At 75.0% G+C, this 55264-nt stretch carries 55 protein-coding genes and 1 pseudogene (1 of these 56 cut by a window edge); 20 read left to right on the top strand and 36 right to left on the bottom strand.

Translation table 11 applies throughout. The features are described from left to right. The 7 genes from FJQ57_RS21275 to FJQ57_RS22745 form a co-directional block, all read right to left on the bottom strand. Nucleotides 1–287 carry the 5' end (the start) of an LOG family protein gene (locus tag FJQ57_RS21275; RefSeq protein ID WP_139984265.1) on the bottom strand. 439 nt of this gene lie to the left of the window's left edge, so the window shows 287 of its 726 coding nt (coding positions 1–287); the start codon lies at nt 285–287; its stop codon lies beyond the left edge, outside the window. Next, entirely contained in the window at nt 287–1384 is a 1098-nt protein-coding gene (gene dapE / locus FJQ57_RS21270) for a succinyl-diaminopimelate desuccinylase (protein ID WP_139984263.1), read from the bottom strand. The genes FJQ57_RS21275 and dapE overlap by 1 nt, the downstream gene beginning before the upstream one ends. A gap of 8 nt (nt 1385–1392) precedes the next feature. After that, the gene (locus tag FJQ57_RS21265) at nt 1393–2421 is read right to left on the bottom strand and encodes a zinc-binding alcohol dehydrogenase family protein (protein ID WP_139984262.1); all 1029 of its coding nucleotides are present in this window, start codon (nt 2419–2421) and stop codon (nt 1393–1395) included. Then, a complete protein-coding gene (locus FJQ57_RS21260; RefSeq protein ID WP_139984260.1) occupies nt 2418–3110 on the bottom strand; it encodes a VOC family protein in 693 nt (230 codons plus the stop codon). The genes FJQ57_RS21265 and FJQ57_RS21260 overlap by 4 nt, the downstream gene beginning before the upstream one ends. Nucleotides 3111–3230: 120 nt before the next feature. After that, nucleotides 3231–6473: an isoleucine--tRNA ligase gene (ileS, locus tag FJQ57_RS21255; RefSeq protein ID WP_139984258.1), complete on the bottom strand. Its 3243-nt coding sequence runs from the start codon at nt 6471–6473 to the stop codon at nt 3231–3233. Between the two features lie 223 nt (nt 6474–6696). Continuing rightward, a complete protein-coding gene (locus FJQ57_RS21250; RefSeq protein ID WP_139984256.1) occupies nt 6697–7083 on the bottom strand; it encodes a DNA polymerase ligase N-terminal domain-containing protein in 387 nt (128 codons plus the stop codon). A 44-nt stretch (nt 7084–7127) separates the two neighbouring features. Beyond that, complete coding sequence (locus FJQ57_RS22745; RefSeq protein ID WP_170219550.1) at nt 7128–7304, bottom strand: hypothetical protein; 177 nt, start codon at nt 7302–7304, stop codon at nt 7128–7130. A 77-nt stretch (nt 7305–7381) separates the two neighbouring features. On the opposite strand from FJQ57_RS22745, the gene FJQ57_RS21245 reads away from it, so the two are divergent. Next, nucleotides 7382–7960 (top strand): mycothiol transferase, encoded by a 579-nt coding sequence (locus FJQ57_RS21245; protein ID WP_246081958.1) that lies wholly within the window; start codon nt 7382–7384, stop codon nt 7958–7960. A gap of 105 nt (nt 7961–8065) precedes the next feature. Continuing rightward, the gene (locus FJQ57_RS22740) at nt 8066–8215 is read left to right on the top strand and encodes a hypothetical protein (protein WP_170219549.1); all 150 of its coding nucleotides are present in this window, start codon (nt 8066–8068) and stop codon (nt 8213–8215) included. Nucleotides 8216–8291: 76 nt separating this feature from the next. Here the strand turns inward: FJQ57_RS22740 and FJQ57_RS21240 are convergent, their stop codons facing one another. Continuing rightward, complete coding sequence (locus FJQ57_RS21240; protein ID WP_139984254.1) at nt 8292–9323, bottom strand: hypothetical protein; 1032 nt, start codon at nt 9321–9323, stop codon at nt 8292–8294. Nucleotides 9324–9413: 90 nt separating this feature from the next. Here FJQ57_RS21240 and dapD point away from each other — a divergent pair, with 90 nt between their 5' ends. Continuing rightward, the gene (gene dapD / locus FJQ57_RS21235; protein WP_139984252.1) at nt 9414–10382 is read left to right on the top strand and encodes a 2,3,4,5-tetrahydropyridine-2,6-dicarboxylate N-succinyltransferase; all 969 of its coding nucleotides are present in this window, start codon (nt 9414–9416) and stop codon (nt 10380–10382) included. 52 nt (nt 10383–10434) lie between these two features. Then, the gene (locus FJQ57_RS21230) at nt 10435–11400 is read left to right on the top strand and encodes a VldE C-terminal domain-containing protein (protein WP_139984251.1); all 966 of its coding nucleotides are present in this window, start codon (nt 10435–10437) and stop codon (nt 11398–11400) included. A gap of 89 nt (nt 11401–11489) precedes the next feature. On the opposite strand, the gene FJQ57_RS22735 is transcribed toward FJQ57_RS21230, so the two are convergent. Both FJQ57_RS22735 and FJQ57_RS21220 read right to left on the bottom strand, forming a co-directional pair. Next, nucleotides 11490–12488 carry a hypothetical protein gene (locus FJQ57_RS22735; protein WP_170219548.1) on the bottom strand — a complete coding sequence of 333 codons (999 nt, stop codon included), beginning with the start codon at nt 12486–12488 and terminating at the stop codon, nt 11490–11492. A gap of 23 nt (nt 12489–12511) precedes the next feature. Continuing rightward, entirely contained in the window at nt 12512–13090 is a 579-nt protein-coding gene (locus FJQ57_RS21220; RefSeq protein ID WP_139984249.1) for a TetR/AcrR family transcriptional regulator, read from the bottom strand. Nucleotides 13091–13112: 22 nt separating this feature from the next. On the opposite strand from FJQ57_RS21220, the pseudogene FJQ57_RS21215 reads away from it, so the two are divergent. Beyond that, nucleotides 13113–14228 (top strand): annotated as a pseudogene (locus tag FJQ57_RS21215) (MFS transporter); the annotation flags it as partial. A 29-nt stretch (nt 14229–14257) separates the two neighbouring features. On the opposite strand, the gene FJQ57_RS23725 reads toward FJQ57_RS21215, so the two are convergent. The 5 genes from FJQ57_RS23725 to fdxA form a co-directional block, all read right to left on the bottom strand. Beyond that, on the bottom strand, nt 14258–15163 hold the full coding sequence (locus FJQ57_RS23725; protein WP_139984245.1) for a prephenate dehydrogenase/arogenate dehydrogenase family protein: 906 nt from the start codon (nt 15161–15163) through the stop codon (nt 14258–14260). Continuing rightward, nucleotides 15160–15978 (bottom strand): prephenate dehydratase, encoded by an 819-nt coding sequence (locus FJQ57_RS21205; RefSeq protein ID WP_139984243.1) that lies wholly within the window; start codon nt 15976–15978, stop codon nt 15160–15162. The genes FJQ57_RS23725 and FJQ57_RS21205 overlap by 4 nt, the downstream gene beginning before the upstream one ends. Beyond that, nucleotides 15975–16790, bottom strand: a complete 816-nt coding sequence (locus FJQ57_RS21200) for a hypothetical protein (RefSeq protein ID WP_139984241.1) — start codon at nt 16788–16790, stop codon at nt 15975–15977. The genes FJQ57_RS21205 and FJQ57_RS21200 overlap by 4 nt, the downstream gene beginning before the upstream one ends. Then, nucleotides 16787–17884 carry a succinyldiaminopimelate transaminase gene (gene dapC / locus FJQ57_RS21195; RefSeq protein WP_246081957.1) on the bottom strand — a complete coding sequence of 366 codons (1098 nt, stop codon included), beginning with the start codon at nt 17882–17884 and terminating at the stop codon, nt 16787–16789. Before dapC ends, FJQ57_RS21200 begins: the two co-directional genes overlap by 4 nt. A gap of 96 nt (nt 17885–17980) precedes the next feature. Beyond that, nucleotides 17981–18310, bottom strand: a complete 330-nt coding sequence (fdxA, locus tag FJQ57_RS21190; protein WP_139984239.1) for a ferredoxin — start codon at nt 18308–18310, stop codon at nt 17981–17983. A gap of 95 nt (nt 18311–18405) precedes the next feature. On the opposite strand from fdxA, the gene FJQ57_RS21185 reads away from it, so the two are divergent. Then, nucleotides 18406–19335 (top strand): GNAT family N-acetyltransferase, encoded by a 930-nt coding sequence (locus FJQ57_RS21185; RefSeq protein ID WP_139984236.1) that lies wholly within the window; start codon nt 18406–18408, stop codon nt 19333–19335. Here FJQ57_RS21185 and FJQ57_RS21180 read toward each other — a convergent pair. The 6 genes from FJQ57_RS21180 to mshB all read right to left on the bottom strand — a co-directional run bounded on the left by FJQ57_RS21180 (nt 19301) and on the right by mshB (nt 25554). Further along, a complete protein-coding gene (locus FJQ57_RS21180) occupies nt 19301–20314 on the bottom strand; it encodes a cation diffusion facilitator family transporter (RefSeq protein WP_139984234.1) in 1014 nt (337 codons plus the stop codon). The two genes, FJQ57_RS21185 and FJQ57_RS21180, sit on opposite strands and share 35 nt — an antisense overlap. Further along, nucleotides 20311–21273, bottom strand: a complete 963-nt coding sequence (locus FJQ57_RS21175; RefSeq protein ID WP_139984232.1) for a DUF389 domain-containing protein — start codon at nt 21271–21273, stop codon at nt 20311–20313. The genes FJQ57_RS21180 and FJQ57_RS21175 overlap by 4 nt, the downstream gene beginning before the upstream one ends. Before the next feature lie 34 nt (nt 21274–21307). Next, entirely contained in the window at nt 21308–22207 is a 900-nt protein-coding gene (locus FJQ57_RS21170) for an esterase/lipase family protein (RefSeq protein WP_139984230.1), read from the bottom strand. A 250-nt stretch (nt 22208–22457) separates the two neighbouring features. Continuing rightward, entirely contained in the window at nt 22458–24224 is a 1767-nt protein-coding gene (locus tag FJQ57_RS21165; protein ID WP_139984228.1) for a VanW family protein, read from the bottom strand. 23 nt (nt 24225–24247) lie between these two features. After that, nucleotides 24248–24562, bottom strand: coding sequence for a hypothetical protein (locus FJQ57_RS21160; protein WP_139984226.1), 315 nt, complete (start codon nt 24560–24562; stop codon nt 24248–24250). A gap of 53 nt (nt 24563–24615) precedes the next feature. Continuing rightward, nucleotides 24616–25554 carry an N-acetyl-1-D-myo-inositol-2-amino-2-deoxy-alpha-D-glucopyranoside deacetylase gene (gene mshB, locus FJQ57_RS21155; RefSeq protein ID WP_139984224.1) on the bottom strand — a complete coding sequence of 313 codons (939 nt, stop codon included), beginning with the start codon at nt 25552–25554 and terminating at the stop codon, nt 24616–24618. A 23-nt stretch (nt 25555–25577) separates the two neighbouring features. Here mshB and FJQ57_RS21150 point away from each other — a divergent pair, with 23 nt between their 5' ends. After that, complete coding sequence (locus FJQ57_RS21150; RefSeq protein WP_139984222.1) at nt 25578–26777, top strand: hypothetical protein; 1200 nt, start codon at nt 25578–25580, stop codon at nt 26775–26777. Between the two features lie 46 nt (nt 26778–26823). On the opposite strand, the gene FJQ57_RS23455 is transcribed toward FJQ57_RS21150, so the two are convergent. Both FJQ57_RS23455 and FJQ57_RS23450 read right to left on the bottom strand, forming a co-directional pair. Beyond that, nucleotides 26824–27111, bottom strand: coding sequence for a hypothetical protein (locus FJQ57_RS23455; RefSeq protein WP_139984220.1), 288 nt, complete (start codon nt 27109–27111; stop codon nt 26824–26826). Further along, nucleotides 27108–27494, bottom strand: coding sequence for a (deoxy)nucleoside triphosphate pyrophosphohydrolase (locus FJQ57_RS23450; RefSeq protein ID WP_139984218.1), 387 nt, complete (start codon nt 27492–27494; stop codon nt 27108–27110). The genes FJQ57_RS23455 and FJQ57_RS23450 overlap by 4 nt, the downstream gene beginning before the upstream one ends. Nucleotides 27495–27524: 30 nt before the next feature. Here FJQ57_RS23450 and FJQ57_RS21135 point away from each other — a divergent pair, with 30 nt between their 5' ends. Beyond that, a complete protein-coding gene (locus FJQ57_RS21135) occupies nt 27525–28583 on the top strand; it encodes a hypothetical protein (RefSeq protein ID WP_139984216.1) in 1059 nt (352 codons plus the stop codon). Here FJQ57_RS21135 and FJQ57_RS21130 read toward each other — a convergent pair. Beyond that, the gene (locus tag FJQ57_RS21130) at nt 28580–29410 is read right to left on the bottom strand and encodes an acyl-CoA thioesterase (protein ID WP_139984214.1); all 831 of its coding nucleotides are present in this window, start codon (nt 29408–29410) and stop codon (nt 28580–28582) included. The genes FJQ57_RS21135 and FJQ57_RS21130 overlap by 4 nt on opposite strands. A gap of 19 nt (nt 29411–29429) precedes the next feature. Here FJQ57_RS21130 and FJQ57_RS21125 point away from each other — a divergent pair, with 19 nt between their 5' ends. The 3 genes from FJQ57_RS21125 to FJQ57_RS21115 all read left to right on the top strand — a co-directional run bounded on the left by FJQ57_RS21125 (nt 29430) and on the right by FJQ57_RS21115 (nt 32101). Next, a complete protein-coding gene (locus FJQ57_RS21125; RefSeq protein ID WP_246081956.1) occupies nt 29430–29777 on the top strand; it encodes a YidH family protein in 348 nt (115 codons plus the stop codon). An 84-nt stretch (nt 29778–29861) separates the two neighbouring features. After that, on the top strand, nt 29862–31790 hold the full coding sequence (locus tag FJQ57_RS21120; protein WP_139984210.1) for an ATP-binding protein: 1929 nt from the start codon (nt 29862–29864) through the stop codon (nt 31788–31790). Further along, nucleotides 31787–32101 carry a hypothetical protein gene (locus tag FJQ57_RS21115; RefSeq protein WP_139984209.1) on the top strand — a complete coding sequence of 105 codons (315 nt, stop codon included), beginning with the start codon at nt 31787–31789 and terminating at the stop codon, nt 32099–32101. The genes FJQ57_RS21120 and FJQ57_RS21115 overlap by 4 nt, the downstream gene beginning before the upstream one ends. A 45-nt stretch (nt 32102–32146) precedes the next feature. Here the strand turns inward: FJQ57_RS21115 and FJQ57_RS21110 are convergent, their stop codons facing one another. The 6 genes from FJQ57_RS21110 to FJQ57_RS21085 all read right to left on the bottom strand — a co-directional run bounded on the left by FJQ57_RS21110 (nt 32147) and on the right by FJQ57_RS21085 (nt 38572). Continuing rightward, nucleotides 32147–33226 carry a TerC family protein gene (locus FJQ57_RS21110; RefSeq protein WP_139984207.1) on the bottom strand — a complete coding sequence of 360 codons (1080 nt, stop codon included), beginning with the start codon at nt 33224–33226 and terminating at the stop codon, nt 32147–32149. A 224-nt stretch (nt 33227–33450) separates the two neighbouring features. Next, complete coding sequence (locus FJQ57_RS21105) at nt 33451–33798, bottom strand: hypothetical protein (RefSeq protein ID WP_139984205.1); 348 nt, start codon at nt 33796–33798, stop codon at nt 33451–33453. Between the two features lie 36 nt (nt 33799–33834). Continuing rightward, nucleotides 33835–34608: an amino acid ABC transporter ATP-binding protein gene (locus FJQ57_RS21100; RefSeq protein WP_139984203.1), complete on the bottom strand. Its 774-nt coding sequence runs from the start codon at nt 34606–34608 to the stop codon at nt 33835–33837. Further along, nucleotides 34605–36068, bottom strand: a complete 1464-nt coding sequence (locus FJQ57_RS21095) for an ABC transporter substrate-binding protein/permease (RefSeq protein ID WP_246081955.1) — start codon at nt 36066–36068, stop codon at nt 34605–34607. Before FJQ57_RS21095 ends, FJQ57_RS21100 begins: the two co-directional genes overlap by 4 nt. Nucleotides 36069–36435: 367 nt before the next feature. Then, nucleotides 36436–36723: a hypothetical protein gene (locus FJQ57_RS21090; protein ID WP_139984199.1), complete on the bottom strand. Its 288-nt coding sequence runs from the start codon at nt 36721–36723 to the stop codon at nt 36436–36438. Between the two features lie 19 nt (nt 36724–36742). Further along, nucleotides 36743–38572 carry a flavin-containing monooxygenase gene (locus tag FJQ57_RS21085; protein ID WP_139984197.1) on the bottom strand — a complete coding sequence of 610 codons (1830 nt, stop codon included), beginning with the start codon at nt 38570–38572 and terminating at the stop codon, nt 36743–36745. A gap of 113 nt (nt 38573–38685) precedes the next feature. Between FJQ57_RS21085 and FJQ57_RS21080 the strand changes: the two genes are divergently transcribed. Next, entirely contained in the window at nt 38686–39867 is a 1182-nt protein-coding gene (locus FJQ57_RS21080; protein ID WP_139984195.1) for a GAF domain-containing protein, read from the top strand. 211 nt (nt 39868–40078) lie between these two features. Here the strand turns inward: FJQ57_RS21080 and FJQ57_RS21075 are convergent, their stop codons facing one another. Genes FJQ57_RS21075 through FJQ57_RS21065 form a run of 3 tightly spaced genes read right to left on the bottom strand, consistent with a single transcriptional unit; the run spans nt 40079 to nt 44245 of the window. Continuing rightward, the gene (locus tag FJQ57_RS21075) at nt 40079–41470 is read right to left on the bottom strand and encodes an FAD-binding oxidoreductase (protein WP_139984193.1); all 1392 of its coding nucleotides are present in this window, start codon (nt 41468–41470) and stop codon (nt 40079–40081) included. Further along, on the bottom strand, nt 41467–43077 hold the full coding sequence (locus FJQ57_RS21070) for an AMP-binding protein (RefSeq protein WP_211349287.1): 1611 nt from the start codon (nt 43075–43077) through the stop codon (nt 41467–41469). The genes FJQ57_RS21075 and FJQ57_RS21070 overlap by 4 nt, the downstream gene beginning before the upstream one ends. 1 nt (nt 43078) lies before the next feature. Then, entirely contained in the window at nt 43079–44245 is a 1167-nt protein-coding gene (locus tag FJQ57_RS21065; protein WP_211349285.1) for a thiolase domain-containing protein, read from the bottom strand. Nucleotides 44246–44357: 112 nt separating this feature from the next. Here FJQ57_RS21065 and FJQ57_RS21060 point away from each other — a divergent pair, with 112 nt between their 5' ends. The 4 genes from FJQ57_RS21060 (at nt 44358) to FJQ57_RS21045 (ending at nt 48676) form a co-directional block, all read left to right on the top strand. Further along, nucleotides 44358–45578, top strand: a complete 1221-nt coding sequence (locus tag FJQ57_RS21060; protein ID WP_139984190.1) for a PucR family transcriptional regulator — start codon at nt 44358–44360, stop codon at nt 45576–45578. Between the two features lie 112 nt (nt 45579–45690). Then, a complete protein-coding gene (locus FJQ57_RS21055) occupies nt 45691–46605 on the top strand; it encodes an NAD(P)-dependent oxidoreductase (RefSeq protein ID WP_211349277.1) in 915 nt (304 codons plus the stop codon). A gap of 117 nt (nt 46606–46722) precedes the next feature. Then, complete coding sequence (locus tag FJQ57_RS21050) at nt 46723–48120, top strand: MFS transporter (RefSeq protein ID WP_139984188.1); 1398 nt, start codon at nt 46723–46725, stop codon at nt 48118–48120. Then, nucleotides 48110–48676, top strand: coding sequence for a gamma carbonic anhydrase family protein (locus FJQ57_RS21045; RefSeq protein ID WP_139984186.1), 567 nt, complete (start codon nt 48110–48112; stop codon nt 48674–48676). Before FJQ57_RS21050 ends, FJQ57_RS21045 begins: the two co-directional genes overlap by 11 nt. Before the next feature lie 16 nt (nt 48677–48692). Here FJQ57_RS21045 and FJQ57_RS21040 read toward each other — a convergent pair whose 3' ends face one another. After that, nucleotides 48693–49697, bottom strand: coding sequence for an NAD(P)H-binding protein (locus tag FJQ57_RS21040; protein WP_139984184.1), 1005 nt, complete (start codon nt 49695–49697; stop codon nt 48693–48695). Between the two features lie 121 nt (nt 49698–49818). Here FJQ57_RS21040 and FJQ57_RS21035 point away from each other — a divergent pair, with 121 nt between their 5' ends. Next, the gene (locus tag FJQ57_RS21035) at nt 49819–51009 is read left to right on the top strand and encodes a YibE/F family protein (protein WP_211349275.1); all 1191 of its coding nucleotides are present in this window, start codon (nt 49819–49821) and stop codon (nt 51007–51009) included. Nucleotides 51010–51038: 29 nt separating this feature from the next. Here FJQ57_RS21035 and FJQ57_RS21030 read toward each other — a convergent pair whose 3' ends face one another. Further along, a complete protein-coding gene (locus FJQ57_RS21030; RefSeq protein ID WP_139984182.1) occupies nt 51039–52604 on the bottom strand; it encodes a peptide chain release factor 3 in 1566 nt (521 codons plus the stop codon). A gap of 343 nt (nt 52605–52947) precedes the next feature. Here FJQ57_RS21030 and FJQ57_RS21025 point away from each other — a divergent pair, with 343 nt between their 5' ends. Further along, the gene (locus FJQ57_RS21025; protein WP_170219547.1) at nt 52948–53526 is read left to right on the top strand and encodes a DUF3841 domain-containing protein; all 579 of its coding nucleotides are present in this window, start codon (nt 52948–52950) and stop codon (nt 53524–53526) included. Here FJQ57_RS21025 and FJQ57_RS23825 read toward each other — a convergent pair. Continuing rightward, nucleotides 53523–53849 (bottom strand): helix-turn-helix domain-containing protein, encoded by a 327-nt coding sequence (locus tag FJQ57_RS23825; RefSeq protein WP_170219546.1) that lies wholly within the window; start codon nt 53847–53849, stop codon nt 53523–53525. The two genes, FJQ57_RS21025 and FJQ57_RS23825, sit on opposite strands and share 4 nt — an antisense overlap. A 123-nt stretch (nt 53850–53972) precedes the next feature. Here FJQ57_RS23825 and FJQ57_RS22725 point away from each other — a divergent pair, with 123 nt between their 5' ends. Further along, nucleotides 53973–54140, top strand: coding sequence for a hypothetical protein (locus tag FJQ57_RS22725; protein ID WP_170219545.1), 168 nt, complete (start codon nt 53973–53975; stop codon nt 54138–54140). Beyond that, nucleotides 54137–54889 (top strand): hypothetical protein, encoded by a 753-nt coding sequence (locus FJQ57_RS21015; RefSeq protein ID WP_139984176.1) that lies wholly within the window; start codon nt 54137–54139, stop codon nt 54887–54889. The genes FJQ57_RS22725 and FJQ57_RS21015 overlap by 4 nt, the downstream gene beginning before the upstream one ends. Nucleotides 54890–55264 lie beyond the last annotated feature (375 nt).

Below are 55264 nucleotides of genomic sequence, written 5' to 3'. Positions count from 1 at the left end.
GTCATGACGGCGAACCCGGCCTCGACGAGCTTGCGCCCCAGCTCGACACCCATGGCGTACGCCGGGTCGTCGGTCGAGGTGCGGGCCGAGCCGAACGCGCAGACCGCCGGCCCCAGCTCGGCCAGGGCGCCGAAACCCTCGACGAACTCGGCCTGGATGCGCAGCACCCGCCAGAAGTCGGTGTTGGTGTCGAGCTTGCGGCGCCGGTCGAGCAGCCGCTGGTCGGCGGTGGTGCCGGCGCCCTGGCCCATGTCGAGGGCGGCGCCGGTGCGGGTCGCGCGGACCATCAGGCGCCCTCCCCCGTCTCGCCCGTCTCGCCCGTCAGCCAGGCGCGCAGCGTGCGCTCGCAGTGCTCCACCTGGGCGACGGGCACGTGCTCCTCCTGCTTGTGGGCCAGCATCGGGTCGCCGGGGCCGAAGTTGACCGCGGGGACGCCGAGGACGGTGAAGCGGGCGACGTCCGTCCAGCCGAACTTCGGGTTCACGACCCCGCCGACGGCCTCGACGAACGCCTTCGCGGCCGGCCGGTCGAGTCCCGGGAGGGCACCGGGCGAGGTGTCGGTGAGCGTGACGTCGTACCCGGTGAAGAACGCGCGGACGAAGGCCTCGGCGTCGGCCTCGCTGCGGTCGGGGGCGAAGCGGAAGTTGACCTCGACGACGCACTCGTCAGGGATGACGTTGCCCGCGACGCCGCCGCGGACCGCGACGGCGTTGAGGCCCTCGTGGTACTCGAGGCCGTCGATGACCGGGCGCCGGGCCTCGTAGGCGGTGAGCCGGGCCAGCACGTCGGCGGCGCCGTGGATCGCGTTGACCCCGCGCCACGACCGGGCGGAGTGGGCGCGCTCGCCGTGGGTGCGCACCTCGACGCGCAGCGTGCCCTGGCAGCCGGCCTCGACCACCGCGTCGCTGGGCTCCATGAGGATGGCGAAGTCGGCCTCGAGCAGGTCGGGGTCGCTCTGGGAGAGCTTGTGGAGCCCGTTGAACTCCGCGTCGACCTCCTCGGCCTCGTAGAGCACGTAGGTCACGTCGCGCACCGGCTCGGGCACGGTCGCGGCCAGGCGCAGGATGACCGCGTCGCCGCCCTTCATGTCGCACGTGCCGAGGCCGTGGAGCAGGCCGGTCTCCTCGTCCAGGCGGCTGGGCAGGTTGTCGTTGACCGGCACGGTGTCGAGGTGCCCGGCGATGACCACCCGCTCGCCGCGACCGAGGTCGGTGCGGGCGACCACGGTGTGCCCGCGCCGGGTGACGGTGAGGTGGGGCAGCGCGACGAGGGCCTGCTCGACGACGTCGGCGATGGCCTGCTCGTGGTGGCTGACGGACTCGATGTCGACGAGCTGCCGGGTCAGGCTGACGGCGTCGGCGGTGAGGTCGAGCGGGGACGGCATGGCGCCAGTCAACCAGCCGTGGGACCGGCCGCGACCACGACCTTCCCGACGACCCGGCCGCCCCGCACGAGCTCGTGCGCCCGCTCCAGGGTGGCCGCGTCGAGGGGCGCCAGCTCCTCGGCGACGGGCGCGGTGACGCGGCCGTCGTCGACGAGCGCGGCGACCCGCGTGAGCAGGTGGTGCTGGGGCAGCTGGGCGTCGCCGCCGGCCAGTGGGCGGGTGAACATCAGCTCCCAGTGGAAGGAGATCGACTTCGGCTTGAGGAACGCGACGTCGAGCTCCTCGGGGTCGTCGATGGCCACGATCTCGCCGAACGGGTTGAGGACCTCCTCGTACAGCGCGAGCTGGCCCTCGCCCTCGACGCGGGAGGTGAAGACCCAGTCGACGCCGTCGGGCGCGGCCTCGGCCAGCTGCGGCTGCAGGTCGCCCCCGTCGGCGTGGTGGTCGACCGTCGCCTCGGCACCCCAGGCGCGGGCCTGCTCCGCGTTGGCCGCCGAGGCCGTCGCCACGACGCGCACGCCGGGCAGCAGCGCGTCGGCCAGCTGCAGCACCAGCGCCCCGACGCCGCCGGTCGCGCCGACGACGAGGAGGGTCCCGCGGCTCTCCGCGGTCAGCCTGAGCTTGTCGAACAGGCCCTCCCAGGCCGTGATCGAGACCAGCGGCAGCGAGGCCGCCTCGGCCCACGACAGCGACGCGGGCCGGCGGGCGACGATGCGCTCGTCGACGGCGTGCAGCGCGGCGTCGGTGCCGGGCCGGCCGATGCTGCCGGCGTAGAAGACCTCGTCGCCGGGCGCGAACAGCGTCACGGCCGGTCCGACCTCGACGACCACGCCCGCGGCGTCGTACCCGAGGACGCGCTCGCCCTCGGTGTGACCGGCGCGGACCTTGAGGTCGACGGGGTTGACGGAGACCGCCCGCACCTCGACGAGCAGGTCGTGCTCGCCCGCGACGGGTCGGTCGACCTGCACGTCGGCCAGGACGGCGGGGCTGCCGGGGGACGGGACGACGGCCGCCACGGCCGCGATCTGCTCGCTCATGCCCCGAGCATCCGCGACGGCACAACCCCGAACGGGTTGCCCTCGGGGTCGGCGAGCAGCCCGTCGGCGAGCCGGGTGGCGCCGCGGGAGAGCAGCGCGTCGACGTCGCCCACCACGTTCCAGCGGACCCGGCTGCGCTCGGTGCGGGGCTCGGGCACGGCGTTGAAGTCGAGGGTCATCCGGGCGTCGACGGCGGCGCCGGTCAGCGTCCACCACTCGTCGCCGTGGTCACCGCGCTGGTGCTCGACCTCGACGCCGAGCACCTCGCCCCACCAGGCCGCCTGGGCCCCGGGGTCGACGCAGTCGATGCCGAGCCCGTGCAGCCGGTACGCCGGCAGCGACCGCCCCGGGCGGGCGAACGCGCACAGCTCGTTGCCCTCGGGGTCGTGCATCGTGGTCCAGGCGAACCCGGTCTCCTCCGCCGGCGCCAGCACCCGGCCGCCGTGCGCCACGACCTCCTCGACGGAGCCGCAGTCGAGGTCGGGGTGGACGCGGTTCTTGGCGGTCTTGGGCTCGTGCGGCCGGTCGGTCTCGACGACCCGGACGGTGTGCCGCGGGGTCTCCCCCTCCAGCCGGCGGTCCTCGACCGGCCCGGCCACGACGAGGCCGAGCACGTCGGCCCAGAACCTCGACTGTGCGTCGACGTCGTGCGCCTCGATCACGAGGCCGTGCCAGGTCGCGAGGGTCATCGCCCCACTGTGGCAGTGGCGGCCGGGCTCGACCTCCACGGTGGGGGTGAACGAGGCCCGTCCGGTCGCGTGGTCTCGAGACGGTTGCTGCGCAACCTCCTCGACCCCCGTGTCGTGCGGTCAGGCCTTCGTGAGCGCGACGGTCACCCGCTGGCCGTCGCCGACGACGACCGGCTCGCCGTCGCCGGCCTCGCCCACGTCGTACGACGTCGCGAGGGTCTCACCGGCGATGAGCGCGGCGTGGGCGCGGAGCGCGGCCTGCACGTCGCCGTCGCCGCCGAGGGTGAGGGCGATCCGGTCGGAGACGTCGAGGTCGGCGGCGCGGCGGGCGTTCTGCACCGCGCGGACGACGTCGCGGGCCAGGCCCTCGGCGGCCAGCTCGGGCGTGACCGCGAGGTCGAGGGCGACGAACCCACCGCCCGGCAGCACGCCGACGGCGGTGGTGTCGTCGGCCGCGCCGGCGACGGTCTCGAGGGTGTACTCCCCCTCGACCAGCGCCAGGCCGCCGGCGGTCACGGTGCCGTCGTCGGCCACCGACCAGTCGCCGGACTTCGAGCCCTTGATGGCCTGCTGGACGTCGCGGCCCAGCCGCGGCCCGGCGGCGCGGGCGTTGACGGTGAGCTTGCGCTCCACGCCGTACGCCGCCGCCTCGTCGCTGCCGGCGGCCACGAGCCGCACCTGCTTGACGTTGACCTCGTCGGCCACGATCGCCTCGAACCCGCCCAGGGCCGTGGGGTCGGGCACGACCACGGTGAGCGTGGCCAGGGGGAGCCGGTTGCGGAGCGAGGCCGCCTTGCGCAGCGCCGAGGTGGCCGAGCAGACCTCGCGGACCAGGTCCATCGACGCGACGAGCGCGTCGTCGGCGGGCAGCGCGTCGGGGCCGTCGAGCACGGGCCAGTCGGCCAGGTGCACCGACCGCCCGCCGGTCAGGCCCTGCCAGACCTCCTCGGTGGTCAGCGGCAGCAGGGGCGCGGTGACCCGGCAGACCGTCTCCAGCACCGTGTGCAGGGTGCCGAACGCGTCGGCGTCCTCGCCGAAGAACCGGTCGCGCGAGCGCCGGATGTACCAGTTGGTGAGCACGTCGAGGAACGACCGGGTGGCGTCGCAGGCGTCGGCCACGGCGTAGGCGTCGAAGGCCTCGGTGACCTGCTCGACGAACCGGTGGCACTTGGCCAGCACGTAGCGGTCGAGCGGGTGCTGCGAGTCGGTGGTGCCGACCACGTCGACGCCCGCGGCGTTGGCGTAGAGCTGCTGGAAGTACCAGCTGTTCCACAGCGGGATCATCACCTGGCGCACCGAGTCGCGGATGCCCTGCTCGGTCACGACGAGGTTGCCGCCGCGCAGGATCGGGCTCGACATGAGGAACCAGCGCATGGCGTCGGCGCCGTCGCGGTCGAAGACCTCGCTGACGTCGGGGTAGTTGCGCAGGCTCTTGGACATCTTGTTGCCGTCGGAGCCGAGCACGATGCCGTGGCTGATGCAGTTCTGGAACGCCGGGCGCCCGAAGATGCCCGTGGCCAGGATGTGCAGCGTGTAGAACCAGCCGCGGGTCTGGCCGATGTACTCGACGATGAAGTCGGCCGGGAAGTGGTGGGTGAACCAGTCCTCGTTCTCGAACGGGTAGTGCACCTGGGCGTAGGACATCGACCCCGAGTCGAACCACACGTCGAGCACGTCGCTGACGCGCCGCATCATCGACCTCCCCGTGGGGTCGTCGGGGTTGGGCCGGACCAGCTCGTCGACGTACGGGCGGTGCAGGTCGGGCTCACCCTCCTTGTTGCGCGGGAGCCGGCCGAAGTCGCGCTCGATCTCGGCGAAGCTGCCGTAGACGTCGGTGCGGGGGTGGGCCGGGTCGTCGCTGACCCACACCGGCACCGGGCTGCCCCAGAAGCGGTTGCGGGTGATCGACCAGTCGCGGGCGTTCTCCAGCCACTTGCCGAACTGGCCGTCCTGGATGTGGTCGGGCACCCAGTTGATCTGCTGGTTGTTGGCCAGCATCTCGTCCTTGAACGCCGTCACCTGGACGAACCACGACGAGACGCCCTTGTAGATGAGGGGCTCGCGGCAGCGCCAGCAGTGCGGGTAGGCGTGGTCGTAGGTCTCGCGGCGCAGCAGCACCGTGCCCGGGCTGACCGACCCGATGGCCTCCCCGGCCTCGCCGCGGGTGGCGGCCTTGAGGTGGTCGATGACGTGCGGGTTGGCGTCGAAGACCAGCATCCCGGCGTAGTCGTCGACGGGGTGGGTGAACCGGCCGTCCTTGCCGACCGGCATGACCGCCTCGATGCCCTCGCGGTCGGTCACCTCCTTGTCGACCTCGCCGAACGCACCGGCGGTGTGCACGAGGCCGACACCGTCGGTGGTGGTCACGGCCTCGTCGGCCGCGACCACCCGGAAGGCGTTGTCGTGGCCCGCGAAGTAGGTGAACGGCGGCACGTACGTCGAGCCCACCAGCTCGGCGCCGGTGTGCCGGGCCACGACTGTCGGGTCCTCCCCCAGCTCCCGCGCGTACGCCGCCAGCCGCGCCTCGGCGATGAGGTAGCGCGCGGTCTGCTCCGTGCCCGGCACGGGCGCCTCGACGACGACGTAGTCGATCTCGGAGCCGACCATGATGGCCAGGTTGGACGGCAGGGTCCACGGCGTGGTGGTCCACACGAGCGCGAGCGCGCCCTCGGCCGGGCCGCTGGTCAGCCGCAGGCCCACGGTGACGGCGGGGTCCTGGCGCTGCTGGTAGACGTCGTCGTCCATGCGCAGCTCGTGGTTGGACAGCGGCGTCTCGTCGTTCCAGCAGTAGGGCAGCACGCGGAAGCCCTCGTAGACCCAGCCCTTGTCGTGCAGCTGCTTGAAGGCCCAGATGACCGACTCCATGTAGTCGGCGTTCATCGTGCGGTAGTCGTGGTCGAAGTCGACCCAGCGCGCCTGGCGGGTGACGTAGTCGCGCCACTCGCCGGTGTACTTCATGACGGAGTCGCGGCACAGCTCGTTGAACTTCTCGATGCCGAGCTCGAGGATCTCGTCGGTGGTCTTGATGCCGGCCAGGCGCATCGCCTCCAGCTCGGCGGGCAGGCCGTGGGTGTCCCAGCCGAACCGGCGCTCGACCCGGCGCCCGCGCATCGTCTGGTAGCGCGGCACGACGTCCTTGACGTAGCCGGTGAGCAGGTGGCCGTAGTGCGGCAGGCCGTTGGCGAACGGCGGGCCGTCGTAGAAGACGAACTCGTTGGCGCCGTCGACGCCGGCCTCGCGCTGCTCCACGCTGGCCTGGAACGTGCCGTCCTGCTCCCAGAAGTCGAGGATCCGCTGCTCGACCTCGGGGAAGCGCGGGCTCGCGGGGACACGCCGGTCGGGCGCGTTCTTGGGGTAGGCCATGGGGGCTCCTGCGGGTGCTGGCTCGTCGTCGACTCGTGTCACACGAGGACGACGGGGCTCCGCCGCGGTACCACCTCGCTTGCCGCAGCACGAGGCTGCGACCGCTCCTTGTCGGCTGTGACGGGCCTACCCGTCCGGTTCTACTGGGTGACCCGCCTGGCGGACGGGGCCGTTCTTCCGGAGGCTCGCCGCTGATGACGGCTCGAACGCCTGTGAGACCAGGTTAGGCAGTCGGCCCCGGGCCGCGCCAATCGGTCTCAGCCGGCGCCGGCTGGTCCGCCAGCAGGTGCAGCAGCCAGTCCTGGCCGCCGTCGCGCCCGGTGCGGATGAGCGCGTAGCGGCGGGTGCCCTGCTGCCCGTGCAGGTCGAGGACGAACCGGCGGTCGTCGCGGTCGACCAGCGTCCAGGTGCCGTGGTCGGCGATCGTCTTGTGCTCGTCGACGTAGGTCGCGTGGTCGAGGTCGTGGTCGTCGACCGCGATGGCGAGCCGGTCGGAGCGGTGGTCGGTCGGCAGGCCCTTGGGCACCGCCCACGACCGCAGCACCCCGTCCTCCTCGAGCCGGAGGTCGAGGTGGGGACGGGGGCGGCGGTGGTCGTGCAGGACGAACACGGGTCGGGTCCGGTCCGGGCCCGGGCCGTCCTGGTCGGACCCGCTCAGCGGAAGCGACGCAGCAGCGAGCGGACGCCGCGGCCGATCGCCTCGTCCTGGCTCCGGGTGCCGCCACCGTGTGCGGCGGGCCGGCCACCGACGGGCCGGCCGCCGACGGGTCGGCCGCCGCGGCGGCCGGCGCCCCCGGCGAAGCGGTTGACGACGTTCCTGATCAGGCTCATGGGTCTCCCTCCCCGGCGGCACCGTGCCGCCACCCCGAGCGTGACCGGGCCCGGCCGCGACGGCATGACCCCTGCGGGTGCGGCTCGACGTGGGGCAGGGTGGGCCCACGGCGAGGACCCCACCCCCCGGCCTGTGGCGCCACCCCGACGACGACCCGCGCTCGGCCCTCGGCCCGACCCGCGGCGAGCGGGCGACGGTGCTCGGCTACCTGCGGGCCTACCGGATGACGTTCGAGATGAAGCTCGACGACCTCGACGCCGGGCAGCTGACCACCCGGTCGGTGCCGCCGTCCGGCCTGTCGCTGCTCGGGCTGCTGCGGCACCTGGCCAAGGTCGAGCACACCTGGGCCCGACGCGTCGTGGAGGGCGACCGCGAGCTGGCGATGCTCTACCGCGACCCCGACGGCGTCGACCACGACATCGACGGCGCGGTCGCCGACGACGCGGTCGTGGCCGAGGCGTGGGAGGCCTGGCGGCGCGAGGTCGCGCACGCCGAGGCGGCGTACGCCGAGGTCGACCTCGACCGGCTCTGCGCCCACCCCGACGGCGACATCGAGGTGCGGGACGTGCTCGTGCACCTCGTGGAGGAGTACGCGCGGCACTGCGGCCACGCGGACCTGCTGCGCGAGTGCGTGGACGGACGCACCGGCCAGTGAGCCGCCGCTGACCGACCGTCCCGGTACCGGCCCGCCCGGCCCGCCCGGCCGGGCGAGCCGGGCGGGGTGAGCCGCGCCCGGCGCCGTGCGCCGCACGCTGGAGCGATGGCGGACAAGAAGGGCAAGGGCAGCGAGACGGCGAAGAAGGCCAACGCGAAGGCGGCCGAGGAGGGGAAGAAGAACCCCCGCGAGTCGTCCGCGGCGCAGGCCGAGCTGGGCAAGAAGGGCGCGCAGAAGAACAAGGAGAAGAGCTAGGGGGCCGTGCCGGACGTGCCGCAGGGGCGGCCGGCCTCGGCCGGCCGCCCCCTGCGGCGGGTGCTGGGCGGACGGGTCAGCGACGGACCTCGCGGACCTTGATCGTCACCCGCTTGGTGTAGTCGCGGGACGTCGCGATCAGCGTGATCTTGCCGGTGCCGCGACGGACGTCCTTGACGAAGATCGCACCGCGCTTGGCCGCGCCCGGCGCGATCGTGCCCACCTTGCGGTTGTAGCGCACGGCGACGCCCTTGGCCTTGATGCGCAGGCGCACGCTGGGCGCCGTGGCGACGGTGCCGCCGCTGTTGAGGATCTTCAACGGGATGCGGGTGAAGCCGCGCGGCTTGAGCCGCTTGCCGGGGGTCGAGAACGCCAGGACCGGCCGCTGCCGGACCTCGGCGAGCGGCGCCCCGACGACGATGTCGTAGGTCGTCGCCGCGTCGCCGCTGAGCACCCCGGCGACGAGGCAGGTGAACGCGCCCGTCCTCATCGACGCCATCTCGAGGTAGTAGCTGACCCGCGCGCCCTGGTAGGCGGCCGAGGTGCCCCAGGAGTGCACGTCGGCGTACGAACCGCCGGGCGGGACGCAGCGGCTGCCCGCGGCGTCGGTGACGATCGTGCCGAACCCGACCCGCAGCCGCGAGTCGGTGGCCGCGGTCGGCGCGGCCTGGAAGACCGCGTCGACGTACATGCGGCCGGTGAGGCGGTCCTGGGTGGCCCTGACGCTGGTCAGGTAGCGGGAGGGGTCGCCGCCGGCGGGGTAGCCGGTGCTGTGGACGGTCGCGGCGCCGGTGCGGGTGCGCACTGGCCAGTACGACGCCACGGCCCGGCCCGCGGGGGCAGCGGTGGTGCGGCCCGCGACGGTCGGGGCCTGGGCGCCGGCGAAGGCGCCGCCGTCGCCGCCGCCGCCGAAGGAGCGCGCGACGCCGGGGACGCCCGGGGCGGCAGGGGTCGCGGGGGCATCGGTCGTGGGGGCCACCCGGCCGACGGTGTCGGTGCCGGTGCCGGTGTCGGTGTCGGTGCCAGCGGCGGTGGCCGAGCCGGGGGCGACGGTCAGGGCGAGCGAGAGGGCAGTGGTGAGCGCGAGCAGGCGCAGGGGTCGGGACACGCGGCAGGTCGTCCCCCGGGAGGGGGTGGTCCAAACCGGGCCGCGGACTGGTCCGGACCAGTCGGCGGCGCCGCCCTAGGCTGGTGCGACGTGACGACGCCGACGACGCCGCAGACCTCCCCGACCGCCGCCTCCGGCTGGGCCCTGGTGACCCTGGCCGACGACGGGTCCGTGCTCGACGCGTGGTTCCCCGAGCCGCGGCTCGACGCCGACCCCGGTCCGGTCCCCGAGGGGCTCGAGGCCCTGGCGGTCCCCGACGACGTACGCCGGGTGGCGCGGGAGCTGCGCCGGGTCGAGGTGGCCGACCTGGCCGCGGCGCCCGCCTCGACCGAGGACGCGTGGCTGCGCCTGCACCTGCTCTCGCACCGGCTGGTGCGCCCGCACGGCCAGTCGCTCGAGGGCGTCTTCGGCCTGCTCACCAACGTGGTGTGGACCTCGGCCGGGCCGTGCGCGGTGGCGGGGTTCGAGCTGACCCGGGCGCGGCTGCGGGCGGCCGGGCAGCACGTGAGCGTCTTCGGCGTCGACAAGTTCCCCCGGATGGTCGACTACGTGGTGCCGTCGGGCGTGCGCATCGGGGACGCCGACCGGGTCCGGCTCGGCGCCCACCTGGCCGAGGGCACGACCGTGATGCACGAGGGGTTCGTCAACTTCAACGCCGGCACCCTCGGCGCCTCCATGGTCGAGGGCCGCATCTCCGCGGGCGTCGTCGTGGGCGACGGCTCGGACGTCGGCGGCGGCGCCTCCATCATGGGCACCCTGTCCGGCGGCGGGACGCAGGTGGTCTCGGTCGGCGAGCGGTGCCTGGTCGGCGCCAACGCCGGCATCGGCATCTCCCTCGGCGACGACTGCGTGGTCGAGGCCGGCTGCTACGTCACCGCCGGCACCAAGGTCACCGTGACCGGCTCGTTCGACGACGGCAAGCCCGCGGTGGTCAAGGCGGTCGACCTGTCCGGGCAGGACGGCGTGCTCTTCCGCCGCAACTCCGTCTCCGGCGCCGTCGAGGCCGTGGCCCGGTCGGGCAGCGGGGTCGCGCTCAACGAGGTTCTGCACGCCAACTGACGACCACCGCCGCCCGTCCACCGGGTCACCAGGCCCCCGGCACACTCGTCCCATGCGGAGGGGTGTGGCGCCGGCGGTGGTCTCGCTCGCCGGCCTGCTCGTGGTCACGGGCGTGGTCGTCGGGCTGGTCGGCACCGACCGCGTGCCGTTCCTCGGCGGTTCCGACACCTGCACCGCCACCGTCGGTGCACGCTCGGTCACGGTGAGCCTCGAGCAGGCCGAGAACGCCGCCCTCATCTCCGCCGTCGCCGTGCAGCGCGGGCTGCCCGCCCGCGCGGCCTCGATCGCGCTCGCGACGGCCTACCAGGAGTCCGACCTGCGCAACATCGAGCACGGCGACCGCGACTCCCTCGGGCTCTTCCAGCAGCGGCCGTCACAGGGCTGGGGCGAGCCCGACCAGGTGCTCGACCCGACCTACGCGACCAACGCGTTCTACGACGCGCTGGTCGACGTCGACGGCTACCGCGACCTCGAGATCACCGTGGCCGCCCAGGCCGTGCAGCGCTCCGGCTTCCCCGACGCCTACGCCGACCACGAGGACGACGCCCGGGTGCTCGCCTCCGCCCTGACCGGCCAGTCCCGCGCGGCCTTCGCCTGCGACCTGTCGCGGTCACCCGACGAGGCCAGCCCCGCCCTGACCCGCAGCGGGCTGACCGAGCGCGCCGACGCCGTGCGCCGCGACGTGCGGGAGGTCTTCGGCGACGTGCCGTTCGGCGGGTTCGCGCCCGGCGGGGTCTCGACCGGCCACATCGAGGGCTCGGCACACTACGAGGGTCGTGCGGTCGACGTGTTCTTCCGGCCGGTCAACGACGCCAACAAGACCCGCGGCTGGGCCGTGGCGCAGTACCTCGTCGCCCACGCCGACCGCCTCGACGTGCGCACGGTCATCTTCGACGACCGGATCTGGGTCGCCGGCCGCGACGGCGACGGGTGGCGCGACTACGACGCCCCCGACCGGGCCGGGGACCGGGCCATCCTCGAGCACCGCGACCACGTGCACGTCGACGTGCACGCCTGAGCGCGGCCGGGTGCCGCAGGCCGGGTCGTGGTCGTCGCCCTCGGAGCGCTGGGCGCCCTCGTCACCCGGCGGGGCCGCCGGCACGCCCGTCAGTCGGCGAGGTCGGCGAGGTCGGCGCCGTCGCGCTCGGCGCGCGCGAGGAGGGTGGTGGCCGAGGAGGGGTCGAGGAGGTGCGGCAGGAGCCAGACCCGCAGCGCGGCCACGTCGGCGGTGGAGCCCCAAGCGGTGAACGTCGAACCCTTGGCGTCGACCTCGACGTCGCCGGCGGCCGGGAAGCCCCACCACACCAGGCCCGCCCACAGCCGCGCGTCGGGCTCGCGGCCAGCCCTGCGCAGGGCGGGCTCGACGGGCAGCGAGCCGCAGGTGAACCGGAGCCCCACGCCGTCGTCGAGCAGCTCGATCCCGGCCCGGGCGCCGGCGGCGGCGACCTGGTGGGCGACCAGGGCCTGCGCGGCGAGCCGCGCCCTCTCGGGCAGCGGCATCGGGCGGAGCTCCTCGACGCCGTAGACCTCGCGGTCGACGTGGACCGCGGCCGCGACGTCGGGGTGCGCCTCGAGCACGGCGATCGCGGCGTCGTCCTCCTCGGGGGTGTCGAGGTCGAGGTGGGCGGACAGCTCCTCCCCCACGGCGAGGTACCAGTCGTGCGGCGGCCGGTCGTCCCCGACGCGGACGGAGCCGGCCAGCTCCCGCGCGGTCGACGGCCCGACCGGCTCGTCGAGGAGGGCGACCTGCTGCCACCGCGTGGGACCGGCGTCGAGGGCGTCGGCGACGGCCGGGTCGGCGAGCAGGTCGGCCAGTGTCGCGCCGGTGTCGTCGGTGTCGTCGCCGTTGTCGCTGGCGGCGTTGGAGCCGTCGACCGACGGCTCGAGGACGGCCTCGTCCCGCCGGTCGACCACGCCCGCGGCGGCCAGCGGGGGCGGCACCGCGCGCCCGCGTCGCCGCTCGGCCACGAGCCCGACGATGTTGGCGACGGTGAAGACGACCCCGACCCAGAACCACGTGCCGCGCTCGGCGGCGTCGAGCACGACGAGCGCGAGCGAGGTGATCAGGGCCAGGGCGCGGGTCACCGGGCTGCGCGACCAGTCCATGGGCCGACCGTATAGCCGTCCCGTCAGCCGGCGCCGGACGCCCGGTCGACCAGCGCCTCGGCCACCCGGCGCGCGACGGCCAGCCCCGGGGGCCGTCGCCCGGGCCGCAGCCGCAGAGCGAGGTGGCCGGTCACGACCAGCAGCAGCTCCTCGGCCAGGTCGGGCGCCCGCTCGCCCGCGACGGGGCGGGACAGGTCGAGCAGGCGCGTGCGCAGGGCGTCGGAGTCCTGGCGCACGGCCGCGGCGAGCGCCGGCGGCGGGTCGGGGTGCTCCGCGGCGGTGCCGAGGAACGCGCACCAGCGGGCCCCGCGCGGACCGGCGTGGAACTCCCCCAGGGCGTCGAGCACCGCCAGCAACCGGCCGCGGTCGTCGGTCGCCCGCGCGACCGCGGCGTCCCAGGTGTCGATCCAGGCCGCGAAGCGCCGGTCGAGGGCGGCCGCGACGAGGTCCTCCTTGCTGCCGTAGGCGCGGTAGAGGGTGGCCGGCGAGACCCCTGCGCGCTCGAGGATCCGGTCGACGGGCGCGTCGGCCGCACCGTCGACGAACAGCACGTCCTCCGCGGCGTCGAGCAGCCGCGTCCGGGTGCTCTCGCGTGTCGTCACGATGTCAGCCTAGACTGCCAAAATGAAACGATCGTTATTGTTAAGCACCTGGCCCGAGCTGCCGCTGCTGCTGGCCGGGACCGCCCTCATCGCGGCGACCTACGGCCTGGTCCGCCTCGCCTTCGGCCTGTTCCTGCCCGACGTGCGCGCCGACACCGGGCTCGGCGCCGCCGGGGCCGGCCAGGTCGCGGCGGGCGCCTCCCTCGCCTACTGCGCGGGCGCCCTGGTCGGGCTCGCCGCCGACCGCCACGCCCGGGCGCTGGTCGTCGCGGGCACCACCACGGCCGGGGTCGGGGCGCTCGCGACCGCCCTCGCGCCCGGCACCGGGGTGCTGGCCGCGGCCACGGTCCTGGCCTCCACGGGCGCCGGCCTGGCCTCGCCCGCCCTCGTCGCCGTCGTACGACGACGGGTGCCGCGCGAGCGGCAGGACGCGGCCCAGGCCGTGGTCAACGCGGGCACCGGGCCCGGCCTCGTGGCGGCGGGCCTGGTGGCGCTGGCGGTCGGGTCGTGGCGGACCGGCTTCGCCGTCAGTGCCCTGGTCACCGCCCTGGCCGGGGGCGCGGTGCTCCTGCTGGACCGCGGTCCGGAGCTCGCCCCCGAGCCCGACCCGCGGCCGGCTCCCTCGCCGAGTCGGTTGGTGGGTCCCCTGGTCCGGCCGGTGGTGGCCGCCGTGCTGCTCGGCGCGGCGTCCGGCGCGGTGTGGACGCACGGCCGCAGCGTGCTGGTCGAGGCGGGAGCGGGGGCGACCAGCTCCGTGCTGGCCTGGGTCGCGCTGGGCGCGGGTGGCACGGCGACCCTGCTCACCGCGACGGCGGTGGGCCGGCGCGGCCCCCGACGCGCCTGGGTGGCCACGGCCTCGGCCATGGGCGCGGCCACCGTCGTGGTCGGCGTCTCGCCGCAGCGGCCCGTCCTCGCCGCGCTGGCCTGCGCGGTGTTCGGGTGGGGGTTCGTCGCCGCCACCTCGGCCCTGATCGCCTGGGCCGGCCAGGTCGTGCCGGACCGGGCCGGCGCGGGGGCGGCCCTGCTGTTCGTCGCGCTGGTGGCCGGCCAGGCACTGGGCGCGGCCGGGGCCGGGGCGGTCGCCGAGGCGGCGGGGTGGGCCGTGGCGTTCACGGGCGCCGCGGCCACGGCCCTCGTCGCGGCCGCGGCGGCGGCCGGTGCGCCGCGTCAGCCGGCCGGGGCGGACTCGAGCCCGTCGGCGCCGGACCGCACCAGCACCGGTCCGGCCGGGTCGGCCAGCACCGCGTCGAGGTCGGGGCACGGCGCCCAGGCCGGTCGCGGGCGGCGTACGGCGTCGGCGCGGGCGGTGACCGCGGCCAGCCGCGCGGCGAGCGCGTCGGGGTCGGCGAGGTCGCGGCGGTAGTCCTGGAGCAGCGCGACCAGGTCGTCGAGCACGGGTCCGAGGGCGGCGCTGTTGTCGGCGAGCATGGCGCGGGTGCGCTCGGGGTCGCGGCCGGCCACACGGGTGCCGTCGCGGAACGACCCGGCCGCGAGCAGCGCGGCGGCGGGGCCGCCGCCGACGACGGCGGTCCCGACCGTCTCGAGCAGCGCGTTGGCCAGCACGTGCGGGGCGTGGCTGACCAGCGCGACCGACCGGTCGTGCTCCGCGGCGTCGAGGACGAGCACGGTCGCCTCGAAGGTGGCGATGATCCAGCGCACCACGTCGGCCACCGGCCCGGGGCCGCGGGTGACCGCCCAGGTGGCACCGAGGAGCAGGTCGGCGGTGGAGTGCTCGAAGCCGCTGTGCTCCGACCCCGCCATCGGGTGCGCCCCGACCCAGCGGCCCTCGAGCCCGGCCGCGGCGGCCTGCGCGGCCACCGTGCCCTTGACGCTGCCCAGGTCGACGACCACCGCCGCGGGCGCCTCGTCGGCCACACGGGCCAGCACCGACGGCATGGCCGCCAGCGGCACCGCGACCACGACCAGGTCGGCGTCGGCCGGCACCCGGCCCGCGGCGCCCTCGACCCGCGGGTCGACGACCGTCGCCGGCCGGCCGAGGGCGGCCAGGCGACGCACGACGGACCCGCCGATGAGCCCGGCGCCGACGACCGCGACGCGCTCGGGCCCGCTCACCGGCCCGCCAGCTCGGCCAGCGGCGAGATGCGGCCGAGGGCGCGGGCGGTGGCGCCGAGGCCGGTCCACTCCGCCCGCATCGACTCGAAGTCGTCGGCGGTGAAGGTGCCGGAGAGGAAGAGCAGGAACATGTAGATGCCCGGCGTCGCCGGCACGGGCCGGGTGACGAGGTTGGCCATGTTGACGTCGCGCTCCTCGAGCACGCCGAGCAGCCGCCGCAGCAGCCCGGGGACGTTGCCGTCGGGCAGCAGGCTGACCAGCAGCCCGTCGTCGCCGTCGGCGCGCACGGGCAGCCGGCTGGCCGAGACCAGCGCGAACTGGGTGTAGGCCGCCGCGTTGTCCTCCACCGCCGAGGCCACCCGGTGCAGGTCGTAGAGCGCGCCGCAGATGGCCGGACCGATGCCGACCTCGCCGGGCCCGAGGTCGCGGCACGCGGCGGCCGTCGAGGCCGCCTCGCGCGTCGCCAGGCCCTGGGCCTCGATCCAGCCCCGGCACTGGGCCAGGGCGTGCGGGTGGCTGACGACGACGTGGGGCGCCACCCCCGGGTCGCGGGTCCAGGCCTCGAAGGAGATCGGCAGCACGACGCTGTCGACGATCGACAGCTCGGGGCGGCGCAGCAGCCCGTCGAGGGTCGGCACCACGACGCCGTTGACGGAGTTGTCGATCGGCACCACGGCGTACGACGCCGCGCCGGTCACCACCGCGTCGAGCGCCTCGGCCTGGTCGGTCGCCGCGACGGCCTCGGCGTCGGGCCGGAGCGCGACGACGGCCTGGTGGGTGAAGGTGCCGGGCGGGCCGAGGTAGGTGACGTTCACGCGAAGGCCGCGAGCACCCGGCTGCCGAAGCCGACCCCGGCCAGCGCGGCCTGCAGGTCCTCGAGCCGGTCGGCGCCGGCGCGGAACCCGACGTGGAAGTCGTGTGTCCCGCCGCCGGGGCCCTGCGGGTCGCTGTGGAGGAAGTCGAGGTCGACGCCGAGGTCGCTGAACCGCTCCAGCGCCACCATCAGCGTGCCCGCCTGCTCCCGGTCGGGGCGGATGGTCAGCCAGGCCGCGCCGACCTCCTCGGGCACGGCGCTGCCGCGGGCCAGCAGGCCGTAGTGGAGCGGCGGGAGGTCCTCGAGGAAGCCGACGATGAGCACGTCGGTGCCGCTCAGCTCGTCGACGTCGACGATGGCCGAGCCGAGCTCGAGGCCGGCGGCCAGCAGGTCCTCGGTCGAGGTGTCGTCGGGCATGACGGAGAACCCGACGCCCGCGCGGCCCATGACCGCGACGACGTCGGAGTAGGCCTGCTGGCGCAGCGCCACGGCCTGGGCGTCGCCGGCACCGCCGCCGAGGCGGGTCCAGCGCCACGGGCTGGGCACCGAGGTGACCCGGGTCAGCCGGAGCCCGGGGTCGAGGGCGTTGAGGCCCCGCAGGAGCCGCAGCGGCGGGGAGGTCGGGTCGCCCACCCGCACCAGGCCCTCGACGTCGTGGGCGACGTCGAGGGTGGCCATGAGCTCGGGGTAGCCCTGCAGGCCGATGAGGAAGTCGCTGCCGCTCCAGCCCAGCGCCTCGCGCACCCGCGCCACCAGGGTCGGCGGGTCGGTGCTCGGGTGGGCCAGCGAACGGGTGAGGGGCAGGACGCTCATGGTGCGATTCTCGCCGCTGCGGTGGCGACGGCCTCATCGGTGGCCGTGAACGCGAGACGCACGTGCCGGTCGCCCGTCGGCCCGTAGGACACGCCGTCGACGCAGACGACGCCCCGGTCGGCCAGCCAGCCGGCCGTCTCGTGGCTGGGCTCGTCGCGGGTGGCCCACAGGTAGAGGCCGGCCTCGCCGTGGTCGACCCGGAAGCCGCCGCCCACCAGCGCGGCCCGGAGCGCGTCGCGGCGGGCGCCGTAGCGGGCGCGCTGCTCGGCCACGTGCACCTCGTCGTCGAGGGCGGCCACCGCCGCGGCCTGCTGGGGGCCGGGGAGGATGAGGCCGAGGTCGCGGCGGGCCGCGGTGAGCCGGGCCACCACCGCGGGGTCGCCGGCCACGAAGCCGCACCGGTAGCCCGCGAGGTTGGACCGCTTGCTCAGCGAGTGCACGGCCAGCACGCCCTCGTGGCTGCCGCCGCTGATCGCGTCGTCGAGCACGGTGGCGGCCGCGGTGTCCCAGCCGAGGTCGAGGTAGCACTCGTCGGAGACCAGCAGGGTGCCGCGCTCGCGGGCCAGCGCGACGAGCTCGGCCAGCACCGCGGGCGCGAGCGTGCGGCCGGTCGGGTTGGACGGCGAGTTGACCCACAGCAGCGCCGGCGGCCCGCCCGCCGCGTCGAGCGCGCGCAGGTCGTCGGGACCGTCGACCACCACGACGTCACGGCCCGCGAGCCGCGCCCCGACGGCGTACGTCGGGTAGGCGAGCGCGGGGATCGCGACCGGTCCGGGCCGGTCGGCGTCGAGCGCGAGCAGCGGGAGGGTGCCGATCAGCTCCTTGGAGCCGACCGTGGGCAACGTGGCCGTCGGGTCGAGGTCGCGGACGCCGTGCACGCGGCCCAGCCACGCGGCGTACGCCTCGCGCAGGCCGGGCCGACCGATGGTCAACGGGTAGCCGGGCGCGTCGGCGTGCTCGGCCAGCGCCCGCCGCACGACCTCGGGGGTCGGGTCGACCGGCGCCCCGACCGAGAAGTCGACCACCTCGTGCCCCGACGCCTGCGCACGCTCACGGAGCGCGGCGACGCCGGCATGCCAGCCAGGACCCGTCATGTGCATCAACCACCGTTCCTGGGGAGCACAGGCGCCCCACCACAGCCAGAGCCGACCACACGGCGCACGCCGGGCCACCAGGGCCCGGCCGATCGGTCAGTGCCCGTCGTGCTCTTGGGGCTCGAGGGCGGCGACGACGGCGTGGTCGTGGTCGATCTCGCCCATCTTGGCCGCACCGCCCGGGGAGCCGAGCTCCTCGAAGAAGCCGACGTTGGCGGTGTAGTAGTCCTTCCACTCCTCCGGGACGTCGTCCTCGTAGAAGATGGCCTCGACCGGGCAGACCGGCTCGCAGGCACCGCAGTCGACGCACTCGTCGGGGTGGATGTAGAGCATCCGCTTGCCCTCGTAGATGCAGTCGACGGGACACTCGTCGACGCAGGCCCGGTCCTTGAGGTCGACACAGGGCTGCGCAATGACGTACGTCATCTGGGGGTTCCTCCTCGGGCCGGGCCCGGAGATCGGGAGCGAGAGCACGGCCAGCCTAGTGTGTGCGGGTGCCGGACTCGCCAGAACCCCAGCAGGTGAGCCCCGCCACGCGCACCGGACAGCACACCGGACAGCACACCCTCGGCCCCCACGTCGTCGGCCGGCGCGTCGTCGTACGACGACTCGTGCGGGGCGAGCGGGGGCCGTCGGGCGGGCCGGCCATGACCGACCTGCTCGGCACCTGCGAGGCCTGGGGCGACGGGGTGGTCGTCGTGCGCACCGAGGGCGGAGAGCCGGTGGTTGTGCCGCTGGCCGACGTGGTCTCGGGCAAGCCGGTGCCGCCGCGGGCCTCGGTGCGCGACCGGGTGCCGGCGCGCACGGCGCAGCTGCGAGGTGCGGCGCTGTTCCCCGACCTGGTGACCACCCCGCTCGGCGACTGGGTGCTGCGCGACTCCCCCACCGCGACGGCGCGGCGGGCCACCTCGGTGCTGGCCTTCGGTCCCTCGGGCGTCGAGGGCGACGTCGAGGCCGTCCTCGCCCACTACGCCCGCCCGGTGGCCGCGGTGCTGACCGGGTCGGCCGAGGACGACCGGTTCACCGGGCTCGGCTGGGGGCCGGAGTCGCGCGACGCCGACACGCTCTTCCAGGTCGCGGGCACCGCGCAGGTCGCCCGGGCGCTGCGGGCCGTCGACGACGGCGCGGTCGTCGTGGAGGCCGCCGGCGGCCTGGCCACGGCCCGCGTCGGCGACGCCGCCTCCGGGGTCGCCGCGCACTGCGAGGACGGCGGGGGCTGGGTCGGGTTCCGCTCGATCGAGGTCGCCCCGGAGCACCGGCGGCGCGGCCTGGGCCTGGCGGTGATGGCCGCGCTGGTCGGATGGGGCGCCGAGCAGGGCGCGACGACGGCCTACCTCCAGGTCGTCGCCGACAACGAGCCGGCGCTGGCCCTCTACGAGCGGCTGGGGTTCCGCACGCACCACCGCTACCGCTACCTCACGCCGGCGGCTGCCCCGACGACCCCGCGCTGACCAGCGGCTCGAGGGCCGGGTCGCCGGGCTGGGCGAGGGTGAGCACCGCGTCCTCGATGACGTCGCTCGTCTCGAGCGCGTCCTCGACGCGCCGGAACCGGGTGGCCAGGTGGTCCTCGGTGTCGTCGCCGACGAGGTCGACGGCGGCGACGACGAAGACGCGCTGCGGGCCGACGTACTCGACGTGGAGGTAGGTGACCCGCTCCACCTCGGTGTGCGCGAGCAGCCGCAGCAGCACCCGGTCGCGCAGGGACGGGTCGACTGCGACCCCGACGAGGTAGTCCATGTTGCGGCGCATCAGGAAGACCGCGACCGAGCCCAGGAGCACCCCGATCAGCAGCGAGGCGACCGCGTCCCAGACCGGGTCGCCGGTGACCTCGTGCAGCCCGATGCCCGCGCCGGCGATGACGATGCCGGCGATGGCCGAGGAGTCCTCGAGGAACACCGCACGCAGCGTCGGGTCGGAGGTGCGGGTGACGAAGCGCAGCGGGTGCAGGCCGAAGCGGGTGGCCCGCCCGTGCACCTGGTGGGCCGCCTGGAGGAACGACGTGCCCTCCAGCAGCAGGGCGATGCCGAGGACGACGTAGTTGAGGACGAACGACGCCTCCTCCTCCGGCGGGTCGAGGAGGTCGGTGACCCCGCTCCACACCGACACGCCGGCGCCGGCGGAGAACAGGCCGAAGGCGGCCACCAGCGACCAGGTGTAGGTGGCCCGGCCGTAGCCGCGCGGGTGCGACTCGTCACGGGGCCGCTTGCCGCGGCGCTCGGCCAGCAGCAGGAAGATCTCGTTGCCCGTGTCGGCCCACGAGTGCGCGGCCTCGGCGAGCATGGCGGACGAGCCGGAGACCGCGGCGGCGAACGACTTGGCCAGCGCGAGCAGGCCGTTGGCCACCAGGGCGACGACGACGGTGAGCAGGGAGCCCTGGTCGTCGTCGGGCTTGTCTGCGGGCTTGTCGGCTCGCTCCTCCTGCGCGCTCATGCCGGCTCGTGGTAGCCGAAGATGCGTTCGGAGCGGTCGGCCAGCCACGGCCAGACCGTCTTGACCAGCACCAGCGTCACGACGCCGGCCACGACCATCCCGGCCAGGTTGAGGCCGAGCTGGGCCAGCGAGCCGGTGACCTCCGCACCGTCCCAGACCGCCAGCCCCAGGGCGAGGTTGCCGGCCGCCGGGACGGTGGTGACGCTGATGAACACACCGACCATCGTGGCCTGGCGCTCGATGGCCAGCGCCAGGGCCCCCGCCGCCCCGGCGAGGAGCGCGACGAGGAACGACCAGAAGTCCGGCTTCCAGATGAAGCCGGTGTTGGGTCGCGGCCGGGTGACGATCTCGTCGGTGACCAGCCCGGCCGCGCTGCCCACCAGGGCGAGCAGGGCGACGACGAGCACCGCCAGGGCGAAGGAGAACAGCAGCAGCTTGGCCGCCCGCAGGACCAGCCCACCGTGGCCCAGGACGATCCCGGCGCTCACCGCGACCACCGCGCTGAACTCCGGTCCGACCACCATCGCCCCCACCACCAGCACCGCGGAGTCGGTGATGACCGCGACGGCGGCGAGCGCCACCGCGAGGACGAGGAAGACGTGGAAGGACAAGGTCGGCGCCGCACCGGCGTACGCCGCGGAGCGGACCGACTCCCAGATGACGGCGTCGTCGGGGTGGCCCGGGGCCCGGACGTCGAGCTCGCGTGCGACCTCGAACGGCGTGCTGCTCGGGTGGCTGAGGAGGATCCCGCCCCGCTGGTGCAGGCCCAGGCGCTTGAGGTCGTCGAGCAGCAGCCCCGCCTGCTCGCGGGCGACGTCGGCCTCGACCAGGTCACCGGCCGGGTCGAGCGAGGCGCCGGCCAGGCTGGTCACGTTGGTGACGCAGTCGTGGGCGAGCAGGGTCTCGCGGACCGCGTCCCCCAGGTCGTGCGGCACGGTCAAACGGAAGTGGACGAGCACGGCCGCCAGCGTAGGCGCGAGGACCGCCCGTCGGTCAGGAGCAGCGCGGCTGCAGCGTCGGCGAGGCCGGGCCCGGGCGGGTGAGCGCGTCGACGACGTAGGACAGCGCGGGCGTCGAGGACGGCAGGAACAGGTGCTCGGCCAGCGCCAGCGGGCAGCGGGACTGGATCGTGACGTTGGTGGTGCGCGGCCCGGCGGCGAGGTAGCCGGAGGTGTGCGGGATGACGACCTCGTCGTTGCGCGTGGTGACCTGGGTGTAGCTGACGTCGCCGGGGGTCTCGTCGCCGGCGTTGAGGCGCGTCAGGAAGGGCGAGCCCGTGCCCTGCTGGACGCAGGAGACGCAGGCGTAGCCGACCAGCCGGGAGATGGGGTTGAGCTCGCCGGCCGTGACCAGGGTGCCGTGGTTGGACGGCGCGAGGCCGACGAGGTCGTCGACGACGGCGGCGCCGCCCAGGAACTTCAGGTAGTAGCGCGGCATCATGCCGCCCTGGGAGTGCCCGACCATGGAGACCTTGGCCGCGCCGGTGGCGGCGAGCACCCGCTCGGTGTAGGCCTTCAGCTCGGCCGCCGACGCGGCGATGTCGTTGAGCCCCCGGTTGCCGTAGTCGAGGGAGAAGACGCAGAACCCGGCGTTCTTGACGGTGAGCGAGAGCCGCTCGAGCAGGCTGCGACGGTCGCCGAAGGTGCCGTGGACGAGGATCACGGGGTAGGGGCGCGCCGCAGTCGGCCTGCACGACCAGTCGTTGGCACCCAGCGGGTCGCCGAGCGGCGACGTCGGCAGCGTGGGCACCCCCGTCGTCGGGGCGACCACCGCGGCGGGCGCTGCGGTGGCGGCCGCGGCAGGGGCGGCCGAGGCGGGGGCCGAGGCGGGCGCGGCGGCGAGGCCGGCGGCCAGGAGGGCGGAGGTGAGCAGGGACCCGAGAGCGCGGCGCATGGGCGCAGGCTAGACACCGGGTGTGACGACCGCCACCCCCACGCGAGGACGGCGGTGGACCGCGACCCTGGCCATCTGCCCGGACCAGGGCCGCGGAGCTTCGATCACCCCGGATCGGGTGGAGGCACCACCCGGGCGTGGTGAGTCACTCGAAACCGAGCACAGCCTGTCCGAGGCGGCCGGGGGTGGTGACCACCCCAGCGGGCTGCGCCGGGCGGGTGGGGGGAGGGGGTGGGGCGTGGAGTGGTCCTCAGCCCCGGCCGGCGCCCCCGCCGCCGCCGTTCCCACCGCCGCCACCGCCGCCGCTCAACGACCCGGGCGGGACGCACCGCACCGTGTCGGAGGGCGTGTAGACGGTGTTGAACTTCTCCCGCTTGACGACCTCCTCGGAGCCGGGCTCCTTGAAGATCCGGGTGACGTCGACGGTGAAGCCGCCGTACCCGCTGTTGGCGTAGCAGTCGGGGGTGTCGAGGGTGCGCGTGGCGGGCGAGGTGAAGGCGTAGCGGTCGGAGGTCACCGACTCGACGTCCCAGACCTTGGTCGACCACATCTGCACCGTGACCGCCCCCGACGACGACGGGGTGCTCGGCTTGAGGTCGGCGGTGATGAGCACGCCGTGGTCGGTGTCGTTGCGGAAGCGCAGGTCGACGGTCGGCCACGCCACGGTGGCCTCGCGGCCCACGGGGTAGCGGTCGATGTAGAACGAGTGCGGCTTGTGCTCGATGTCCTCGAGCCCGGCGAAGAACATCGCGTTGAACGTCGTCGTCGCCATCTGCGACACCCCGCCGCCGAGGTCCTGCTTGAAGATGCCGTTGCTGATGATGAAGCCCTCGGTGAACCCGTTCTCGCGGGTGCGCTCCCCCACGATGTCGTTGAGGGAGAAGACCTCGCCCGGCTGCAGGAGCGTGCCGTCGACGATCTCGGCGGCCCGGCCGATGTTGGTGTTGCGGTACTCGGCGTAGGGGAACTCGGTCGTGAACTCCGAGACCTTCTCGCGCACGCCGAGCGCCCGCGCCTCCTTCGTGGTCAGGTCGGGCGGCCGCACGGTGCCCTCCACCTCCGCGGTGCGCTCGCCCTCGGGCCGGGTGACGACCGCGAGCAGGGCGGTGGCCACGTCGGCCGGGTCGTAGGTGACGGCCGGCTTGCCCGGCACCACCCGCGGCTTGCCGCGACGCACCTCGATGCGGGCGTCGACGGGCTCGCCGGCGCCGGCCGTGACCTGGTCGAGCACGGGCCCCAGCGCCTCGGGGTCGACGCCGGGCTCGAGCTCGCCGTCGGCCGGGGTGAGGGTCAGCGCGTCGGCGTACTGCTCCGGGCGCAGCTCGAGCTCCTCGGAGCCGACGGTCAGCGTGACGGGCGCCGAGAGCGCCGGGTCGGCGAACGCCTCGACCGCCTCGGCCACGTCGTCGGCGTCGATGTCGGGAGCGAGGTCGGTGATGGCGAGCTCGGCCGGCTCGCCGGAGAGGTACGCCGCCGCGAGGGCGCTCCGGGCGCCCTCGGGGTCGAGGCCGCGACCGTCGGCGGGCTCGGAGACCCGCGCCTCGCCGTCGACGAAGGTGACGGCGCCGTCGGTCGGCTCGGTGCCGAGGTCACCCTCGAGGCGCTCCAGGGTGCGGTCGAACGCGGCGTCGTCGACGCGGACGACCGCGTCGGTCTCCTCGCCGCCGGCGAAGCGGTCCCAGAGGTCACGGGGGTCCCAGGACCGTCCGCCGCCGGCCTCGGCGACCGAGGCGGCCCAGTCGACCGACAGCCCGGCGTCGCCGGCGGTGACCTCGGCGGACCCGCCGCCGCGGCCGCGCACGGCGACCTCGATGGGCTCGGCGACGGTCTCGGCGAGCCCGGCGCGCAGGGCGGACTCGGCCTCGGAGGGGCTCATGCCCCCGACGTCGACGCCGGAGATGCGGGCGCCGCTGGGCAGGCCGTCGCCGGCCGCGGCGTACGCGCCGACCCAGGCCCCACCGAGGAGGACGAGCAGCGCGAGGCCGCCGACGAGCGCAGGGCGACGGGGGGTCCTCACGGGCCCCATCCTAGGTAGGCATCCTACGGCTCGTCGGTCGGAGGCGGCCGGAGTGGACGGACGGTGACGATGCCCGCGACCAGCAGCACCAGCCCGAGCCCGAGCAGCAGGTAGCCGTCGGTGTCCGACGCGACGAGGAACCCGCCCGAGCCCCGCGGCAGCAGGCACCACGCCAGGGCCAGCGCCCAGCCGGTGGTGAAGGCGCACCGCAGCGTCCACCCGCCCGGCAGCGCCCAGGTCGCCGCGAACGACGCCACGGCGCCCAGGACCAGTCCGGAGGCGCGGTCGTGCAGGAGCACGGTCGCCAACCCGACCAGCGCGCCGACGACCAGCAGCACCAGCGCCCGGGCGGCCCGGGCGGCCCCGGCCGTCGCGCGGGCCCTCCGGTCGCTCAGCCCTCGGCCCCGTCGGCCACGTCGAGGCCCGCGAAGAGGTCGGTCTCGAACCCGTCGGGGCCCACGGGCCCGCGCCGGCCCTTGGCCAGCCGGTAGAACTCGGTGCCCCAGACGGCCGACCCGACGTTGTTGGACAGCGCGAAGAACGGCCCGTCGGTGGTGATCTGGGTGGCGTGCGCGGCCAGCGCGGCCATCTTGTGGTCGACGAAGTCGCCGGCGTCGACGGCGGCGGCCAGGTCCTCGTCGGCGGTCACGAAGTGCGGCAGCGGCCCGTCGGGGTCCATGCCCTCGAACGTCGTGGTGTCGCCCGAGTCGCGCAGCGCCCGCAGGCCGGCCCGCATGCGGCTCTCCGACATCGCGCCCCAGTAGACCTTGGCGACGTCCCACGCCGCCCCGAGGTCGCGGCGGTAGGACGGCACGGCCGCCAGCGCGACGGCGTACGTCGCGACGCGGTGGGCCTGCACGTGGTCGGGGTGGCCGTAGCCGCCGAACTGGTCGTAGGTGACCAGCACCTGCGGGCGCACCTCGCGGATGACGGCGACCAGCTCGTCGGCGGCCTCGGTGAGGTCGGCGCGGGAGAAGGCGTTGTCGGGCGTCTCGGGCGCGGCGATCGCGTGGCCGTCGGCGTGCCAGGCCATCCCCGAGTCGTGGTAGCGCCCGAACCCACCCAGGAACCTGTGGTCGGTCACGCCGAGGGCGGCCATCGCGGCCGCGAGCTCGCCGCGACGGTGCTCGCCGAGCCCGCCGTCGCGGTCGGCGGCGAGGTGCTCGAGGTCGGGCACGAGGACCTCGCCCATCTCGCCGGCCGTGCAGGTCACGAGGGTGACGCCGCGGCCCTCCGCGGCGTACTTGGCCATCGTGGCGCCCTGGCCGATCGACTCGTCGTCGGGGTGGGCGTGCACGAGCAGCAGCCGCTGCGCCGGGTTTGCGCTCATGCTCCGCAGCGTAATGATGTGCCGTGCCCGGTCGTCCGCTCCCCACCCCCGACGGCCCGCCGTCGGGCCGGCGGCCCCGGGCGCGGCTGGTGGCGGTGGTGGCGCTGGCGGCGGGCGTGGCGCTGGCCGTGGTCCTGGTCGTGGTCCTGGTCGTGGTCCGCCCCGGCGGCGGTGACGACGACGTCCCGACCGACGCGGTGCCCGCGCAGGTGGGGCGGGTGTCCGAGGCGCTGGAGGTGCTGCCGTCCGACGCCACCAGCCTGGTCTTCGTCGACCGCCAGGCGCTGGCCGACGACGTCGGGGTCGACCGCACGACCCCGCCCGACGCCTACGCCGCCGCGCTGCGCTCGCCGCTCGGACGGGCCGTGCGCGGCACCGACCTCCTGGGCTCGCTGCGGGCGATGGACGCCGGCGGCGCGGCGTACGACGAGCGCGACGTGGAGTGGGCGGCGACCGCCGGCACGCCGGAGGGCTCGATCACGGTGCACCGGGTGGCCGACGACGTCGACCTTGACGGCCTCGTGCTCGACCTGTCGGCCTCCGGGCTGGCGGCGACCGACGTCGGCGGCGACCGCACCCGGCTCTCGCCCGGCCCCCTCAGCCCGGCGGCCGTGACCACCGCAGGCGCGCTGGGCGGCTACCCGCCGTCGTTCCGCGACGTCCTGGTCGACCCGGTGCGGCACCTGGTCGTCACCGGCAGCCGCGAGCTGCTCGACCGCGAGCCCGCCGTACTCGACGGCGGCGAGGGGCTGACCGACGACCGGCTGCTCGACGAGGCCGTGGGCGCCGAGACCGGCGACACCGTGATGGTCCTGGCCCAGGCCCCGCCGGCCTGCACCGGCGAGCGGGCCCGCGCGGCGCGCGAGCGGGCCGAGGCGCAGGTCGGGCTCGGGCTGGAGGGGCTCGGCGTGCCCGAGGCGACCGCCGTCCTCGTCGACGCCGGCGGCGCACCGTCGGGCGGGTCGAGCGGGGCGGGTGGTCCCGGGGTGCGGGCCCGGTTGGTCTTCGCCTCCACCGACGCCGCCGCGGCCGACCTCGCAGCGCGGCGCGGCTATGTGGCCGGGGGCCGCTACGCCGCCGCCCAGGCTCCGGTCCGCGACCTCGGCACCGCCGTGCTGCGCCAGGAGGGGCGGGTCGTCGACCTCGACCTCGACCTCGTCGACCCCGGCACGGTGCGGGACCTCGCGTCGACCGGCGACGGGTTCCTGGCCTGCCCTGGCTGACCTGGCTGACCTGGCTGACCTGGCTGACCCGTCGGACCCGGCCGCGTCAGGGCTCGCGCTTGAGCCGGCGCGGCGCCCGCGGCAGGTCGAGCGGTGGCCGCGGCGGCTGCTCGGGCCGGGCCGGCGCGGCGTCGTACCAGCCGTCGCGCTGCTCCACCAGCACCTCCAGCACCACCGCGGGTGCGTCGGTGACCACGGCCCACGGCTGGTCCTCGTCGTCGTCCTCGCCGGCGAGGCGGTCGCGGACCACCGCGACGTCGTACCCCTCGGCGCGGAGCCGGTCGGCCACGGCCCGCGCGTCGTCCTCCTCGAAGAACACCCCGCGCGCGCTCACCCCAGGACCCGCCGCAGCCGGTCGAGGAACGGCCGGTCGGGCTCGAGCCAGTCGACGTCGTCGAGCTCGTGGGCGGCCAGCCAGCGCAGCCGGTCGTGCTCGGTCGGGTACGGCGCCCACGACCGCACCGCGCAGGTGGCGACGCGCAGCTCGTGGGTCTCCCCGATCGGCGCGGCGCCGTCGAGCCACCCGGTGACCTCGACGTCGACGCCGAGCTCCTCGCGCACCTCGCGGACCAGCGCGTCGTCGCGGGACTCCCCCGGCTCGACCTTGCCGCCCGGCAGCTCCCACCGGCCGGCCGCGGCCGGCGGGCCGGTGCGGCGGCAGGCCAGCACCCGTCCGTCACGGACGAGCGCCGCTGCCACCACGACCACCCTGTCCACGGCGCCGAGGCTAGCGCCAGGATGAGGGACATGGTCGCCCCGCTGCACCACCTGCGCGCCGTCGACGACACCCGCGACGAGGTCGAGGCGCTGGTGGCGCGCAGCGCGGGCCGGGTCGCGCTGGGGGACCTCCTCGACGACCTGCCCCGACGGCTGCGCCGCACGTGGGCGCCCGGGCGGGCGGTGCACGAGGCGTGGCGCTTCGACGCCGCCGACCAGCGGTCGCTGCGGTGGTGGCCCCAGGGCGTGAGCACGGCCGCCGACGCGGGCGAGGCCGGGCTGGGCGGCCTGCCGCCGGAGGCCCGCGGGCGCCGGCTGGCCGTGATGACGTCGTACGCCAAGACGCTGCCGTGGCACCGCGGGGAGCACGGGTCACGGGTGGCCTTCCTCGACCTCGACGCCGGTCGCTACCGCCACGTGCTGCTGGTGCGACCGAAGGCCGACGGCACGCTCGAGCCGCTGCACGTGCACGCGGGCGGGGTGGTCTGGCTGGGCGAGCACCTCCACGTCGCCGCCACCGGGCGCGGCCTGTTCACCTGCCGGCTCGACGACGTGCTGCGGGTGCGCTCGGCCACCGACGCCTTCGGCTACCGCTACGTCCTGCCGGTGCGCCGGCAGTACCGCGCGGCGGCCGACGGCGGCGCCGAGGGCTTCCGCTACTCCTTCTGCTCCCTCGACCGGGCCACCGACCCGCCGACGGTGATGGTCGGGGAGTACAGCAACGACCCGGCCCGCACCCGGCGGCTGGCCCGCTTCCCGGTCGACGACACCACCGGGCTGCTGGAGACCGGGCCCGACGACCGCACCCTGCTCGAGCCGCTCGGCGACGGCCCGCTGCGGATGCAGGGCGCGGTGCGGGCGCGGGGACGGCTGCACCTGTCGGTCTCCGAGGGCCGGCTGGTGCCAGGGTCGGTGTGGACGGGCACGGCCGGCGACCTGCGCCACCACCGCTGGGCCACGCCCATGGGCAACGAGGACCTCGCCTGCTCCCCGGCCGCCTCGCCCGCCGACGACCTGCTCTGGTCGGTCTCGGAGCACCCGACCGCCCGGTGGCTGTTCTCGATGCGGCGGGCCTGGTTCGACCGCTAGCGCGGGTCCTGGCGCGGCAGGCGGGCGAGCTGGCGCGACTGGGCCACCAGCCGGTCGGTGGAGTCCCACACCTCGCAGTCCTCCTCGAACAGGCCGTCGGCCATGTGCCGGCTGGCGTGGGTGACCCGCAGCCAGCCCGGCGCCGGCCGGGCCCGCACGTGCGCGGTCAGCTCGACGGTCGGCGCCCAGCCCATCAGCCCGTGGGTGAACGTCACCGGCGGCAGCGCGTCGAGGGTGAGCAGCAGCGAGAGCACGTCGGGCTCGCGGTGGTCCTCCAGCCGGAACCACGCCCGCAGCCGACCGCTGCCGTCGGGCCGCCCCAGCGCCCAGCCGACGTCGTCGGGGTGGAAGCGCATCTCGAAGCGCTGCAGCAGCGTCGCCGAGGCCAGCTGGGCCTGGTCGGGCGTGCCGGTCACGCAGTCCTCGGGCGCGGGCAGATCCGGCGGTGTCGCCGTCGTGCGCACGTCACCGGTCGCGAGCCGGTCGAGGTCGCCGTACGTCGCCAGCGCGGCGATCCGGGTCGAGGGGCCCTGCCGCAGGTCGGCGGCCGCGGTGGCCACCGTGCCGCCCTCGCGCAGCACCCGCACGTCGACCTCGGCCGGCCCCGGCGTGGAGGCGGCCAGGTAGTGCGCGCTGATGGCCAGCGGGTCGGGCTTGGCGGGCAGCGCCTCCCGCACGGCGCGACCGAGGGTGGCGAGCAGGTAGCCGCCGTTGAGGCCGCCCCCGATGCTCCACCCGGGACTGAGGTCGGCGGCGAAGGTGCCCCCGCTCGTCCCGTCGCCGTCGAGGCGGGTCACGGCGGTCGCGGCGTCGAACACGGAGGTCACCCGTGGAACGCTAGGGCCCGTGACCCCCGAGCGGCCCGAAGGGGTCGGCGTCGAGCCCGACCCGCGCTACCTGCTGGCAAACGAGCGCACGTTCCTGGCCTGGGTGCGCACCACGCTGGCCGTGGTGGCCGGAGCGGTCGCGCTGGAGGGCATCGGCCTCCCCGAGCACGACGGTCTCCGGGCGGCCCTGGTCGCGGCCCTGCTCGGCTTCGGGGCCGCCACGATGCTGCTGGCCCACCGCCGCTGGCGGCGCGTCGACCGGGCGATGCGGCGGGGCGAGCCCCTGCCGCCGTTCGGGCTGGGGCTGCTCGTGACCGTGGGCCTGGTGCTGGTCGTGCTGCTCCTCGGCGTCGTCCTCCTCCTCTGAGGGGGAACCGCGCGACTCCGCGTCGCGACGACGGCCGCTCTGCCACGATGGGGCGGCCCGAGCCCCGACCTGGACCGACCCACCGTGACCACCGCCCCCACGCTGCCCGCGCCGCGCCCCGCCCGCGTGCCCCCCAGCCGGCGCCTCCCGCTGGCGCTGGGCCTCGGGCTGGCCCTGGCCGCCCTCGTCACGGCACTGACCTGGGACGCCTGGCACGGGGTGCGAGCCGACACCGCCGTGCTCCTGGTCAACGGCGGCGCCGCGGCGCTGGCCTGGGCCGGCGCCCGACGGCGCACGACGGGCGCCGGACGTGTCACCGCGTTCCTGCTCGCCGCCGGGCTCACCCTCAACGCCACCGGCGACCTGGTCTACCTCCTCGACGGGCTGCGCCGACCGGTGCCGACCGCCTCGCCCGCCGACGCGGCGTACCTGGCGGCGACGCTGGTGCTCGCGGCCGCGCTGGCCCGGGCCGCGGTGAGCGGCTCGGGGCGGCGCCTGGACACCGACGCGCTCGTCGACGCCGCCACCGTGGTGGTGGTCTCGACGATGGTCCTGCTCGAGGTGCAGGGCCACCTCGGCCTGGGTGAGGGGCGGGGCGTGCTGGAGGACGTGGTGCTCACGGCCTACCCGGTGCTCGACGTGGTCGCCCTGGCCCTGCTGGCCCGGGTGGCGCTGCGCGCCGACCGGGGGCGCTGGGGCGGGGCGTGGCTCGTCGTCGGCCTCGGCACCTGGCTCTCGGTCGACCTGCTCCACCTGGTCGAGGTGCTGCCCCGCGCCGACGGGGCCTGGCCCAACCTGGGCTGGATGCTCGGCTGCGTCACCATCGCCCAGGCCTGCTGGCCTGCGTCGGCGCCGACCACGGTCGTGCCGCGGCGGCCCTCGGCCGCCCCCCGGGTGCTGCTGTCGATCCTGCCCCTCACGGTGCCGGTGCTCCTGCTGGTCCCCCACGAGGGTCCGCACGCTCCCCTGCCGGTCGTGCTGGGCGGAGCCGGGCTGCTGATCGCGCTCGCCGTCGTGCGGACGGCGCGGCAGCTGCGGGCCGAGGAGGAGGCGAGGGCAGGCGCCGAGGCGGCCTCCCGGGCCAAGTCGGACTTCCTGGCCACGATGAGCCACGAGATCCGCACCCCGATGAACGGCGTGCTCGGCCTGTCGTCGCTGCTGCTCACCACCGACCTCGACGACCGCCAGCGGCGCTACGCCGAGGGCGTGGAGTCCACGGGCCGCGCCCTGCTCGGGATCATCGAGGACCTGCTCGACTTCGCCAAGATCGAGGCCGGCCGCGTCGACCTGTCCGAGGACGACCTCGACGTGCCCCGGCTGCTGCAGGAGGTCGCCGACCTGGTCGTCGACCCGCTGCGCAGCAACGACGTGCGGGTGCACGTCGAGGCCGACGTCCCGGCGGTGCGCGGTGACCTGGGGCACCTGCGCCAGGTGCTGCTCAACCTCGCCGCCAACGCGGTCAAGTTCACCCCCCGCGGCGAGGTCCGGCTCGTGGCCCGTGTCGAGACCGCCGACGCGGAGGACGCCGGTGCGGAGCGGCTGCGGGTCCGCTTCGAGGTGCACGACGAGGGCGTCGGGATCTCCCCCGCCGACCTCGACCGCATCTTCGAGCCGTTCGAGCAGGGCGACGCGTCCTCCACCCGCACCCATGGCGGCACCGGGCTCGGCCTGGCCATCAGCCGGCGGTTGGTGGCGGCGATGGGCGGCACGCTGGCCGCGTCGAGCACCCCCGGCCGCGGCTCGTGCTTCTCCTTCGCCCTCGACCTGGAGCGCGCGCCGGTGCTGCGGGTGCTCGTGCTGGAGGACGACGAGGTGGGGCGGCTCGTGGCCGAGGGCGTCGTCGAGCACCTCGGACACCGGGTCGTGCTCGACCCGGCCGAGCCCCACGACGTCGTGCTGGCCGAGCCCGAGCTCACTCCGTCGTACGACGGCCCGGCTCCGGTCGCCGTGGTCGAGCGGCCGCTGCGTCCCGAGGCGGCCGCGTCGGCGCTCCACGAGGCGTTGCAGCCGTGAGCGCCCCACGCACCCCGTCGCGCCGGACCTGGCCCGGCGTGGTGCTCGACGTGGTCCTCGGGCTGGTGGCGGTGACCGCGCTGCTGTGGTGCGGGCTGGCCGCGTTCCTGGTCGCCTCGTCCCTGCTCGCGCCGGGGCCGGAGGAGGGCGGCACGGTCGATCCGCACGGGTACTCCCGGATCTTCGGGACCGTGATGTTCGTCGTGGGCCTGCCGGTGCTGCTGGCGGCCGGCGCGCCGTTCGTGCGCCGCCTGCGCACCCGAGGCCGGGGCGAGGACCCCCGCGCAGCACGACGCCGGCCACGCGGGTGACCCGCGTGGCCGGCGTACCGGGGGTGCTGCTGGGAGCTGCCGGAGCTACTGCTTGACGACCGGCTTGTCGGGGTCGGCGATCTCCTCCGGCGTCGTGCCGGCCTGGGCGGCCGCCGCCTCCTGCTTCTTGACCGCCCGGAGGCTGGTGATCGTGGTGATCGCCAGGACGCCCACGACGACGGCGAGCGAGGTCAGGTTGCCGATCTCGGGGACGCTCGGCCACACCAGGTGGGCCCAGTGCAGGACGAGCTTGACGCCGATGAAGCCGAGGATGATCGACAGGCCGTAGGACAGGTGCACCAGCTTGGCGAGCAGGCCCTGGATGACGAAGTACAGGGCGCGCAGGCCGAGCAGCGCGAAGGCGTTGGTCGCGAAGACCAGGTAGGGGTCGGAGGTGATGCCGTAGACCGCGGGGACGGAGTCGACGGCGAAGACGATGTCGGTCATGAACACCGCGACCGTGACCAGCGCCAGCGGGGTCAGGGCGCGCTTGCCCTTCTCCTTCACCGTCATGTGGGTGCCGCGGTAGTCCTCGGTCACCGGGTAGAAGCGGCGCAGGACCTTCACGACCCGCATCTGGTTGGGGTCGGGCTCCTCCTCGTCCTCACCGGACAGGGCGTCCTTGAGGAGCTTGGCGCCGGTGAGCAGCAGGATCGCGCCGAAGATGAGGAAGACGAAGTTGAACGCCGACAGCGCGGCCGCACCGAGCGCGATGAAGATGCCGCGCAAGACCAGGGCGCCGATGATGCCGAACAGCAGCACCCGCTGCTGCAGGGCCTTCGGCACCGCGAACGCCGAGAGCAGCAGCATGAAGACGAACAGGTTGTCGACGCTGAGGCTCTTCTCGACGATGTAGCCGGTGTAGTAGTTCACCCCGCTCTCGCCGCCGTGCTGGGTCAGCACGTAGACACCGAAGGCGACCGGGAGCGCGATGTAGAAGATCGACCACAAGGTCGCCTCCTTCATCGACACCTCGTGCGGCTTGCGCGTCGCGATGAAGTCGACGACGAGCAGCAGGATGACCGCACCGATGGTGACGGCCCACAGGGTCGGGGTGCCGATGGTCTCGAGACCACCGCCGGAGTCGGCCGCGGCGAGCGGGGTGGTGAAGCTGGACAGGGACACGGTTGTTCTCCTCGTGCGTGATCGCCCGAGGTCTCCCTCACCGCCATGAGCGACGGCCTCCACCCGGGGAGCCGGTGGCGGCTCCGTACTGACCGGGGAAGAGTCTCGAGGTACTCCCCTCAGGACCGAACTCTACCGACCGGCCGCCTCACCCCAAACGCCGAGCGAATGAGAATGCTCTTAGGCACGGCGACGGCCGGGCCCTGCCCGTCGCGCCAGCGACCTCAGGTGGTGCCGGGGGCACCGAGGGCGGTGGCCACGCGCATCGCCTCGGCGGCCTCCTCCGGGCGCGAGGCCCGCTCCAGCGTCCGCGCGAGGAGGAGGGCGGCGTACTCGTCGGTGGGCGCCTCGGCGAGGACCGCGCGGGCGGCCGCCTCGGCCCGACCGAGCTGGGCGGAGTGGTAGTAGGCGCGGGCGAGCAGCAGCCGGGCATGGGTGAGCCCGTGGCCGACCGGCTCGCCGTCGTCGCCGGCGCAGTCCATCAGCAGGCGCTCGATCGTGCGGGCGGCCCCGAGGTAGTCCTGGAGCTCGAACTGCCGCTCGGCGCGGTGGTAGAGGTCGTAGGGGGCCATGCCGGGTCAACGCCGGCGGGGCCGGCCGTGTTCCGCTCAGCCCTTCTCCAGCACCCGGCTCAGGAACTGCTGGGTCCGCGGCTCGCGGGGGTCGGTGAGCACCTCGGCGCCCCCGCGCTCGGCGACCACCCCGCCGTCGAGGAAGAGCACCTGGTCGGCCACGTCGCGGGCGAACCGCACCTCGTGGGTGACGATGACCATCGTCCGGCCCTCGGCGGCGAGGTCGCGGATGACGCCGAGCACCTCACCGACCAGCTCGGGGTCGAGCGCCGAGGTGGGCTCGTCGAGCAGCACGACCTCGGGGTGCAGCGCGAGCGCCCGGGCGATCCCGACCCGCTGCTGCTGGCCACCCGAGAGCTGTGCGGGGTACGCCGTCTCGCGGCCCGCGAGGCCGACCTGCTCGAGGAGCCCGCGGGCGTCGGCCTCGGCCTCCTCGACGGGCCGGCCCTGCACCTGCACCGGCCCCTCGACCAGGTTGCCGAGGACGGTCTTGTGCGGGAAGAGGTGGTGGGACTGGAAGACCATGCCGCTGCGGGCCCGCAGCGCCTTGACCTCCCGCGCCCGCCGGGCCCGGCCCGCGCGGCCGTGTGCGGGGACGTCGAAGTCGACCTCGGCGTCGGCGATGCGGACGCTTCCGGCGTCGGGGGTCTCCAGCACGTTGAGGGAGCGCAGCACCGTGGTCTTGCCGGAGCCGGACGGGCCGAGCACCACGGTGGTGGTGCCGGCGGCGGAGGTGAAGCCGACGTCGCGGAGGACCTCGGTCCCACCGAAGGCCTTGCGCAGGCCACGGACCTCGATCAGGTCGCTCATGTCGAGTACCTCGCCAGCCGCTTCTCCAGGCGTCCCTGGCCGGCGGAGACGACCAGGCAGATGATCCAGTAGTACGCCGCGGCCAGGGTGTAGAGCACCAGGAACTCGCCGGTGTTCTGGGCGACCGTCTGCGCCTCGCGGAACAGCTCGGTCACCAGCACCACGGAGGCGAGGGAGGTGTCCTTGATGAGCGAGAGCAGCGTGTTGGACAGCGGCGGGACCGCGATCCGCGAGGCCTGCGGGAGCACGATGCGGCGCATGGTCTGCCGGTAGCCCATGCCGAGCGTGGTCGCGGCCTCGAACTGGCCCCGCGGCACCGACAGGATGGAGCTGCGGATGACCTCGGCGGCGTACCCGCCGACGTTGAGGCTGAGGGCGACGCAGGCGGCGGTGAACCCCGGCAGCCGCAAGCCGAGCTCGGGCAGGCCGTAGTAGACGATGAACAGCTGCACCAGCAGCGGGGTGCCCCGGATGATCGAGATGTAGGTGCGGGCGGGCCACCGCAGCCACCGCGAGGACGACATCCGGGCCAGGGCGGCGAGGAGGGCCAGCGCGAGGCCCGCGGCGAAGCTGATCACCGTGAGCGGCAGGGTGACCCGCAGGGCACCGAGGGCCATCGGCCCGGCGGTGTCGCGGACGACCTCCCAGCGCGTGCGGGCGGTGCCCTCGGGGTCGACGCCCTCGCCGGTGTTCTCGACCGAGACGTCGGCCCCGAAGTAGTCCTCGGAGATCCCCGCCAGGGTGCCGTCGGCGGCCAACCGCTGCTGGGCCTGGTCGAGGCGGTCGCGCACCTCCTGCTCGTCCTGGCGCAGGACCAGGGCCTGCTCGCTCACCTCGTCGTCGACGTCGCCGGCGATCTCGACCGGGGCGTCGTCGCGGGTCGAGAGGTAGCTGAGGACCGCGATGTTGTCGTTGATGACCACGTCGACCCGGCCCTGGGCGAGCAGCTCGAGGGCCTGCGGCAGGCCGTCGACCGACTGCACGTCGGCCCCCGCGTCGCGCGCGACCTGCGCCCAGTTGCTGGTCTCGGACTGGGCCGCCCGGACGCCGGCCACGTCGGCGAGCGAGGTGATGTCGTCGGTGTCGGTGCGGGTGACGATGACCCCGCGGGAGTAGGTGTAGGGCTGGGTGAAGAGGTAGCGGGCCTCGCGCTCGGGGTTGATCGTGATCTGGTTGGCGATCACGTCGATCCGGTCGGCGTCGAGCGCCGGGAAGAGCGAGTCGAAGGCGCCCTGGACGAACTCGACGTCGTACCCCGCCTCGTCGGCCACCGCCCGCATGACGTCGACGTCGTAGCCCGTGAGGTCGCCGTCGGCGTCCTCGAAGCTGAACGGCTCGTAGGTGCCCTCGGTGCCGACACGCAGCACCGGGCGGTCGCCGCCGGAGCCGCCGGTGCCGTCGGCGGTGGCCGGCGACGCCCCGAGCAGCAGGGCGAGGAGCGCACCGAGGGCCAGGAGCACGGGGGTGCACCTGCGGACCACGACGACCACCTCCTGCCCTCGACACGGCTTGACGACTGGGTCAGTGAACTTACTGCAGCAGGTCTGCCCGGCCGCCGTCGGGGCGAGGTCGTCGAGGCCGGGAGTCCCCGGTGCCCACCTCACCGGGGTCGAGCCTGCCCGTGCGGCCCGCTCCCCCGCCTCACCCTCCTGCCCGGCGTGCCGCTGGGCCTCGTCCTGCCTCCGGGACGACGAGCCGGCACTGGCCGGCGGGGCCCGTGGGTTCGGGGACGACCGGCTCGACCAGGGCCGTCGGCGAGCAGGAGCAGGCGCAGGAGACCACGCTCGCCGCGTCCGCCCCCACGGCGGCCCGCGTGGCCGCGACCGCTCAGCCGGCCGCCGGCGAACGACGGCGGCCGGCGCGGAACCCGATGGCCGCGGCCGCCAGCACGAGGCCTACCACGGCCACCGCGACGGCCGCGACCCGGCGGGTCGACACGACGTGGGCGCTGCCGCCGGACCACTCGACCGACGGGTCCTCGCCGGACAGCGGCGTGTAGGCGAACCAGCCCAGGTCGGCCGCGCCGGCCGGCGAGAGCACGGCGACCACCGCCCCGCCGACCACGAGCAGGAGCCCGACCAGCAGGGCGAGGGTCCACCGGCGTCCGTGCAGCACGCCGCCAGGGTAGGCGGCCTCACGCCAGGTGGTGGACCTCCTGCAGGCCGTGGACCGGGGTCGGGATGCCCTCGTGGCGGGCCTTGAGCTGCAGCGCGAGGTAGAGGGAGTAGTGCCGCGACTGGTGCAGGTTGCCGCCGTGGAACCACAGGCCGTCCTGCTGGGTCGGCTTCCACATGTTGCGCTGCTCGCCCTCCCACGGGCCGGGGTCCTTGGTGGTGTCGGAGCCCAGGCCCCAGCACTTGCCGACCTTGTCGGCGACCTCCTGGCTGATCAGGTCGGCGGCCCAGCCGTTCATCGAGCCGTAGCCGGTGGCGTAGACGACAACGTCGGCGGGCAGCTCGGTGCCGTCGTCGAGCACGACGGCGTCCTCGGTCAGGCGGGTGACCTGGCCGTGGGCGAGCTTGACGTCGCCGTTGGCCACGAGCTCGGCGGCGCCGACGTCGATGTAGTAGCCGGAGCCGCGGCGCAGGTACTTCATGAACAGCCCGGACCCGTCGTCACCCCAGTCGTGGCGGAACCCGCTGGCCTCGAGCCGCTCGTAGAAGTCCTTGTCCTTCTCGGCCATGGCCTCGTACGCCGGGATCTGGAACTCGTGCAGGATCCGGTAGGGCAGCGAGGCGAAGACGAGGTCGGCCTTCTCGGTCGTCATGCCGGCCGCCAGCGCCCGCTCGGAGTAGAGGTCGCCGAGGCCGATCTCCATCAGCGAGTCGCTCTTGACGATGTGGGTCGATGACCGCTGCACCATCGTCACGTCGGCGCCGTGCTCCCACAGCGCCCCGCAGATGTCGAAGCTGGAGTTGTTGGACCCGATCACCACGGCCCGCTTGCCGGCGTACGCGTCGGGGCCGGGGTGGGCCGAGGAGTGGTGCTGGTCGCCGCGGAAGACGTCCTGGCCGGGCAGGTCGGGCAGGTGGGGCTTGCCGGACATGCCGGTGGCGAGCACCAGCTGCTGCGGCCGGATCGTGAGCGGCTTGCCCTCGCGCTCGACCTCGACGGTCCACTCCCCCGACTCCTCGCTGTACGACGCCGAGGTGGCGACCGTGGAGGACCAGTAGGGCACCTCCATGACCTTGACGTAGGACTCCAGCCAGTCGCCGACCTTGTCCTTGGGCGCGAAGACCGGCCAGTTGTCGGGGAACTTCAGGTAGGGCAGGTGGTCGTACCAGACCGGGTCGTGCAGGCAGAGGCTCTTGTAGCGGCTGCGCCACTGGTCGCCGGGCCGCGGGTGCTTGTCGATCACCAGGCTCGGCACACCGAGCTGGCGCAGGCGGGCGCCGAGCGCGATGCCGCCCTGGCCGCCGCCGATGACGAGCACGGCGGGCTGCTCGGTGGAGCCGAGCGACTCGGCCTCGGCCTGGCGGCGCTCCAGCCACGACTGGCGGTCCCGGTCGACGCCGTGCACGGCGCCCATCGGCCGGCGGGTGCCGCGCGGCTCCTCGTGGCCCTTGAGCTCGTGCATCGTGGTGAGGAAGGTCCAGCCCTTGGTCTCGCCGTCCTCCTCGACGAGCCGGACGAGCCCGCGGCCGCGGCCGACCGCGGTCTCGAGGTCGAACCACGCCGTCGTCACGCCGTCGGCCTCCTCGGCCGGCTCGGCCAGGACGAGGCCGCGCGGGGCCACGCGCTCGAGCACGTCGTCGAGCATGGTGGCGATGCCGTCGGGGTGCTCGACGGTGGTCAGGTTCCAGGTGAAGGCGATGAGGTCGCGCCAGTAGCTGGTGCGGGCGAAGTGGTCGGCGGCCGCGCGGGCGTCGCCGGCGGTGAAGGCGGCCTCGAGGGAGGTCAGCCACGCGGTGGCGCGGTCGTCGGGGCTCTGCACCGCCGCAGGAGCGTCGAGGGTCTGGGTCATGTGACCCAGGGCACACCGTCGGCCGCGGCGGCGGAAGCGTTGCAGCGGGTTGCACCCGGAGCGCATGATGTGACCGGCACCACAGCCCGGTGCCGTCGTCGCGGGGAGGGCACATGGCGTACGGCGCGAGCGCACCCGCGAGCGACCTGACGCTGCGCGCCCGCGAGCTGCAGATGGTGCGCGACGCCGTCCTCGCCGGTGGGCGCCCGCCCGCCCGGCCCCGCCCCCTGGTCGCCCGCTCCTGGTCGCGCACCCTCGCCGCCGGGCTCGACCCCGACGCGGTCAACCACCGCGCCGCCGTCGCCCTCGAGGAGGTCGAGCGCCGCCGTCGTACGTCGCCGCTGGGGTCGGTGGTCGACGAGCTGCGGCGGGTGCTGACGTCGGTGGCCGACGCGTCGCTGTTCCTCATGGTGGTCTGCGACGCCGACGGCGTGATCCTGTGGCGTGAGGGGGCGGCCACGGTCCGGCTGCAGGCCGACCGGTTGGGGTTCACCGAGGGCGCGGTGTGGACCGAGGACCAGGTCGGCACCAACGCCATCGGCACCGCGCTGGCCGAGGCCGCGCCGGTGCAGCTGTTCTCGGCCGAGCACTTCGAGCAGGGCCAGCAGCCCTGGTACTGCACCGCCCACCCCGTCCACGACCCGCGCACCGGCGACCTGCTCGGCGTGGTCGACGTCAGCGGGCCCGCGCTGACCCTGCACCCCGCACTCGGCGTGCTCGTCGAGAGCGCGGTGCGGCTCGCGGAGGGGGCGCTGTGGCGTCGGCACGAGGAGGGCCTCGACCGGCTGCGCCGCGAGGCCGAGCCCCTGGTCGGCTCCGGGCCGCTGCTCGTCGTCGACGACCACGGCTGGGTCGCCCACCACGTCGGGCTGGCCGCCCGCGACCGGGTCGAGGCACCCCGGCCCGACCGGCCGATGACCGTGCCGGGCCTCGGCCTGTGCCTGCCCGAGCGGCTCTCCCACGGCTGGCTGGTGCGGCCCTCGTCCGGCGGCGCCGGTGCCGGCGCGGGCGTGCTGCTGCGGCTCGGCGCCGACGGCGTCCTCGACGTCGTCGCCGACGACCGGGCGTGGCGGGTCTCCCTGACCCGCCGCCACGCCGAGGTGCTCGGCCACCTGGCCGCCGCCGGCCGGTCGGGCCTGACCGCCGCCGCGCTCAGCACCCTGCTCTACGGCGACACCGCCCACGTCGTCTCCGCCCGCGCCGAGGTCTCCCGGCTCCGCCGGGTCGTCGGCGCCCTCGTCACGACCGGCCCCTACCGCCTCGCCGACGGCGTCGTCCTCGACGGCTCCCGGTGACCTCTCGTCGACCTCCCGTCGACCTCTCGTCGACCGGCCACCGCTAGCCCGAGCACGCACCCTCGCCCCGCCCGCCGGGGGTAGTCCCTGACGAAGAGCAGGCAATTCGGCCGCCGAGGCGTGCTCTTCGTCAGGGACTACCGCGATGCTCCCGGGGGTTGCTTGCTGGTGGCTAGCGGGACGTCGGGGGGGGTCGCCGGGCGGCGCAGGGTCAGGACGGTGCGACGGCCGGGTTGAGGAGGCCGGCGGGGTCGAAGACCCGTCGGACCTCGCGCTGCAGCCGGGCGCTGACCGGGTCGAGCTCGCGGGCCAGCCAGCCCGCCTTGAGCCGGCCGACCCCGTGCTCGCCGGTGACGGTGCCCCCGAGCTCGAGGGCGGCCGCGGTGATGCGGTCGAACGCCGTCGCGGCGGCGTCGCGGGAGGCCGGGTCGTGCTGGTCGAAGACGACGGTGGGGTGCAGGTTGCCATCACCGGCGTGGCCGAAGACGCCGATGACCAGGCCGAGGTCGGCCCCGACCGCCTCGACGGCCTCGACGAGCTCGACGACGCGGGCCCGGGGCACGCAGACGTCGTCGAGCAGCCAGTCGCCGAGCGTCTCGAGCGCGGGCAGCGCGAGCCGGCGCGCGGCCATCAGCAGCTCGGACTCCGCCGGGTCGTCGCCCACGGCCACGTCCTCCGCGCCGGCCTCGGCGCACACCGCGGCGGCCGCGGCGAGCACGGCGGTCGCATCGGGCCCGTCGGCCTGGAGCAGCAGCATGGCCGCGGCGTCGCCGAGGCCCATGCCGGCGTGCCGGTCGACGGCGCGCAGCGTGGTGCGGTCGAGCAGCTCGACCGCGGCCAGGTCGAGGCCGGCTCCGACGAGGGCGACCACGGCCCGGCCGGCGTCGGCGAGCCGGGCGAAGGTCGCGACGAGGGCCAGCGGTGGCGGCGGGGCGGGCACGAGCCGCAGCGTGACCTCGGTGACGACGCCCAGCGTCCCCTCCGACCCGACCAGGAGGCGGGTGAGGTCGTAGCCGGCGACGCCCTTGACGGTGCGGGTGCCGGTGCGGAGCACCTGGCCGTCGGCCAGCACGACCTCCAGCGCCTCCACGAAGTCGCCCGTGACGCCGTACTTGACGCAGCACATGCCGCCGGCGTTGGTGGCCACGTTGCCGCCGACGGTGCAGGAGTCGACGGACCCGGGGTCGGGCGGGTAGGCGAGGCCGTGCGCGGCCACCGCCCGCCGCAGGTCGCCGGTCACCACGCCGGGCTGCACCACGGCGAGCCGCTCGACGGGGTCGATCGAGAGCACCGCGTCCATGCGGTGCAGGGACAGGACGACGCCGCCGTCGACGGCGTTGGCGCCGCCGCTCAGGCCGCTGCCGGCCCCGCGCGTCACCACGGGCACGCCGGCGGCGTGGCAGGCCCGCAGGCAGGCCGCCACCTCGGCCGTGCTGCGCGGGGCGAGCACGGCCAGCGGCGTGCCCGCCTCGGTGAAGCGCGACTGGTCACGGGCGTAGCCCACGACCACGTCGGGATCGGCGATCATCACGCCCTCGGGCAGCCCGGCCAGCGCCCCTACCCCGCCGTCGTTCGACGAGCGGGGCGCCGCCTCGACGCTCATGCCGGCACCGGGGCGGGCCGCTCGGCCGGCGGCCAGCCGGCGCTCTCGAGCCGGGTCCGCAGGTGCCGCTTGACCACCTTGCCGTAGCCGGACTTCGGCAGCTCGTCCCAGACCTCGAAGTGCCGCGGCACCTTGTAGCGGGCCAGCCGGCCGTCGAGGTGGGCACGGAGGTCGTCGGCGTCGAGGGTCGCGCCGGCGGCCGGCACGCAGACCGCCACCCCCACCTCGCCCCAGGTCGGGTCGGGCATGCCCAGCACCGCGACCTCGGCGACCCCGGGGTGGGTCAGCAGCTTCTCCTCGATGTCGCGGGGGTAGACGTTGGAGCCGCCCGAGATGAACATGTCGGAGGCCCGGCCGGTGACGTAGAGGTAGCCGTGCTCGTCGAGCATCCCGAGGTCGCCGGTGCGGAACCAGCCGTCGCGGAAGGCGGCGGCGTCGGCCGCGGGGTTGTCGAGGTAGCCGTGGCAGACCGCGGGGCCGGCGACGCAGATCTCGCCCTGCACGCCGGGGCCGACCTCGGCGCCGGTGTCGTCCTGGATGCTGACCTGCATGCCGGTGCGCGGGTAGCCGCAGGTGCCGAACTCCACGCCCGCCGGCCGCGGCCGGCCGTGCTCGTGCGGGGGCAGCACGGTGATGTTGCCGGTCACCTCGCCCAGGCCGTAGTACTGCACCAGCACCTCGCCGAGCACCGCCCGGGCGCGCGCCTGGTCCGCGGCGTACATCGGTGCCCCGGCGTAGATGACGTGGCGCAGCGACGACACGTCGTGCTCGGCCGCCGCGGGGTGCTCGGCCAGCATCTTGAGGATCGTCGGCACGGTGAAGGCGTTGGTGACCCGCTCGCGCTCGACCAGGGCCCAGACCTCGGCCGGGTCGAGTCCCGGCGAGGTCGGCAGCACGGTGCGGGCGCCGCGAGCCACGTTGGGCAGCAGGTGGATGCCGGCGCCGTGGGAGAGCGGCGCGACCGCGATCGAGGCGTGGTCGGCGTCGAGCCCCGGCATCAGGTCGGCGGCGTGGTTGAGGGTCACGAAGCCCATCTGCTCGTGCGTGAGCACCGCGGCCTTCGGGGTGCCGCTGGTGCCGGAGGTGAAGAAGTACCAGGCGTGCTGGCCGACGGTGACGTCCTGGTCGGGCAGCACCGGGCCGTCGGCGGGGAGGGCGCCGATCGCGTCGCCGCCGTACGCCGCGTCGTCGTCGCCGACCCACATCACCTCGACGTGGTCGTGGCCGGTCGCGGCGGTGATGGTGGGCACCTGGTCGGCCAGGCGGGGGTGGACGAGGAGCAGGCTCGGCCGGCACACGCCGGCGATGACCGCGACGTCGTCGGCGGTCAGCCGGGCGTTGGTGGGCGCCAGGGAGGCTCCCACCCGCCAGGCGGCGAACATGGCCTGCACGAACTCGGGGTGGTTGGGGCTGTGGAGCATGACGCAGTCGCCGCGGCCGACGCCCCGCCGGCGGAGCTCGGCCGCGAGGCGGGAGACGCGGTGGTCGAGGTCGGCCCAGGTCCAGCGGGTCTCGCCGTGCACGAGGGCGTCGTGGTCGGGCAGCCGGCGGGCCGTGAGGGTCAGGAAGTGCGCCAGGTTGACGGCGCGGGTCGACGGCGCGCCCACCTCAGGCCGCCTCGAGCACGGTGGTGTACGACGCCACGGCGGCGCCGCCCATGTTGAAGACCGCTGCCCGGTCGGCGGCCGGGAGCTGCATCTCGCCGGCCTCGCCGGTCAGCTGCAAGGCGGCCATCACGGCCTGAGAGACCCCGGTCGCCCCGACCGGGTGGCCCTTGGCCTTGAGGCCGCCGGAGACGTTGACCGGCAGGCGGCCGTCGCGCTCGGTGAGGCCCTCGGCGAGCACGGTGCCGCCCTTGCCGGGCTCGGCGATGCCGAACGCCTCGTACTGCAGCAGCTCGGCCAGGGTGAAGCAGTCGTGGGTCTCGAGCAGGTCGAGCCCGTCGAGCGTCGTCCCGGCCTCGCGCAGCGCGGCGCGGAAGGACCGCGCGGCCCCGTCGAGGGCGAGGGGGTCGGCGCGCCGGGCGACCTCGAAGACGTCGTTGGCGTGCGCGCGGCCGGCGACCCGGACGCGGCGGCGGGCGGCCCGGGCCACGTCCTCGGTGGTGACGACGAGCGCCGCGGCGCCGTCGGAGACCAGCGAGCAGTCGGTGCGGAGCAGCCGACCCGCGGTCACCGGGTTCTTCTCCGAGGGCACCGAGCAGAACTCGACGCCGAGGTCGCGCCGCATCTGGGCCCAGGGGTTGGCCACGCCGTGCCGGTGGTTCTTGGCCGCGACCAGCGAGAGGGCCTCGCGCGGGTCGCCGTAGCGGTCGGCGTAGGTGTCGGCCAGGCGGCCGAAGATGGCGGCGAAGCTGCCGGCCTGCTCCTCGGTGGGCCGGTAGGAGGCGCCGAGGAGGGCGTCGTTGACGACGTCGGAGCCGACCCCGGTCATCTTCTCCGCGCCGACGACCAGCGCGGTCCGCCCGCGGCCGGACTGCACGAAGTCCAGGGCGGCGTACAGCGCGGCGCTCCCGGTGGCGCAGGCGTTCTCGTGGCGCGAGGCGGGCACGAGGGCGAGGTCGGGCTGGCCCGCGCCGACGAGGGCGCCCTCGAACGACTGGCGCGACAGCCCGGCGTTGAAGACGCCGACGAACACCGCGTCGGGCTGCTCCAGGCCCGCGTCGGCCAGCGCGGCGGTCGACACCTCGGCCATGAGGTGCTCGACGGTGGTCTCGGGGGCGGTCTTGCCGAAGGCGGTGTGCGCCCACCCGGTCAGGAAGGGGTCCGTGGTCACCGCGCCAGTCTGTGACGGCGGTCTCCCCCGTCCCACCGGCCCGAGGCGGGAAAGACGCCCCGATCTTCCTCTCCCTGTAGGAAAGTCGCTCGAGGAGCGGGAGGATCGGGCCATGGCGGAGCGGCAGCTGCAGCACCTCGTCGACACCCTGGCCGAGCGGCTGGGCCGGTCGGTGGTGCTCGACGACCCCGAGGTCAACCTGCTGGCCGCGAGCCGCCACTACGGCGACGCCGACGAGCAGCGCGTGCGGGCCGTCCTGCAGCGCGACGTCGGCGGCCCCGCCATCGGCCACATCCTCGGGCAGGGCGTGGCCCGCTGGACCCGGCCCGGCACCATCCCGGCCCGCGAGGACCTCGGCATGGTGCAGCGGCTGTGCCACCCGATCCGGTGGCAGGGCCAGCTGCTGGGCCTGCTGCTGGTGATCGACGCCGACGGCACCCTCGGCGAGCCCGAGGTGGAGGAGGTGGTGCGGGCCGGGCACGAGATCGGGGCCCTGCTCCTCGGCGAGCAGCTGGGCCAGGACCACCGGCGTCGCGAGCAGGAGGACGCGGTCGCCGACCTGGTCGGGCCCGACCCGGCCGCCCGCGACGCCGGCACCCGGGCCCTGGACCGTCTCGGGGTCCTGCGGCACGCCGCCCACGTCACCGTGACCGCCCTCGAGCTCGACGACCGCGACAGCACCCTCGAGGCGACCGAGGCCACCCTCGGCCTGCGCATCGCCACCGCCGGGGTGGCGCGGTCACGGGCCGGGTACGCCGCCGGCGCGGTCCTCGGCGCGCGCGGCGTGCTGCTGCAGACCTGGGACCGCCCGCCCCCGCCCGAGCGGCTGCGTGAGCAGGCCACCGAGCTGCGCGAGGCCGTCGGCCGGGTCCTGGGCGACCACGTGCGCACCGTCGCGGGCGTCGGGTCCGTGCGCCCCGGCCTCCTCGAGGCCCACCGGGCCCACGACGAGGCCCTCGTCGCCCTGCGCGCCGCCCGGCGGGTGCCCTCCTCCGGCGGTCTCGCCCTGGCGGCCGAGCTGGGGCCGCTCGAGCTGTTGCTGCGCATCCCGGAGCGCGAGCTGACCCGCGACCTGGTCCCTGCACCGCTGCGCCGCCTCCAGGAGCGCGACCCCCAGGGCCGCCTCGTCGAGACGCTGCGCGCCTACCTCGACCACGCCGGCGCCACGCCCGCCACCTCCGAGGCCCTGCACCTGCACCGCACGTCGCTGTACTACCGCCTGGAGCGGATCGAGGAGCTCGCCGGCGTCGACCTCGCCGACGGCCGCACCCGGCTGCTGCTCCACCTCGGGCTCCAGGTGCTCGAGCTGCTCCCCGACCGACTCCCCGACTGACCCCCGTCGACCACACCCACCCCGGCTTCCTACAGGGAGAGGAAACCGGGGGGCCAAGTCCCGACACCCGGCGGTCGTGACCCCGGTCACAACGGTCGGAGACTCACTGCTCGTGACCTCCACCGACACCGACCCCGTCCCGTCCGCCTCGAGCGCACCCCCCTGCGTGGGGGTCGTGGGGGTCGGGGCGATGGGCGGCCCCATGGCCGTCCGGATGCACCGCGCCGGGCTGGCCGTCCGCGCCGTCGACGTCGCGGACGAGCGTGTCGCCGCGGTCCGGGCCGACGGGATCGAGGCCGGCACCGACCTCGACCTGCTCGCCGGCTGCGACGTCGTCGTGGCCGTGGTGGCGACGGGCGACCAGCTGCTCGCACTCCTCGACGCCGCCGTCGTACGACGGGGGGCGCTGCGCGGGGCCGTGCTGGTCGTGGCCAGCACCGTCGGCCCCGCGGTGGTCCGCGACGCCGCAGCCCGGGCCGCCGAGCACGGCCTCGCCGTCGTCGACTGCCCGGTGACCGGCGGCGTGCCGGGCGCCGAGGCCGGCACGCTCACCCTGCTCGTCTCCGGCGCGGCCGACGACGTCGAGCGGGCCCGCCCGGCGCTCGAGCCGGCCGGCACCCTCCACGTCGTCGGCCCGCACCCGGGCGACGGCCAGTCCCTCAAGCTCGTCAACCAGATGCTCGCCAGCGTCCACCTGGCCGCGGCCGGCGAGGCCCTCGCCTTCGCCGAGCGCCTCGGCCTCGACCTCGACGTCGTGACCGGGCTGCTGCCGACCGGGGCCGCGGCGTCCTGGATGCTCGCCGACCGCGGGCCGCGGATGGCCCTGCCCGCCGCCGACCGCCCGACGCGGACCCGGCTGTCGGTCTTCGTCAAGGACAGCGGCCTGGTCGCCGGGACCGCCGCCGAGACCGGGGCCCACGCGCCCCTCACGACCGCCGCCCGGGCCGCCTGGCTGCGCGCGGCCGAGCTCGGGCTCGACGACGGCGACGACTCCGGGGTCGTCGACGTCTTCCGCGCCGGCGGCTGACCGCCCGCGCACCGCACCACCCACCACCCGCACCACCGCAACGACCCACACCCGCCCGCCCCGCACCTGCTCGTCGGTGGCCCGACGTACCGGTGATGCCCGACCATGGAGAGGCCCATGACGTCCACACCCACCCCCGCCCTGCCGGCCGACGCCGACGCGCTGCGTCCCGTCGTCCGCCGCAAGGTGCTGCTGCGGCTGATGCCGTTCCTGCTGCTGTGCTACTTCGTCAACTACCTCGACCGCAGCAACATCGGCGTCGCCGGCCCCAACGGCATGAACGACGCCCTCGGCCTGACCGCGACGATGTTCGGCTTCGCCTCCGGCATCTTCTTCGTCGGCTACGTGCTGCTGGAGGTGCCGAGCAACCTCGCCCTGCACCGGTACGGCGCCCGCAAGTGGATCGCCCGCATCCTCGTCTCCTGGGGCATCGTCGCCTCGGCCACCGCGTTCGTGCAGAACGCCACGATGCTCTACGTCCTGCGCTTCCTGCTCGGCGTCGCCGAGGCCGGGTTCACCCCCGGCATCCTGCTGTACCTGACCTACTGGTTCGCCCAGCGCGACCGGGCCCAGGCCTTCGCCCTCTTCCTGGTCGGCATCCCGCTGTCGTCGACCATCGGCTCGCCGCTCGCCTCGTGGCTGGTCCAGTCGGGCCACGAGATCGCCTTCGGCCTCGACGGCTGGCGCTTCATGATCCTGGTGACCGGCCTGCCCGCCGTGCTCCTCGGCGTCGCCTGCCTCTTCCTGCTGCCCGACCGGCCCTCCGACGCCCGTTGGCTCACCGCGCCCGAGCGGGCCGTGCTGGAGCACGACCTCGCCGCCGACGGCCCGGCCGAGACCCACGGCGGCGTCCGCGGCGTCCTGCGGACCCCCAAGGTCTGGATCCTCGGCGTCTCCTACTTCGGCCTCGTCTACGGCCTCTACGCCATCAGCTTCTTCCTGCCCACGATCATCGACGGCTTCCAGGAGCGCTTCGACGTCCACTACTCCATCGTCCAGGTCGGCCTGCTCACGGCCGTGCCCTACGGCTGCGCGGTGCTCTTCACCCTGTTCTGGGCCCACCACTCGCGCAAGCACGACGAGGTGCCCAAGCACGTGGCCGGCTCGGCCGTCCTCGGCGTCGTCGGCATCCTCACCGCGATCGTCGCGGACTCGCCGTACGTCATCCTGGTCGGCGTCGCGATCGCCGCGATGGGCCTGTGCTCGGGCATCCCGCTGTCGTTCGGCATGTCCACCAAGTTCCTGGCCGGCACCGCCGCCGCGGCCGGCCTGGCGCTGGTCAACACCGTCGGCAACCTCGGCGGGTTCGCCGGGCCCTACATCTACGGCTGGGTGCGCGACCTCACCGGCTCCGACGACCTCGGGCTCTACCTGATCGCCGGGCTCTGCGCGATGTCGGCCTGCGTGGCCTGGTCGGTCTCGCGGTGGCGCTCGCTCGACGGCGCCACCACGGCCCCCGTCGGCCCGGAGAAGGCCGACACCCCGGCCCCGACCCCTCCGACGCGTGTCGGCTGAGCGACACCTCGGCCTCGGCGGGCGCCACCCGCGCATCCACCCGGGTGCGTGGGTGGCGCCCGACGCGTGGGTGCTCGGCGACGTGCACGTCGGCGACGGGGCCGGGCTCTGGTACGGCGTCGTGGCCCGCGCCGACACCGAGCGGATCGAGGTCGGCGAGCACACCAACGTGCAGGACGGCGTCGTCCTGCACGCCGACCCCGGCTACCCCCTCGTCCTCGGCCGCGGCGTCTCCGTCGGCCACCGGGCGGTGCTGCACGGGGCGAGCATCGGCGACGACGTGCTCGTCGGGATGGGCGCGATCGTCATGAACGGCGCCGTGGTCGGCCCCGGCAGCGTCGTCGGCGCCGGCGCCGTGGTCGCCGAGGGGGTGGTCGTCGAGCCCCGCTCGCTGGTCCTCGGGCTGCCGGGGCGGGTGCGCCGGGCCACGACCGACGACGAGGTCGCCGCCACCCGCCTCAACGCCGAGCGCTACCGGCGGCGGGCGGCCGAGCACCGAGCGGCCCTCGACGGGACCGCCGGCGCCCCGGCCCCGCGGGCGGCCGGGGACGGCTAGGGACGGCTAGGGGCGGCTAGGCCGGGTCGGTCGGGGCGCCGGCCTGCACGTCGCCGCGGGTCGCCGTCCCCGGGGCCGAGCCGCCGCGGCGGCTGCGGCGCAGGGCCTCGGCCACCGGGACCAGCTCGTGGTCGGGTGGCAGCAGGTCGCGCCGCACGTCGTCCTCCTCGCAGACCATGTCGAGGCGCAGGCTGTCGACGAGCGAGGTGACCTCGGTGGCCGGCAGCCCGCTGATCGCCGAGCAGGCCCACCCCACGACCTTCTGCGGCACCCACGGCACCAGGAACCGCGCCCGGCGCAGGCCCGCCACCTCGGCGTACGTCGCGAGCAGCTCGGGGTAGGTCAACCGCTCCTCGCCGCCGACGTCGTAGTGCCGGTTGCGCGTCTGGCCGGCCGCCGCGGAGCGCAGGGCCCCGGCGACGACCTCGACGACGTCCTCGACGGCGACGGGCTGGATGGTGCTGCGCATCCACGACGGCACGGGCGTGAGCAGGGGGACCCGCTCGCTGAGCCGGCGCAGCAGCTCGTAGGACGTGGAGCCGGCGCCGATGACCATCGAGGCGCGCAGCACCACGGCGGGGACGTCGCCGTCGAGGAAGACCTGCTCCACCTCGAGCCGCGAGCGCAGGTGGTCGGACAGCTCGTCGGGGTCCGTGCTCGGCACCAGGCCGGAGAGGTAGACGACCTGGCGCACGCCGGCCCGCGCCGCGGCCGCGGCGACCCGCTCGGCGGCCTCGCGGTCCTTGCGCACGAAGTCCTCCGAGCCCATGGAGTGCACGAGGTAGACGACGACGTCGACGCCCTCGACCGCCCGGCCGACCAGGTCGTCGTCCTCGACGTCGAAGGCCCGCGTCTCCACGTCGTCGGCCCACGGGTAGTCGTCGGTGCCCGAGGTGTCGCGGCTGGCCGCCAGCGCCGTGTGCCCCTCCTCGAGCAGTCGCGGCACCAGCCGCGAGCCGACGTACCCGGTGGCACCGGTGACGAGCACGCGCAGGGACGGGGCGGGGTCAGGAGTGGTCACCCCTCACCATCTCGCCGGACGGCGGTCAGGGGGACCACCTCTAGGCCCGGTCCGGCCGTGTCCTCCCTCACCACGGTGGGACACTGTCCGCGACTCGTCCGACCGCCGCCAGAGGAGCACCGTGGGCGCCCACCACCCGCGACACGCGGCGACCGAGACGCGCGGCATGCGTCGTACGGCGCTGGCGGTGGTGGTGCCGCTGGCGCTGCTGACCCTCGTGGCGCTCGTGGTGCTGCGGCCGACCGACGGCCTCGACGGCCCGGCGGCGGTCGACGCCGCGGCCCAGGTCGAGGGCGAGGTGGCGGCGATCGACGCCGAGGCCTGTCCCGAGGAGGCGCCCGACGACGTCAACGGCTGCGGCACCGCGACCGTGCGCATCACCGACGGGGCCGACGCGGGCGACGAGGTCGAGGTGCCGCTGCCCAACGGCTCGGGCGCGCCGGAGGTCGACGTCGGCGACCGGATCGTCATGGTCGAGGTCGAGAACCCCGACGGCACGGCGTACACCATCGTCGACCACCAGCGCGGCCGCGCGCTGCTGGTGCTGGTGGTCGCGTTCGCCCTGGCCGTGGTGGCGTTCGCCCGGTGGCGCGGCCTGGCGGCGCTGGTCGGCCTGGCGGTGTCGTTCGGCCTGCTCGTCCTCTTCGTCGTGCCGGCGATCCTCCAGGGCGAGCCGCCGCTCCTGGTGGCGATCGTGGGCGCCGCGGCCATCACCCTCACCGTGCTGTACCTGACCCACGGGCTGTCGCTCTCGACCACCGTCGCCGTCGTCGGCACGCTCGCCGCGCTCACGCTGACCGGTCTGCTCTCGGCCCTCTCGGTCGCCGCGCTGCACCTCACGGGCATCACCGACGACCTGTCGTTCTCCGTCGGCACCGCCTACCGCGTCGACACCCAGGGCCTGCTCCTCGCCGGCATCGTCATCGGCTCGCTCGGCGTGCTCGACGACGTCACCGTCACCCAGGGCGCCACCGTCGCCGAGCTGGCCGACGCCGACCGATCGATGGGCTTCCGCGCGCTCTACCGCGCCGGCAGCCGGGTCGGGCGGGCCCACATCGCCTCGGTCATCAACACCATCGTCCTCGCCTACGCCGGCTCCGCGCTGCCCCTGCTCGTGCTGATCGTGGCCGGCCAGGACTCCTTCACCGGCGTCGTCGTCGACCAGGTCATCGCCCAGGAGGTCGTGCGCTCGGTCGTCGCCACCCTCGGGCTGGTGGCCGCGGTCCCCATCACCACCGCGCTCGCCGCAGCGGCCGCCGTTCGAGCGCGGCGGGATCCGAGGGCGACGGCCTCATCCACCCCGTCGGGCTGACGCCGAGGCGACGCCGAAGTGACGCCGCGTCAGGCCCCACCCGCAGGCAGGGCCTCGAGGAGCAGGTCGGGGTGGTCGCGGGCGACCTTGCCGGCCCGCCACTCGTCGACGAAGAGGGCCAGCTGCGTGCCGTCGCTCCGCGCCAGGACCTCGACGCCCCGGACGCCCTTGAGGGCCTCGGCGCCGGCCGCGTCGGTACGCCGGGCGACCGCGTAGTCGAGCCGGCTGAAGCGGATCGGGGCGTTGAACTCGTGGGTCATCCGGTCCTCGACCACCTCGAACTGCATCGGGCCGACGGCCGCGAGCACGGGGTTCTGGTCGCCGCGGAGGTCGGAGCGCAGCACCTGCACGACGCCCTCCTGGTCGAGCTGCTCGATGCCCTTGCGGAACTGCTTGTAGCGGCTGATGTCGCCCGCGCTGGCCGTCATGAAGTGCTCGGGGGCGAAGGAGGGCACGGGCGGGTACTTGACCGCGTCGCCGACGTACATGGTGTCCCCGACGCGCAGCGCGCTGGCGTTGACCAGGCCGATGATGTCGCCGGGCCCCGCGGTCTCGACCGAGGTCGTGTCGCGGCCGAAGACCGCCTGGGCGAACTTCGTCGCGAAGGGCCGACCGGTGTCGGCGTGGGTGACGACCATCCCCCGCTCGAACGTGCCCGAGACCACGCGCGCGTAGGCCAGCCGGTCGCGGTGCTGGGCGTTCATCCCCGACTGCACCTTGAAGACGAACGCACTGAAGTCGTCGTCGACCCTGCGGACGGAGCCGTCGACGCCGGCCGTGTCGTGGGGCGCGGGGGCGATGTCGAGCAGCAGGTCGAGGAGCTGGGCGACCCCGAAGTTCTGCAGGGCCGAGGCGAACATGACGGGCGTCGTACGACCGGCCAGGAAGCGCTCCTGGTCGTGGTCGGCGTCGTCCAGGGCCAGCAGCTCGTGCTCCTCGACCGCGGCCGACCACACCTCGGCGTCGACCTCCTCGACCTCTTCGGGCGCCATCCGCCTCTCCGGCGCCCGGGTGGCCCCACCGGCCGACCGGGTGTACTTCACGAACTCACCGGTGCGGCGGTCCAGGACCCCGCGGAAGTCGCCGGCCTCCCCCACCGGCCAGGTCAGCGGCGTCGGGCGGAGACCGATCTTCTGCTCGACCAGGTCCATCAGCCCCAGCGCCGACAGGCCCGGCCTGTCCCACTTGTTGATGACGGTGATGACCGGGATGCCGCGCAGCGCGCAGACCCGGAAGAGCTTCAGGGTCTGCGGCTCGAGCCCCTTGCCCGCGTCGACCAGCATCACGGCGGAGTCGACCGCGGAGAGGACCCGGTAGGTGTCCTCGGAGAAGTCGCTGTGCCCCGGGGTGTCGACCAGGTTGACGACGTGGTCGCGGTAGGCGAACTGCAGGGCGGCGGAGGTGATCGAGATGCCGCGCGCCTTCTCCATCGCCATCCAGTCCGAGACGGTGGACCGGCGGTCACCCTTGCTGTGGACGGCGCCCGCCTCGGTGATCGCCCGGGCGTGCAGGGCGAGCGCCTCGGTCAGGGTGGACTTGCCCGCGTCGGGGTGGCTGATGACGGCGAAGGTGCGGCGGGGCCGGGTGTCGGGCACGGCGCGTCAGACGTTGAAGCGGAACTCGCCTGCCGCAACGGCGCGGAGAGACATCGGACCTCGGGTTGGCTATGACCTGGACAAACCGGCGTTGGTTGCGTTGGTTGCGTTGGTCGTGTCGGACTGGACTGCGGACTCTATGCGGACTCGAACGGGTCCTTGAAGGAAGGGTCCACCGGCGGCCCGGCATGCTGTCGTCGTGGTCCGAGACGGCTTCGCGGCCCGGCCCGGCACTGCCCCCGGTCGGCCGCTCCCAGACTACGCGGCACTGCCCCGGCTCCGCCCTTGGACGCGGTGGCGGATACCCCGGCGCGCGGCACCCGGCCAGGCCAAGCTGTTCACGGTGCAGGCGCGGCCGGCGTACGAATCCTTGGCGCACCTCGGGGTGCACCGGCAGACCCGTCAGCACACCGACCCCGAGTTCCGAGTCGCCTACCAGTGGCTGGTCGAGCAGATGGCCCGACGGCTACCGACCGACGGCCCCGAGGCGGTCTGGCTGTGGGCTCGGACCACCTGGCGGGACCTCGCCGAGGACCTCCGGCTCGAGGGCCGCCAGCAGGACAGCGTCCTGCTCGAGGTCGCGGTGCCAATGGACGCGGCCCTCGTGCTCCCATTCGACGATTGGCACCAGGTGCTCAACGGGATGCTCCACGTGCCCCCGCTGCCCAGGGAGACCGACGGTGCCTGGTGGGCGCGGGCCGAGCCGCTGCTCGATGACTTCCACCGTCGCGTCGACGCCGCGCTGGGCGACAAGGCCATCCACGCGCGGCACGACCGGTACCCGCCGGGCCTGCGGCAAGAGCTGACCGGCAGCTGGGAGCACCTGTTCGACCCATTGACGTGGCCGGCGGGGTGCCGCCTCCAGGCCGTTGTCCACGAGCTCCGCGCAGAGCATGTGGTCCGCGCCCTCCGGTACCCCTAGGCCTGACCTGGCGCCGGGGGGTCGCCGCCCACCGGACGCGACCTTGGCGGGTCCAGCACGGCAAGCCCACTGGTTGGCGGGATCAGCTCGGCCAAGTCGACACCGAGAGCCTGAGCGACCCGCGCCAGGGCATGCAGCGATGGAGAGGCGGTGCGCCCGCGCCAGCGTCCGTGCTCCAGACCGTGGTAGTAGGGCCTGCTCATGCCGGCCTCGGCCGCGATGGCCTCCTGGGTGCGGGCACCACGTGCCTCCTGGAGACGACGCCCGAGCTCCTTCGCGTACTCCTCCCAGTCCTGGGGGACGGGCTCGGAGGGCGCTTGCACGCGAGCAACCGTCGTGGCCCCGCACTCGAACCTCTGTACGCTGTAGTGAACATTCGAGGGAAGGTGGCCGGCTTCATGGAGGCCCAGTCGGAGAACGCGGTTCGTCTCATCAGCGCCACCTGCATGAGGGGAGGCCACCGGGCCTGCCGCGGCCGGGTCATCAACCCGTACGCCACCAGCCTCAAGGACCGGTGGGCGGCGTGCTCGTGCGGCTGCCCGCACGACCGCGGTGACGGGTGTCTGGAGTACGGGCGCACCCACCCCCCGCTGCGCTCGCCGGAGCGGGCATGAGCGAGCCTCGCCGACCCGTCGCCAAGGTTGCCGTCGCTGGCCTGGGAGCTCTCGAGATCGTCGTCGACGGGGTCGGCCAGACCGTGGCCCGCACCTACGCCGGCGTACGGCGTGCCCTCGAACCGCTCCGTGACGGCATCGCTGCCACTTACGACACCGACGAGGTGGAGGTGCACCTGGCCGACGGCGACGATCCCATCGGGCGTCACGGTCACCAACGCCTGGTCGACGCCCACCGTTTCGTCACGAGCCTGCCCGCGCCTCCCGAGGACCCCTGGCGACACGCAGAGCGCGACGAAGAGGTTGTCCTCACCCACGCGGCCGAGAAGAACTGGGTCGGCGTCTACGTCCGCCGGGACTACGACGGCCAGCCGGGCACGCAGGTCGTGCACCTCTCCCCCGCCCAAGCCCAGTGGCTCCTCGACGCCCTACGTCGCCACCCGGGGCTCCGTGCGGCGGGCGTCCCCGACCTCGACACACCGGTCGACGCGGACGCCGCCAAGCAGCGGGAGGACCAGGCCATCGACGATCTGTTCCGCGACGCGGAGCGCCGCGAGCTAGTCCAGGCCCGCATGATCGCCAACCTGCGAAGCCTCTGGGACGCTTGGCCTGAGCAGCGCCTGAGCCAGCTCCTGGTCAACGTGCAGCACCGCGACCGACCGGACACCGAGCCCGACCGCGAGCGGTACTACGCCACCGACGAGCATCTAGACGCCGCTCTCGCAGACGCCATTGCCGCGCTCCTGTGAGACTCGTGGAAACAGACCGACCTTCGGCCTCCGTGGGCCGGGCCGCCTCCAGAGCGGACGCGACCGCGGCACGATCGTCACCTCGATGGTCGACGGTCGAAGCGGCGGGCCGGCCGCCGTGCCCGCTGGCCACCTCGGTGTCGGCGGCGCGTTCTGCGTGGAGGAGGCGCAGCTGTCGATGCGGAACGTGGCCGGGGATTTTGCCCGCGCGAGTTGGCTTTCGGTGGTTGCTGACCGCATCCAGAACATAGGGTCTGGCCTACGTTGGTCTGTTCGGGCAGACCCCGCACATGGGGGTGCTCGATGCCGATGATGAAGCACAAGAACTCGCTCGGAGTGGAATCGCGGTCGAGGCGGGTGGCGGCGCTGGCCGGG

Origin of the sequence: Nocardioides litoris (assembly GCF_006346315.1) — a bacterium.
GTDB lineage: Bacteria > Actinomycetota > Actinomycetes > Propionibacteriales > Nocardioidaceae > Nocardioides > Nocardioides litoris.
Note: the sequence above shows the minus strand (reverse complement) of the source record. Positions and strands in the feature narration are given on the sequence as shown.

Excerpts from the sequence above, each read along its gene's own strand:
- dapE (WP_139984263.1), bottom strand. The coding sequence starts at position 1,384 with ATGCCGTCCCCGCTCGACCTCACCGCCGACGCCGTCAGCCTGACCCGG.
- FJQ57_RS21265 (WP_139984262.1), bottom strand. The coding sequence starts at position 2,421 with ATGAGCGAGCAGATCGCGGCCGTGGCGGCCGTCGTCCCGTCCCCCGGC.
- FJQ57_RS21260 (WP_139984260.1), bottom strand. The coding sequence starts at position 3,110 with ATGACCCTCGCGACCTGGCACGGCCTCGTGATCGAGGCGCACGACGTC.
- ileS (WP_139984258.1), bottom strand. The coding sequence starts at position 6,473 with ATGGCCTACCCCAAGAACGCGCCCGACCGGCGTGTCCCCGCGAGCCCG.
- FJQ57_RS22745 (WP_170219550.1), bottom strand. The coding sequence starts at position 7,304 with ATGAGCCTGATCAGGAACGTCGTCAACCGCTTCGCCGGGGGCGCCGGC.
- FJQ57_RS22740 (WP_170219549.1), top strand. The coding sequence starts at position 8,066 with ATGGCGGACAAGAAGGGCAAGGGCAGCGAGACGGCGAAGAAGGCCAAC.
- FJQ57_RS21230 (WP_139984251.1), top strand. The coding sequence starts at position 10,435 with ATGCGGAGGGGTGTGGCGCCGGCGGTGGTCTCGCTCGCCGGCCTGCTC.
- FJQ57_RS22735 (WP_170219548.1), bottom strand. The coding sequence starts at position 12,488 with ATGGACTGGTCGCGCAGCCCGGTGACCCGCGCCCTGGCCCTGATCACC.
- FJQ57_RS21200 (WP_139984241.1), bottom strand. The coding sequence starts at position 16,790 with ATGAGCGTCCTGCCCCTCACCCGTTCGCTGGCCCACCCGAGCACCGAC.
- dapC (WP_246081957.1), bottom strand. The coding sequence starts at position 17,884 with ATGACGGGTCCTGGCTGGCATGCCGGCGTCGCCGCGCTCCGTGAGCGT.
- fdxA (WP_139984239.1), bottom strand. The coding sequence starts at position 18,310 with ATGACGTACGTCATTGCGCAGCCCTGTGTCGACCTCAAGGACCGGGCC.
- FJQ57_RS21180 (WP_139984234.1), bottom strand. The coding sequence starts at position 20,314 with ATGAGCGCGCAGGAGGAGCGAGCCGACAAGCCCGCAGACAAGCCCGAC.
- FJQ57_RS21170 (WP_139984230.1), bottom strand. The coding sequence starts at position 22,207 with ATGCGCCGCGCTCTCGGGTCCCTGCTCACCTCCGCCCTCCTGGCCGCC.
- mshB (WP_139984224.1), bottom strand. The coding sequence starts at position 25,554 with ATGAGCGCAAACCCGGCGCAGCGGCTGCTGCTCGTGCACGCCCACCCC.
- FJQ57_RS21135 (WP_139984216.1), top strand. The coding sequence starts at position 27,525 with ATGGTCGCCCCGCTGCACCACCTGCGCGCCGTCGACGACACCCGCGAC.
- FJQ57_RS21105 (WP_139984205.1), bottom strand. The coding sequence starts at position 33,798 with ATGGCCCCCTACGACCTCTACCACCGCGCCGAGCGGCAGTTCGAGCTC.
- FJQ57_RS21100 (WP_139984203.1), bottom strand. The coding sequence starts at position 34,608 with ATGAGCGACCTGATCGAGGTCCGTGGCCTGCGCAAGGCCTTCGGTGGG.
- FJQ57_RS21085 (WP_139984197.1), bottom strand. The coding sequence starts at position 38,572 with ATGACCCAGACCCTCGACGCTCCTGCGGCGGTGCAGAGCCCCGACGAC.
- FJQ57_RS21080 (WP_139984195.1), top strand. The coding sequence starts at position 38,686 with ATGGCGTACGGCGCGAGCGCACCCGCGAGCGACCTGACGCTGCGCGCC.
- FJQ57_RS21075 (WP_139984193.1), bottom strand. The coding sequence starts at position 41,470 with ATGAGCGTCGAGGCGGCGCCCCGCTCGTCGAACGACGGCGGGGTAGGG.
- FJQ57_RS21060 (WP_139984190.1), top strand. The coding sequence starts at position 44,358 with ATGGCGGAGCGGCAGCTGCAGCACCTCGTCGACACCCTGGCCGAGCGG.
- FJQ57_RS21050 (WP_139984188.1), top strand. The coding sequence starts at position 46,723 with ATGACGTCCACACCCACCCCCGCCCTGCCGGCCGACGCCGACGCGCTG.
- FJQ57_RS22725 (WP_170219545.1), top strand. The coding sequence starts at position 53,973 with ATGAGGGGAGGCCACCGGGCCTGCCGCGGCCGGGTCATCAACCCGTAC.
- FJQ57_RS21015 (WP_139984176.1), top strand. The coding sequence starts at position 54,137 with ATGAGCGAGCCTCGCCGACCCGTCGCCAAGGTTGCCGTCGCTGGCCTG.